Origin of the sequence: Dietzia sp. IN118 (assembly GCF_032905965.1) — a bacterium.
Lineage (GTDB): Bacteria > Actinomycetota > Actinomycetes > Mycobacteriales > Mycobacteriaceae > Dietzia > Dietzia kunjamensis.
Genome location: NZ_JAUMSR010000001.1, coordinates 2855028 through 2912698, shown reverse-complemented (window position 1 = coordinate 2912698; position 57671 = coordinate 2855028). Strand labels below are relative to the sequence as shown.

The following is a 57671-nucleotide window of genomic DNA, read 5'->3' as shown; positions in this document are numbered from 1 at the left end:
GTGAGGGTGGCCCGGACGCGGTCGAGGGCGATCTCGTCGCGCACCTCCCAGCCCACGGCGGCGAGGTTGTCCTTCTCGGCGCGGCGCAGCGTGATGCGGCGGGCGCGCTCGTCGAGGCGCAGGTGGAGGGTGTCGTCGTCGCCGCCGGCGCCCACGCCCAGGTCGAGGACGTCGTGGGCGAGGGTGCGCCAGCGGTCGAGGTCGGTGGTGTCGATTCTGAGGTAGCCGAGGGCCCGGATGTCGCCCATGGAGTGTCCTTTCGCCGATGAGGGTCTCGGCGTGCCGGGGGTGCCGCCGTCCGCCGCGCCGCGCGCGTCCGGTCCGGAGGAGGGATGAGGACACTGTGACCGCGTTATGGCGCGCGTCACCGTTTGTTTCCGGTGGGTGGGAAAGGTGCAGGTGGGCGGCTGGCGTCGTCTGCCGACGCGGGACGACGATGACGACGACGGCCCGCGGCGCGCGATGGCTAGAGCCGTCGCGCCACGATCAGCTCGGGGGTGCGGCGGAAGGTGGGTCAGGTCGGGGTGTCGTACCGCTGGACAACTATGGTCTGAGTAGTCCGATTCGATCCGCCAGTTCGAGGAAACAGAGAGAACCGCCACGTGAATCCCGGTGTTGCCGTCGCTTCTGTTACGCCCTCCGCCGCGAGGTTGACCGAATCGCTCAGGGATATCGGCTACGACTTCAGTTCGGCGGTCGCGGACCTCATCGACAACTCGATCAGCGCCGGCGCGGAGAAGATACGGGTCATCATGGATTTCGACGGTGAGGACTCCCGAGTGTTCATCGCTGATGACGGGACCGGCATGACCGTTAACGGCGTCATCGAATCACTACGATTCGGAAGTCGGCGCGAGTATGAACTGGGCGACCTCGGTAGGTACGGGCTCGGACTGAAAACCGCCTCGCTGTCGCAGGGGCGGTCTGTGACCGTGGTCAGTCGCAGCCCGCGGATGAAAGAACCGCAGATTCGCCGGCTGGACTTGGATTTGATCGCGGAGTACGACGATTGGATCGTGGTGGTACCGCCTTCTGACACTGCGATCGTCAGGGCGCGTGAACTTCTGGCGGGTGATACGGGAACCGTCGTGATCTGGGACAAGCTCGACCGGATCCTCCCCGCGAAACAGGCCAACGGGGGCTGGGCGAAGCGCCGGTTCGACGGACTCCGGGAGAAGTTGGCAACTCACCTCTCGATGGTGTTCCACCGATTTTTATCCGGCGAGGGAGACGCACGCCGGATCGAAATCTGGCTGAACGACGAGCGGCTCTCCTCTTGGGACCCGTTCCAGAGGGCGGAACCGGAGACCAAGGAGCTCGGCAACGAGTCATTCGAGGTCATGGTGGGTGACCTGGCTGGGAAGGTGCACCTCCGCCGGTTCATCCTCCCCTCTCGGAACGCCTTCTCATCGCCGGAGGCATTCGACCAGGCCTCCGGCCCGCTCAAATGGAACCGTCAGCAGGGCTTGTACATCTACCGCGCCAACCGGCTCGTGCAGTGGGGTGGCTGGGGAGGCACTCGGGCGGTCGACGAACACACCAAGTTGGCGCGCGCGTCGATCGATTTCGGCACCGACCTCGATGCCGCATTCAACATCAACGTCGCCAAGATGCGGGTGGCCCTACCTCCGCAACTGAAGCAGATGCTGGGCCGCCCGATCTCGGAGCTGTGCATCCTCGCGAACAACGCCTACCGGGTGGACGCCCCGCGGCGACGCAGCAACGGTGTCGCCGGGATGTCGCAGGAGGTGTCCAACGGCGCCGAGATCGGGCTGGCGATCAAGGCTGCACTGGTGAGGACGGGCAACTTCGAGGCGCTGACCGCCATCTCGGACCTCCTCAAGCAGGAGTCGCCTGATCTCGCCAAGTCGCTCGGGTTCTGAGCCGCTCAGAACAACGAGGTCGGCGCGTCGATGGCTCCATTCGCCCGGGCGCAATGCTCCCGCAGCGGGCAGAGCTCACAGACGGGGCGGTCGATCAGGCAGATCGATGCGGCGAGCTCGATGAGCCCCAGCTGCGCGTCTCTCGAGCTCTCACCGATACCCACGAGCCTGGCGACGGCCAAGCGTCCGTCTGTCTGCTTGTTCCGCTTGTCCACGTCGTTTCCCAGGAAGCGGCTTGCGACCCGGAGGACGCCCTTCCCCGTCAGCACGGGCTCCTCCGACTCTTGGCCGTCGGCGCTCGACGTGGGCACCGCTAGTTCGGCCAGTTCCGCGACGGAGTTCGCGATGACTGGGAGGCGTGCGCGATCGATGGCCGGCGCCCAGAGCTCGTCGGGGTGGGCCGCCATCTGGGCAGCGAGTTCTCGGAGTTGATCGGCACGGGCCGATCTGCCCACGCCGTCTGCCAGATAACCCAGCGGAGCGAGGACCTGCTCGCTCGGTACCGCCCCCCGGTCGACGTCGAGATTCTGGATGGCCGGGTAGAAGGACTTGACCACTGTCCGGGTGGCCCGGTGAAGGAGGATCTCGCTGGCCACGAACACCCACCGCGAGCCTGACCGCAGCCAGGGCAGCGCGAGCTCCCCGTCCCGTCGACCGCCGTACCAGTCGGCGAGCGTGGTTCCGATCTCGCGAGTGGTGAAGGGCATCCGGTCACCGGCAGCGAGCGCGGACCTGATCGCCGTGCCGACCGCCGCAGCGACCATGGGGGGCACGGCGTTACCGATCTGCTTGAAAGCCGCAGACGGCGGTCCCGAGAACCTGAAGTGGTCCGGGAACGACTGGATACGGGCGGCCTCGCGGACCGTCAGCGTTCTCGGTTGTCGGGGATGGATGTACCAGTAGCCGTCTTTGGCGATGTGGGCGGTGATGGTTCGCGACAGATCGTTCTCGTCCAGGCGCTTGTACTTGTCGTCGAAGATGTCGTTGCGGTATCGCTGATGTTCGGGAGCGAGATCCGAGTACTTGGTTTCGTGGGTCATCGACTCGAAGGCGGCCCGGTCGTCCTCGCGGACCGGCCGGGTGATGTGGTCAAAGACCCTGTGTTCGTCGCCCGGCGGGATCTCGCGTCGCATCCTCCGCTGGTACTCGGTGACCGGGCCGTCGTAGTCGGCCCATCCGTGGGCGCCACCTTTCGGGCGCCAGCCACCCTCCACCTCTGGGAGCTCACCGATCGCATTCCAGAGGGTCGTCTTGGTGGGGGAGTCCGCCGGCCAGGTGAATGACACCCCATCGCGGAGGGCGACGACCAAAAGACGCTGCCTCATCTGGGGTACGCCGTAGCGCCAAGTCTCCACGATCCGGGTATGGACGGAGTACCCGTCCTGCTCGAGCTCCTCGACGATCGACCGGAAGATGAACATCTCGCGGTCCAACGCGAGATCGGGCACGTTCTCCATGAGAATCGCCCGAGGACGCGCGAAGGTAGCGATCTCGAGGAACGATCGCCACAGGTCGCGGCGCTCGTCGTGGGGGTCCCGCTCACCCAGCTGAACCCGGTGCCGGATCATCGAACGCCCGGCTTTCGAAAATGGTTGACAGGGCGGCCCCCCCGCGAGGATCTCGATTCCGGCGTCCTTGATCAGGCTCGCGACACGTTCAACGACATCCGGGTCGGCGAGGTCCCAGTCCAGGGAGAGCCCAGCGAAGTGGTGAGCGTGGGTGGCTACTGCCGCGGCGTAGTGATCGGCGCCGATCACCACGTCGTAGCCCGCCTCCTCCAACCCGAGACTGATGCCGCCCGCGCCCGAGAACAGATCCGCGGCGAGATGAGCACCATTCCTTCGAAGCGACGCCGCCAAGCGCAGAAAGTCGTCAACGCCGACTGCATGGTCTTCGTGAGGTGGCAGGGATACGAACGGGCCGCGGATCAGCTTCACGCCGTAGGGCGATGGGTGCTGTTTGGACAACTTCCCTGCTCCTAAGGTGCCAAGATCGTCGACACCCCGATTGTATAGCCCGCGCGCCCAGAAATTGAAATCGATACAACTCCGATCGGGTGAGCGAATCCCTCGCAAATTGATTGTTAATCTACAGCGAGGCCGGACTCTCTCGCTCGCACGTGGCAAGCCAAAGCGATCTCACATTGCCATACTTCAGGGACGAAGCGGCCACCGCTATTTGCCAACTTAGAGAGCACCCCGGCCTCCTTCGGCGACAGTCGCCCCAGTTCCTTGAGGCGAAGTTGGACTGGGCGCCACGATGTAGCCGGAATCGAAAGCACTTGGGTCTGCAGATCAATGCCGATATCGGTTTTCTGAAGCTGAGCCGCTGCCCGTTTTGCGGATCGCGCGGCGGTCGACGGCACAATGTATCTCTTTAGAACGCCTGCACTATCGGCGCTCAATCGCCGAGACTTCGCCATCTCCCAGGATGCCGGGTCCTTCGCCCACTCGGTGACGTTCTGTCGGGTTCGTCGATTCGATTCCAAGACACTCAGCATATCTTGGGCAATTTCCGTGCACAGCCCAAGAAGATCGTCCGGCACGGCTTGGGCCTCCCACAGCCTGTTAAAGTCGAACTCCTCACCCGAACGAGCGACGGCCGAAACCGCTTCAGCCAAGCGAGCTATGGTCAAGGTTACAATATTCGCAAGGTAGCCCTTCTGGTACCAAGAGGACTGCATTACATTCTTGCGAATGGCGTTGTATAGGATCGCCTTAGAAACCAGGTCGCGATAATATTTTTCATTGATAGCACTATCGTCAGCTTCCCACCTTCGAGCGGCCTCGGCGGCGAAAGCCACGAAGTTCTTCTGGGCACCTCGGCTGACTAGGTGCGGAAGGCGGGACCAAGAGTTTTCATATCGTGCAGCGTCCGTCTTGCTGATGACCTGTGAGCGAGGGTACTCAGCGTCGAAGCGCTTCTGGCCCGATTTCGTTAGCTTCGATTTGTCGTTCTGGTACTGCCCTCTCGTGCGCTCGTAGTACCACTTCGTTTGGACGTGTACGCCAGGTACGGGCGGGGTGGTGAGGCGCTTCGAAATTTGCTCCAGTCGAACGTGGAAGGGGCTATTCGAGAAGAAATCTGCCTCGTTGACAGAGTTTTGACTATTCGCAAATCGAGAAATATTCGGAACAAGTTCGGAGGCCAGGTCTGGGTCGACCACAACGAGCTTCATCTGCACCGCGACGCTCTCAATCGAGGCTCGCGATTTTGCATCACGCTGTACGTAGTACAAAGAAGCGGTCGTCTGGCCACCGTTGACGATTTGGAGATCACTGATCGACGAGATGCCGTCGGCAGAAAAACGCACACCGGTAGCTGTGGCCGTGATCCCGTTATTATACGCAAGGAACCTATCGGGTGCAGACTCGAGAGTGGTACGGATGCCCTTATTGACCTTACCTCGGACAGAAAGAAACGACCGCACGTTGCTCTCAAGAAGTCTATTCCCGTGTCGTTCATACAGGCGCGCCAGCATCAGTGCTGGGACAGTCAATAGATAGGTATCGAACTCGCGGCCGCGAACGACGAGGGCTGGTAGACGATCGATATCGCAATAGTCAGAGATCTCTATCGTCAGAGTTTCTTGTCCTCCGGCGGACGTGAAGGCTTCGTAGAGTTTGGCGATGTCCCACAGGCGGAATTCGACTTGCACGCCAGAGAGATCTTCGCTAACGCGAATAGTATCGCGCTTATAAACGTTGTCGCTTACTGCATGAACAATAACTCGCCGGAGCGCTACGCTCTTGCGCTTCAAATCGATCGCGAGCTGGACGGCGGGGTCACTGGGCTCGCGGTCGCGTGGGAAGTCGCCAGAAAAAGCGTCTCGGAGGAAGCTCCTGGCGAGAGAGAACAGCCGATCAGTCTTAGTCTGAGTTAGCGACGGGATGGCCGATGCGGCCGTGTCGCCGGAGAAGTCGCCGATCAGAAGGTCCACCGAATCGTCGTCGTCATTGATGCAGTAGCCGTCGATGCCTAGGTTTGAGTTCCGCTCGCCAACGCCCCTGAAGTGGATCTGGTCGAAGCCATCTATGCCTCCCACTTCTTGGAGTAGATCGCCAACCTCTGCAACGAAAGCGTCATGAATTGGGAGACCATCCGCGTCAGCTCGGGCGCCGACCCGATTCACCAGATCGCGGCGAAAGGAATCAAGCTCCACTATGATCACCAGGCCAATCCGTTTCGAATCCAGAAAGCTCAGGAAGAGCGATCGTATATGTCACCTCAGACACTCCGCGAGGAACCATACTTGGGATTATCCGAGGGAAACTGGGACCGACCTCGAACATAGCTGCAGCTGGCTCAGTGAACCGCGTCTCTCTTAGTCTGGGATCGTCCAAGCTAACGCCGAGCAATGCAAGGCGGCCGCGGAGGACAGACACGGTGGCCGCCGTGGTCGCGGGATGCTCTTCGACTTCTCGTATCACGTCTACCAAAGACCAGCCGTCGCGGACTTCTTCGGACGGTGGGAGGTCGTCAAAAGCGAACACAGCAAGGAACAATCGGCCCGCCTCGGAAAACAATTGTTTTTCAGACGAGATGCGTATGCGAGAGTGGTTGACGTGTCGACTCTTCACTTCTAGATAGTGCGAATGCCCGAAGTCAAAGTCGTGGGGGGAGCCGAGGGGTCCCCGCCAACCGTCTACGGCCGCGTTTGGGCCGAACGATATTGAAGCAAACCTCGATATCAGCCACATCTCCGCGAAGAGCCCCCTAAGCTGGGCCGATGTTAAGCCAGGTTTCTGGGGCACTCGGAATAGTAGACCCATCTCATCGATTGTCTGACCGACGAGAATTAACGAGTCTAGGGTGCTGCTGGCGTCGGCGGAATTGTTAACGATGGCTGCGACCAACTCCGCGAAGGCCAAGTCTAGTAGGGGATTAGTCAGCGTCAGTGAGCAAGCCCACTGAAGGTCTTCCATTCGTCTGCGGTAAGAGACTTCGACAGCATGGGAGTTGAGCCGAATGAAGCTCCTTGGATCTTGGTCCGCGATCAAGAGAAACGACTCGCGGCCGTCCTCGAGAGTAGCGAATGCTCCAAGGGGATGACTGGTGTCCAGGCACACGTCATTGGTTGCGCCTAGGCTTGAGGCCCGCCAAGACTCAAGAACGTCAGCCGTCGTAATCATCTGACAACTCCGTCTCGTCGAAGTCGGCAAACCAAGTGCGGGTAGCGACCTTGTTGATCACATACTCTATGTCGCCGGTCTTGGATGCAGACGCCCGCTCGCCCGGAATCGCCAGCTTGGCGGCTATTAGTAGGTTCCCCTTTGAGCGCTGGCTGTCGACCGACGCCTGCACTTTCAGCGTCGTCTGATCGACTTCGGCATCAGCGAACGATGCCACCAAGGGGTAAAGCAAAAGGACTGGGTTCTTCAGGACCGGGTAGAACGCAGCTTCGCCGACATTCGTTTCCTCGTCTTGCTCATGCGAACGCCGATAGTTGGCCTCCGCCTGGGCCCTCTCTTCGGCTGAAAGAAAGCGCGCAAGATCGTGGGGCCCCGCGAGACGAGAGCTTTTCCCCGCTACGGCCAACTCGCCGTTGGGTGAGACAACCACGTTGCGTCGTGGTACGGGAATCTCGAGCCCCTCTATCCCAGACGTTGACCAATCGTGGTTTTGGCTGCCACGCACCACTGCGACGTCCCACTTACTAAGAAGAGGCCCTCGCGATGCGGATACAAACTTGGCAAGGTTGTCGGCGAACCATATCGGATCCGTTTTTGCGCCGGTAAAGGAGGTCAAGAACGCGCTAATCAATGATTTGTCGACGTCACGCCACTCAACAAGATCCATGTAGCGTGGTGTCGACTCATCCAGTGCCATCACTAGCTGGCGAAACGCGGCCATGTTAGCACCAATTGCATCGGGCTCGGACGAAAGTTTGGTGCTTTCGATACGGCGACCAACGAGCGAGACGACCTTTTTGTGATCCTCGGCGGATCGCATTTTGTTGCGCGCGGTCACAAGCAAAGACTCGGGGTGTTTTTTGACTGCCAACCCGAAGTCGGATGGTGTCAGCCGCTGTGCCTTCATGTACCGTAGGTCGTCGCGCAGTTCGGAGATGGCCTCGTCGATGAAGCGGTACTGAGCGGCGATCGTTTCGTCGATCCAGAGTCGACAAAGATCGTCGTAACCGGGGCGATAGCCGAACCATCTCGCCATTTGCATAAGGGTGTCGAAAGCAGCGGCTCGGCGGTAGAAATAGCTAACGGTGAGACCTTCAAGGGTGAGGCCTCGGCTCAGTACGTCGCCCCCGACGGCAATCAGTCGCGGCGGCCTATCCCAGCTCAGATTTTGCTCCTCAAGCTTTTTGTCGCTATCGGAGTTAAATGTTTGAACGGCTATGCCCGTAACGGCGGAGGGGAGTCGACCTAGCACCGCTTTCCAAGACTCGTCAACGGTTTCCGCCAGGTCTCCGTATACCTTGAAGTAGGTTTTCTCCAGGTTTTCAATAGAGCTGTTGGGCGTGCCATTTGCGTAGGAAAGAGAGTGGAACTGGACCGCGTTTCTTAGTTCTGTGACGTAGTCGGAGACAATTTCAGACACGGTGGCCTGGACGTCCTTGAATCTCGTGACGTTAATGAGCATGGATCTTGCGTCGCTGGAGTGTCCGCGGATGTCTCGGACGGCGTTTGCGATGAAGAATGCCTCAATTGCTTCCTGGAGAGATCGCGGGATCCCGTTTACTCTCAGCCGTTTATTGTGTTTCGACGGGAAGTAGGCCTCGGCATCTGTGGGCTTGAGGAGCGCCTTGGAGGCGGGCTCATACGATGTGCCGAAGAAGACTCTGGCACCGACGTAGTTGCTAGGAGCCTCAAGCGCGTAAACATAGTCACGGGGGAATAGGTCGTCGCTCACGTCTGAGTCGATGAAGATGTTTGCAAACGGGGTAGCGGTGAATGCTAGGTACGAGCTGCGTTCGAATAGGCCGAGTATGTCTCGGATTTTCCCGTTAATTGCCGTTGGGTTTTCGTCCTCCGTTGCCCGCGTGTTTACTGAGGCGTAGTCCGATTCGTCATCCAAAACTAGCAGCGGCGCGGTAAGTTGATTGCCTGTGATTTGCTGCCGTTCGAGCCAGTCATAGACAGCCTCGAGCACCTTGCCATTTTTTTTCAGCACTACGATGAAGGTTGAGCCCTCGGTGCCCTGGCCTATATGGATATTGGTGTTCCGCTTGACGAGTTTGGTGAAGTCCTTTAGTACAGTGGTCATCGATTGAACGGTGGGAAGCTCGGCGTTGAATTGGCCGATACCATATGGCCCAACGGTTGATGCCGATCCGGTCTGGTTTCCGTCCCTCGTGCTTCGGCCGATAACGCCCTCGTCTAGGCGCTCCTGGGTTTGCTGTCGCAACGACTCCGTGCTGCCGGCGAGCACAATCACAAGGCGGAAGCCCGCGTCAATAGCCTTGTCGATGACACCAATGTAGCTGGCGGTCTTTCCGCTTTGGACGTCTCCGATGACTAGGCCCCGCCGGCGCCACGGCCCAGGCAACCTGGGGTTACCGAGATGGTCGACGATGTCGTTTGTGACTTGGTCCATTGTGTCGACAACTCTGGGCGGGTAATTTTTGGCGAGAAGCAGTTGCTTGTACGCGGTCCATCTATGCCATGAAATATCGTGACGATGCTTTTCGAGCCAAGGCTCGTGTCCTTGCTCTGTGATGGCAACGCCACGGTCGACTCGAACGTTTAGAGCCGAGATTAGCTGTCGCACTATGGGCGTATACTGATCGTCGGCGAGGGTTGGTGCAAATAAGGGGGCTAGCTTCTCGACTACTTCTTTTATCTCCCACTCCGTCTGATCCGGCTCCTTCGCGATCGCAGTTAAGGCGATGGAGTAGACATGGGCCTGCTGCTCGTCTAGGGCATGTTGCATTGTCACGTTTTTGCTCTCTACTTAAGAATCTCGAGGATGGCTTGGTCGAGGCTTGGGTGATTCACAAAGGGTTCAGTGGTCCTAAGGATCGTTTCGATTGTAGCGCTATCTGTTGTCGGTAGTGCTTGTCGGAGGGAGTAACCTAGATCGATCAGCTGATCAATTGCGATTTCGTCGTTTGAGTTCAGCTTATCTTGGGAGAGTCGGTTGAAGATGTCGCCGATGGGCAGCCCGGTTTCCGCCATTGTGAGAATTGCGTTGAGGGTTCGGAGTTGTTCTGAATTCAGTGAGTCGGCGAGAGCGACTAAGGCTGGATGCGCGCGGTTGATTTCGTACCTAAAGATTTTGTCGTGCTCGACAAGGTTCCATATGTGTGTGACTGAATCGTTGCTCGTTCGTCGTCCACGGTATTGGTGGACCCGTTCGCTTGGTGCGGTGAATAATTCGACCATCTTCCGCAAGCGGTTTCGGACCTCGGGAGGCGGCTGCGCTTGGGACTTTTTGACGTCTAGAGACCAGAGATCGTCGAGGGAGTTCGGAACATCGACCCGGATTCGGGTGAGGCGCCTCATGTTGGATTTTGGTGCTAGCCGGAACCATGTACCCCAAACGACAAGGCGTTTCGCTCTGTATACGTAGAAGCCTTGGCTTTCTGTGGGGGTACCTGCGACGTGAAGTGCGTCGAGTTCTCGTTTTGTTAGTTTGTTTAATGCAGGAAGGGTGTAGCCCTGTACGGAGACGGTTTCCCCCCTTATTGTGATGGTGTCCTCACCTGTTACTTGTGTTGCGCGGTGGCGCGAAAGGAACGGGTCGTTTGCACTTATTGGATGACCGTTAAGGATTATTCGGACGGGCGAACTTGCGCGCTGATCGATGAATCGGTGGAAGACAAGACCGATATGGTCGCGAACTTCGGACATGGCGCGGTCGAGGTCGGCCGCGGAAGGGCCCCACTGTGCTTGGAGTAAGTCGAGGTCTTCCCAGAGGACGATGGTCCCTGACGTTTGGCGCCTAAGGACGCTGTACGGCGTTAGCCACTCGAGAGCATCGAGTGGCGGAGAGAGGAGTGTCCATCTTCCAGTCTTCTCGATGGCTTTGAGACTCCAGTTGTAGGCAACGGGGCCGGTGGTGGCCGTTTTAGAGACAACGATCAAGCTCCGAGCCTGCGATAGTGAGGCCGTCTTGAGTCCTAGGCCGAAGCGGCCTAGATCGGACGCAGCTCTAGTGGTCCGCAACGAGGAGCCCGCGAGCCTCATCGCCTCGCGAGCAGTTTGAGGCGTCATCCCATGTCCATCGTCTGTTATCGCGATGTAAGGATGCGGGTCGTGACCGAAGTCGATCGCCACCGTGCTGGCGCCCGCCGATATTGAGTTGTCGATCACATCGGCGATCGCCGTCCTGAGGCTGTACCCGACTGAACGCATTGATGCCATCAGTTGTGGGCCGGGGGGTAGCTCTTCGAAGGTCGCTCCGTTAATGCTTGGCGGCGCAGGCTGCATATATTCGTTCGCCTCGGTCAGTCTGCCTCGCCTGGCGCCCCATGGCGACGGTTGTGGGTTTGGCGTCCGCGTTCCGACGCTGAGGGCATGTTAGCGGTAGTTAGGCGGCGTGTCCTAGATTTCTGGCGTTGTGGACAGCAAGCGCCTGAGATTTGCTGTGAGCGTTCACCTTCCGCAGGGGTTAAAGAAGGTGCCGTGTGATCTGATCCGCTACTGCTTCGGGGTCCTCGTGCTCCCAGTAGCGGAGAACAGTCCATCCGTGGTTCTCGAGTACGTCTCGAACTCGCTGGTCGCGCTCGCTGTTAGCAGCGAACTTTGTTCCCCACCAGTTGGAGTTTGTTTTCGGAACCGTGCCGTGGACGGGGCACTGGTGCCAGTAGCATCCGTCGATGAAGACTGCGACTCGGCGCCCCTTCCAACCTATATCGGCGCGGAAACGCTCGCTCTGTAGAGGACGGAAGTCGACGCGAAAACGGTGCCCGCGTCGGTGTAGCGCTCGACGGACCGCCATCTCGCACGAGGTGTCGCGAGTCCCCTGTCGTCTCATGTTCTGCCGGACGATTTCGGACGAAGCCTCTGGCCGTGTCGTGTATGGATTGTGAGAGGTCTGCACTACCCGTCCTTCGCTGGCCGATGGCAAGTTTGCAGGCGGTCGTTCTGCGGCATTAGGGTCCCGGAACCTCAGCTCCGTGTCGGTGTCGGACAGTCTCTATGACCATCTAGCCATACTCGCCCCAGTCGGTGAACCCCGACGGGTCGTGCCGGCCCAAATTCGCGTGTTCGAACAGGCCCCAGCCTACGTCGCCGTTGCAGGCCGCCCGGGCCACGTGGTCGACGGTGTTGAACGGCAGCATCGCCACCACGTCGGGGGAGGTCATGTCGTAGGTGACCGACTCGCTCCAGTCGCGGCCCATCCAGCGACCATGCGACCACGCTGGGTCGCCCACGTACCCCGAGCCCATGCTCAGCGGCACGCCGCCGAGGGTCTCGACCTCCAGCAGTAGCGGCTCGCCGCCTGGCGTGGTCAGGTGCAGGCGCGCGCAGTCGGGGTTACGGGTGCCGCTGCGGTAGTCGACCTCCATCCGCGGCCAGCCCAGCTGCTCGATCTGCCCGTCGGCGAACACCCGACTCGCGTGATTGAGAGTGCGGTGCCCGTCGGGACTCTCCTGCAGGATCACGACCATCGCGTAGTCGTCGAAGCGCAGCGGGACGTAGGTCCACCAGAAGCCCTCGCGCGGCTCGGCCGCCCACCGACCGGCGGGGTCCGACTCGCCGCTCGGCCGGATACCCCACGAGCGGTCCCGCGTTCCCAGCCACGCGTCGGGATCCACGGCGAAGTCGCGCCCGTCGACCGAGAGCGTTCCCGACCAGCTGCCCACCTGCGCGAACCGGCTCGCGTCGAGCATCGCGCGCGTGCCCTCGAGCAGCACGTGCCGGTCCTCGAGCACCGCGTCGAAGGAGCCCTCCCACGTCATGTCCACCGACAGGTCCGGGTGCTCGCACACCAGCCGCAGAGTGCGCAGCGGCTCGATCACCTCGATCCGGAACCCGCCCACCGCGGGCGCGAGCGACCGGGAGTCGAGGGCGTCGGAGAACCGCACCGACCGCTGGGTGTCGCCGTGGCGGACCGTGACGAACGCGTCCACGACCCCGAGATTGGGATACACACCGAACCCGGCCACGAGGAACACCTCCCCGGTGCGGTCGTGCGCGTTGAAGTAGTAGCGATCGTAGAAATTCCGGTCGCTGGTGACCACCTGTGCCATGGGCAGCGGCGTCTGGTGGACGGGGAACTCGTCGAGCGGGGTGGGTTTCACGTGGATCCTCGGGGCCGGGGGAGGCTGTTGGGCGGTGCGGTGGCGCGGGCGGTCGGGGCAGTGCGGTGGGACGGGCAGTGCGGTGGGACGGGCGAGCTCAGTCGGAGATCAGGCGGGCGAGCATGGGGTGGTGGAGGACGTACTCGTCCGGGTGGGAGGGCGCCTCCTGCTCGCCGAAGTGGATACGACGACGAGTGATCCGCGACAGGATGATGGCCTGTCGCAGCCCGGCGTAGACGTAGTAGAACGGCAGATCCCGGACGGTGGAGCCGGTCAGCTGCTCGTACTGCTCGACGACCTCGGAGTGGTCGAACACGTCCGGGATCCCGGGGAAGCCGAAGGTCACCGCGAGGTCCTGGAACAGGTCGTGGAAGTACAGGAACCAGCCAAGGTCTACCTCGGCCGGCGCGATGGCCGCCATCTCCCAGTCCAGGACGGCGGTAGGGGTGGTGCCCTCGTAGAGGATGTTGCCGATGCGGGCGTCGCCCCAGCTCAGCACGTCGGGACCTGTCTCGGCGGGCCAATGGCCCTCGATCCAGTCGAAGGCGCGCTCGATGAGAGGGATCCGCAGTCCGTCCTCGCGGGTCGTCCACTCGTAGTAGGCGCGCTGCTCGTCGACGTGCGCTCGCAGGGCGCTCACGCCGGGCGCCGGGGCCAGCGCCGGCAGGAGGTCGGCCGGCGCGGGAATGCGGTGGATCTCCGCGAGCACCGCCACGGACTCGCGCTGGAGCTCGGCCCGCTGCTCGGGGGCCATCTCGAGTAGCCAGCCGTCGAAGACGTACGGGGGATTGTCGACCGGCGACTGACCGGAGGCGCGGTCCATCACCAGGAACGGCGCTCCGAGCACGGCCGGATCCTGCTCGAGCCAGCGCACTCGCGGCACCGGCAGATCGGTGGCCTCGCCGACGGCCCGCATCACGTCGAACTGCTTCGGCAGGTCGTAGACGGGGAATACCGGGAACGCGTCGTCCAGCGGGCACATCCGGGCGACCAGGTGCGCAGACTGCCGTTCGGACGGGCTCGCCGGTGCGCTGGCTTCGGCCGGGGTCCACGTGGCGTCGAAGAGCACCGAGATGTTGGACATCCCCGAGCTCTCCGGTCGGCTCACCGCAGTGACCTCGACCCCGGCTGCAGCGTCGACCTCGTGGCGCTCGGCCAGCCAGGCCGTGAGGCGCTCACGGAATTCGTCGAGATCGGCCTCGCCGGAGGTGACCCGCTGGTGGAGCGGCTCATCGGAGCGTGGCTGCGTCATGTGCTCGGACGTCATGTGCTCGGACCCTTCGTGCGGATCTGATGCGCGGGCGGGGCCCCGCGCGAGCTCAGTGTGACCCACAGCACAGGGATGGGGGCCCGAAACGCTGACGCTCGCAGGCTGCCAGACGATATGGGAACGGGAACCCTCGTCGTCGTCGTCGTCGTCGTCGGTCCGGCCCGTTCCCGCGCGTCACCGATGGTGGCGCCGGTGTGACCCACGCCCGTCACGGGGGCGGGCGCGGGGGACACCGATTCGTGACCCGTCACGGACCTCGTCGCATCGGTAGCCTCGACACACGAGCCGCGGATGTTCGCGGCGGTAACGGTGAGCTACGAAAAGGTGCGTTGTGTCGGTCCCCTTGAGCATTCTCGACCTGGTCTCCATCTCCGAGGGGGCCACCGCGCGTGACGGCATCGCCGCGTCGATGGAGTCGGCCCGCCTCGCCGACCGGCTGGGCTACTCGCGGCTGTGGTTCGCCGAGCACCACAACACCCCCAACCTCGCCTCGAGCGCCACCTCGCTGCTCATCTCCCAGGCCGCGTCGGTGACCGAGCGGATCCGCGTGGGCTCCGGCGGGGTCATGCTGCCCAACCACGCGCCGCTCATGGTGGCCGAGCAGTACGGCACGCTGGCCAACATCCACGGCGACCGCATCGATCTGGGCCTGGGCCGCGCGCCCGGCACCGACGGCATGACCGCCCAGGCGTTGAGCCGCTCGTCCGCGGAGCCTCAGGCCTTCGCTCGGCACATCTACGACCTGCAGGGCTGGTTCGGCGAGGAGGGCACGGCGCGCAGCACCCCGATCCTGTCGTCGGTCTCGCAGAACACGGAGGTGCCGATCTGGGTGCTCGGCTCCACCGTCAACGGCGCCTCCATCGCCGGGCAGCTGGGACTGCCATTCTCGCTGGCCTCCCACTTCGCGCCCGATCAGATCGACGACGCCATCCGCGTCTACCGCGACTCGTTCAGCACCGAGGCGCCCACCGCGCGCATCGACAAGCCGCAGGTGATGGCTGGCATCAACGTCGTCGTGGCCGACACGGACGAGGAGGCGCAGCGGCAGTTCACCACCCTGCAGCAGATGTTCCTCGACCTGCGGGCCGGGCGCAGCCGCAAGATCCAGCCGCCCGTCGACCCGTCGGAGTTCGCCGGCAGCACGCCCGCGATGCTCGAGATCAGCGCCGTCGGCTCGCCCGCCACGGTCAAGGCGCAGCTCGACGAGTTCGTCCAGCGCACCGACGCCGGCGAGCTCATCACCGTCACCTACGCCTACGACCCGGCGGTGCGGAACCGGTCGATCGAGCTGCTCGCCGACCTCTGGTTCTAGTGCTCGTCCGCTACGACTCGGTCTCGAGCAGTTCGGAGATCAGCGCGCTCACCCGCCGTTTGATCTCGTCGCGGATGGGGCGGACGGCCTCGAGTCCCTGGCCTGCGGGGTCCGCGAGCTCCCAGTCCTCGTACCGCTTGCCGGGGAAGACCGGGCACGCGTCGCCGCAGCCCATGGTGATGACCACGTCTGACGCGCGGACGGCGTCGGTGGTGAGGACCTTCGGCGTGGCCGAGGTGATGTCGACGCCGTCCTCGGCCATCGCCTCGACGGCGACCGGGTTGATCTGATCCTTGGGTGCCGACCCGGCCGACAGGACGTCGACTCGTCCTCCGGCCAGGTGGGACAGGTAGCCGGCGGCCATCTGGGAGCGCCCGGCGTTGTGGACGCAGACGAACAGCACCCGGGGCCTGGTGTCGACGAGGTCGGCGAGCAGGGCGCGCACGCGACGATCGATGTCGTCGCGGACCAGACGCATCCGCTCCATGCCCTCGATGCCCCGGTGCGACGGCTCGTCGGTGCGCCAGATTTCGAGCGCGCTGACCTCGTCGTCGTCGATCTCCCCGGCGGCCTCGTCGCCCAGGACGATCACCCGGTCCACCTGTCGCACCAGGTCGGGGTCGACGGCCGTGGGGGTCTCGCCGGACATGTCGGCGCCGACCTCGGCGACCGCCTCCGCGGCGAGCGCGTTGACCGCCGAGCCGGGCGCGGTGCCCGCCGAATGGACGGCGACGGCGTCACCGGCGTGCAGGCGCATGAGCGCCGCCGCCATCTGGGACTTGCCGCCATTCTTGACGCACACGAACAGAACGCTGGGGACGTGGTGCGCCTGCTGCTCGGCGGTCATGAGCGGGTCCCGGTCACCGAACGATCGGGCAGGGTCGGGTCGCCCGGGAAGAGTTTCGGTCCGGCCCACAGGGCGACGTAGACGAGCCCGATGAGGACCGGGACCTCGATGAGCGGCCCGACCACGCCCGCGAGGGCCTGGCCGGAGGCGATGCCGAAGGTGCCGATCGACACCGCGATCGCCAGTTCGAAGTTGTTGCCCGACGCGGTGAAGGCCACGCTGGTCGACTTGGCGTAGTTCAGTCCCACCGCCCGCGAGGCGAACAGGCTGACGAGGAACATGAGGACGAAGTACAGCAGGAGTGGCACGGCCATCCGCGCCACGTCGAGCGGCTGGGAGGTGATGGCATCGCCCTGCATGGCGAACAGCAACACGATCGTGAACAGCAGCCCGTAGAGGGCCCACGGGCCGATCCGGGGGAGGAACGTCTCCTCGTACCACTCCCGGCCCTTGGCCCGCTCGCCGAACACTCGGGTGAGGAAGCCGGCCAGCAGCGGGATGCCGAGGAACACCAGCACCGAGAGCACGATCGCCCACACCGAGAACTCGGCCGTCGTAGCCTCCAGCCCCAGCCAGGAGGGCAGAAGCTGCAGGTAGAACCAGCCCAGGGCGCCGAACGCCACGACCTGGAACACCGAGTTGATCGCCACCAGCACCGCCGCGGCCTCCCGGTCGCCGCAGGCCAGGTCGTTCCAGATGAACACCATGGCGATGCAGCGGGCCAGGCCGACGATGATCAGCCCGGTACGGAACTCCGGCAGGTCGGGTAGGAAGACCCACGCGAGGGTGAACATGAACGCCGGACCGGCGATCCAGTTGAGGAACAGCGACAGTGTGAGGAGCTTCCGGTCACCGGTGACCCGGTGGGTCTCGTCGTAACGGACCTTCGCGAGGACCGGGTACATCATCACCAACAGGCCGATGGCGATCGGGACGGAGATCCCGCCGATCTTCACCGAGTCCAGCGCCCGGTCGAGGCCGGGGATGAACCGTCCGAGCAGTAGCCCGACGGCCATCGCCGTGAGGATCCAGAGGGCCAGCCAGCGGTCGAGGAACGACATCTTCTTGGCGACCGGTGCCACGCCGGGCCCGGTCATCATGGTGCTCATCCGGGAGAACGTCCTTAGATCGATGATTGTCTATGGGGGAGGCTAGGCTGACATATCGGTGAGTGTCAATGTATCTTCGGGGTCAGGTGAGGTGGACGATGACAACAGTGGAACCCGGCCTGTCGGCCCCGGTGCAGGACGCGTGTTGCTCGATGTCGGCGGGGCCGGTGGACGCTCCCACCGCCGAGCGGATGTCGGCGCGACTCAAGGCGCTCGCGGACCCGATGCGGCTGCGCCTGTTGTCGCATATCGCGGCTCAGGGGTGTGACTCGGTGTGCGCGTGCGACCTCCTCGAAGTGGTCGACATCAGCCAGCCGACGATCAGCCACCATCTCAAAAAGCTCGTCGAGGCCGGGTTGCTGGTCCGCGAGCAGCGCGGCAAGTGGGCGCACTACTCGGTGGTGCGCGAGTCCTTCGACGACCTGCGCAGCTTCCTCGACCTGTCCTGACCGGGCGCGACGACGCGGTGGGGAGCCCGGTAGACAGTCGGTTACCCAGTGCGACCGTAGGGCGTCATGACCGCGGCCCTGTGGTGGTCGCGCATGGCGCGGAAGTGTGCGGAGGAGTCGAGCAGCGAGCGGTTGCCCAGGGTGGTGGCCAGGCGGCCCTCGGCGAGCTCGGTGGCCGGGTGGACGGCGTGTCTGAGCTGGTCGGCGAGGTAGTCCGGCCGCCCGTACACCGACATATGGCGGGCGGCGTGGGCTGCTGAGGCATCGATGCCGGCCCAGTTGACGGCCACCCGGCGTGGCGGAACATCTGGTCGAAGAAGACTCGCTGCGTGCGGGCATGAGGGATGCCGAGGGCGCGGGTGTCGACGGTGCGGAGCTCGCCGGCCCAGTCGAAGATGTCCTGGAGGATGTAGCGGTGGATCGCGCGGAGGTGCTCGAAATCGAATCGACCCTCCAGCGGGCTGAGTTCCAGTTCCACGACCCGGAAGAAGGCCAGGTCGCGCTCGTATTCCGCCAGTTCGGCGGGGTCGGAGATGCCCAGCCGGTTACGCAGAACCCCCGAGGGTTCCTTGTACGGATCTCGGGGGTTCATGGGCGTGAGGGCAGCGTCAGGGAGCGGTGCGCTCACGCACCGCGGCGCGGATCTCGGCGAGAGCCCGGTCGCGGGTGAGGAGCCCGTCGGCGAACCGGCGGGTGATCTCGAGGGCCTCGGGTGACGGCTCCATGCCGGCCATGCGATGGCCGGCGGCGGCTCCTGCGAGTGCCTGGTCGGTGGTCGGGCGGATGCGGGTGGCCACACAGTCTCCTTGCGTCGACGTGCAGCCGATTCTACCTGCTCAGCAGGGCGGGGACCGCGACCAGCAAGTGGAACGCCCCGCCCCGCCTCGGCCGTTCTCGTCGCCTCAAACCGTGATACAGTTTTGAATGTGAAAGCGGTGATCTACGCGTCCGCACGCCGACATGGAGTTGCGGATGCGGAGATCAGAGCGGTGCTGGCGCATCCGATAGTTCGCTATGGCCTGGTGCCTCGGGCGGATCCCGAGGCGAAGCTGGTCAGGATGGTCGGCGACATGAACGGTGGGGCCTTGATCGAAGTGGTCGCCGACCAGATCGAGCAAGATGAGCTGCATGTGTTCCACGCCATGCTGCTGACGGCGGCTGTGGCTCGCGAGGTCCTCGTGGCAACCGGAGGGGCGGTTGATCTGATCGATGAGGTCAGTGCCCGGCAGAGAGCGCGATTGGAGGAATGATGAGTGCTGCCAGTGAACGTGAAGCCCGCTACGAGCGTCTTGCCGACGCGGTGGAGGCCGGCGAGTACGAGATCGACGCCGGGGCTGTCGAAATACGTCCGGGCTACCGGCCCGGCCGGCCGCGGACCGGTGATGTCGCAGAAGAGACCCGGCCGTTGGCTGTCCGTTTGACCGAGTCGGACCGTCGAAGGCTTGCGGACTATGCCGAGCGGACCGGGCAGCCGATGAGTGCGGTTATCCGGTCAGCGATCGACGAGTACCTCGGACGTCATCCCGCAGCCTGACAGGCCGGAGATCCGATAACCGTCGACTTCTCACCGTAGTGCGCCCGCCGATCTCCGCTTCGAAGGACGTCGAGCAGGTCGGGGACGAACCACCCCGGTGCGCGCCGCCCGAACTCGTCCCGCTCCACCGCCCCGGCACCCGCGGGCACCCGGCCGAGCACCGGAACCCCGGTCAGGCGGGGCAGATCCTCGAGGTTGCAGCGCTCGGCGAGGTCCGGATCGGCCGGCCAGGACCCGATGACGATCCCCGCGCACCGCAGACCCGCCGCCTCGATCGCGCGGACGGTGAGCTCGGTGTCCGACAGCGTGCCCAGTCCGGCCCTCGCGACCACGATGACCGGGGCGTCGAGCGACCGGGCGAGGTCGAGGACGGTGAGGCCGGTACCGAGCCGGACGAGCACGCCGCCGGCGCCCTCGACCAGATCCAGGCGCCCGCGTGCAGGTCCGGAGGTCGCCGGGGAGTCGGGCGCGGAGTCGGGCGCCGACCCGCCGGGCGCGCGGAGCCACGCGCGGATCGGATCGATCAACTCGGGCAGCGTGGACTGCGGCAGGCCGGCGACGCGGGCGGCGGTCTCGGGCGCCAGCGGATCGGGCAGCCGACGGACCTCCAGCATCCGCCGCACCCCGGACAGGCGCGCGGCCTCGTGGGCGTCGCCGGGCTCGCCGGGCGCGAGGCCCGTCTGGATCGGTTTGCAGATCCCCACGTCCAGGCCCGCCGACAGGCCGTGGGCGGCCAGCGCTGCGGTGGCGATGGTCTTGCCCACGTCCGTGCCGGTGCCGGTGATGACGATCGGCGCCGGGGCGGGCGGGGATGCGGAGCCGGAAGACGCGGTCATGCGCGGGCCCCCTCGAGCCGCGCGGCCGCCCCATCCGGGTGCCCGTGCTCGGCCAACACCTGGGCCAGCACGTCGCTCGCCCGCGCGAGGTCGGCGTCGGAGAGGTCCGCCCGGGCGGTGAGGCGCAGCCGCGCGGTGCCCGCGGGAACCGACGGCGGGCGGAAGCACCCCACCCGGACGCCCAGCTCGAGGCACCTGCCGGCGGCGGAGACCGCGCGGGCGGGGTCGCCGAGGATCACCGACACCACCGCTGACCGCGGCTGCTCGGCGCCGGTGACCGCGGCCAGGTGCTCGGCCACCTCCACCACGCGCGAGGCGAGCGAGGGATCGCGGCGCAGGACACCGAGCGCCGCGCGGGCCGCGCCCACCGCGGCGGGGGCGAGCCCGGTGTCGAAGATGAAGGTGCGCGCGCTGCTGATGAGGTGCTCCCGCACCCGCTCGGACGCCAGGACCACCCCGCCCTGCGACCCGAGGGCCTTGGACAGCGTCGCCGTGACCACCACGTCCTCGTGCCTGCTCAATCCCAGTTCGTTCACGAGCCCCCGCCCGCGGTCGCCGCGCACGCCGAGGCCGTGGGCCTCGTCGACCAGCAGGACCGCGCCGTGCGCGCGGCTCGCCCCGTGCAGCGCGAGCAGGGGAGCCAGCTCACCGTCGGCGCTGTACACCGAGTCGGTAACGACCAGCGCGCGCTCCTCGGTGCGCTCGGCCAGGGCGCGTGCCGCCGCCGCGACGTCACCCCGGTCGACGACGACGACACGCGCCCTCGCGAGCCGGCACGCGTCCACCAACGACGCGTGCGAGCCGCCGTCGGAGACGATGAGCGATCCCCGCCCGGACAGCGCCACCACGGCCCCGAGGTTGGCGGTGTACCCGGAGGAGAAGACCAGCGCGGCGGGCTTGCCAGTGAACTCGGCGAGCTCGTCCTCGAGCGCCAGATGCTCATCCGTCGTGCCCGTGACCAGGCGTGATCCCGTCGCGCCCGCACCCCAGCGGCGCGTCGCTGCCACGGCGGCGTCCACGACCTCGGGGTGCCGACCCAGTCCGAGGTAGTCGTTGGAGGCGAGGTCGATCACGCCGTCCTCGGCCGCGCGTGGGGACAGCACCCGCCGCACATGCCGGGAGGCCCGGTCGGCGGCGGCGTCGTCGAGCCAGTCCAGGGCGGGGGATGTCTGCATGGTCATCGGCCCGCCCCTGCCGCTGCAGCCCCTGCAACCGCCGCCGCACAGATCCGGTCGATCTCCTCGTCTGTAGAGGTGTACGGCGGCATCGTGTAGATGAGATCCCGGAAGGGGCGTAGCCACACGCCGTGCGAGGTGATCGCCGTTGTCGTCGTCGTCATCTCCACCGGCTCGGCCAGCTGGATCACGCCGATTGCCCCCAACACCCGCACGTCGACCACACCAGGCACGTCGAGTGCGGACGCCAGCCCGTGGCGCAGGCGCGCCTCGATGCGCGGCACATCGCGCCGCCACCCGCCGCCGGCCACCAGGTCCAACGACGCGCACGCCACCGCGCACGCCAGCGGATTGCCCATGAACGTCGGCCCGTGCGCCAGGCCCCCCGCCTCGCCGGCGCTGATGACCTCGGCCACCCGGTCGGTGGTGAGTGTCGCGGCGAGGGTGAGATACCCGCCGGTCAGGGCCTTGCCCACGCACATCACGTCCGGTGCGACGCCCGCGTGGTCGGCGGCCCACAGCTCGCCGGTGCGGCCGAAGCCGGTGGCGATCTCGTCGAAGATGAGCAGCATGCCCGTCTCGTCGGCCAACCGGCGCAGGTCGCGCAGGTAACCGGGGTGGTGGAAGCGCATCCCGCCCGCGCCCTGGACCACCGGCTCGACGATGATCCCCGCCAGCTCGTCGGCGCTCCCACGGATCACCCGCTCGAGCTCGGCGACGTAGTCATCGCAGTAGTCGGCGGGCGGGGCGGGCGCGAAGACCTGCTCGGCCACCACCCCGCGCCACATCGAGTGCATGCCGCCGTCGGGGTCGCACACGCTCATGGGCGACAGGGTGTCGCCGTGGTAGCCGCCGCGCCACGTCGCCAACCGGGTGCGTTCGGTCCGGCCGAGCGAGCGCTGGTATTGGATCGCCATCTTCGCGGCCACCTCTACGGATACAGAGCCCGAGTCCGCGAGGAACACCTTGTTCAGCTCGCCCGGCGCCATGCGGGCGAGTCGGGTCGCCAGTTCGACGGCCGGTGCGTGCGTGAGCCCGCCGAACATCACGTGGCTCATCGTGTCGACCTGCCGGTGCGCGGCCGCGTCGAGGTGCTGGTGCCGGTAGCCGTGGATGGCCGCCCACCACGAGCTCATGCCGTCGATGAGCTCGCGCCCGTCCGCCAGCCGTAGCCGGACCCCCGAGGCGGAGACGACCGGCAGCGGCGGCGTGCTCGCCGGGAACCCACCGTAGGGGTGCCAGACGTGCTCGGCGTCGGCGGCGAGCAGCGCGGTGGTGGCGGCCTGTTCGGCGTCGGCGGCCAGCATCGCCGCGGCGTCGTCCGGGGTGGAGGGGGAGGAGGGAGTGTCGACGACGACGAGGTCCCGGGCACCGGGAGAGTGGACCGAGGCGGACATGTCAGGCGTTCGCGGGCTCGCTGGTGCCGGCCCCGCGGGTGCGGATGGCCACCTTCTGGTCCCGCCCGGTGGCGACGGCGGGCGTGGCCGGCCCGGCGGCATTCGCGGGCGCGTTCGCGGTGGCGGCCTCCACGGTCCCGTCCCCGGTGTCCCCGGCCGGGTGGTCCATCTGGAGGACCTCGAGGCCGGCGTCGGCGATCATCTGCAGGTCCTCGCCGCCGGGCTGGCCCTCGCTGGTGAGGTAGTCGCCCAGGAAGAGTGAGTTGGCCACGTAGAGGCCCATGCCCTGGAGGTAGCCGAGGTGTCGTTCGCGGCCGGCGGCCATCCGGATCTCGGTGTCGGGGGCGACGAAGCGGACCATCGCGAGGATGCGCAGGCAGTCGCGCGGGTTGAGGGTGTCCACGCCCTCGAGCGGGGTGCCGTCGAAGGGCAGCAGGAAGTTGACCGGGATCGAGTCGACGTCCTTGGCGCGCAGGTCGAAGGCGAGCTCGACGAGCTGGTCGTGCGTCTCACCCATGCCCGCGATGAAGCCCGAGCACGCCGAGAGTCCGGCGCCGTGGGCCTGGGCGACCGTGTGCTCCCGGTCGGCGTAGGTGTGGGTGGTGCAGATGTCCTCGTAATGGCTCTCGGCCGTGTTGAGGTTGTGGTTGTAGGCGTCGGCGCCGCTGGAGCACAGCTTCTCCGCCTGGCCATCCTTCAGTGCACCCAGGCAGGCGCACACCTCGACGCCCGGGGTGTCGGACTTGATGGCCTCGATGATGTCGGAGACCTTGCCGACCTCGCGATTGCTGGGGCCGGTGCCGCTGGCGACCAGGCACACTCGGGAGGCGCCGGCCGCGATGCCCGCCTTGGCCGCGGTGACGGCCTCCTCGGTGTTGAGCCAGGTGTAGCGCAGGATGCCGGCGGTGGAGTTGAGCCGCTGCGAGCAGTAGAAGCAGTCCTCCGGGCACAGGCCGCTCTTGAGGTTGACCAGGTAGTTGACCTTGACCTTGTTGCCGAAGTGCTGGAACCGCAGCCGGGACGCGGCCGCGACCACCTCCATGAGCTCGGAGTCCGGGGACCGGAGCACGGCGAGGGCGTCCGCCGCGGTGACGACTCCGCCGTCGAGTACGTGATCCGCGAGCTCGTGCCAGCGGGGGGTCGTGATGGCCATTGTTCCTCCTGAACGCCGTTCATTGAACGCCGTTCAAGCTAGCGCACGGTCGTCGACTTGTACAGCGTTCAGGAGAGGGTTGTGGCGGCCGGTAGGATCGGCGCCCGTGGCCCTGACAAAGACGGCGGTCGTCGACACCGCCCTGGAACTGCTCCGCGAGTCGGGGCTACCCGGCATGTCGATGCGCACGTTGGCGACCCGGCTGGGGGTCCAACCGAGCGCGCTGTACTGGCACGTTCCGTCCAAGCAGGCGCTGCTCACGGTCGTCGCGGAGCGCATCCTGGCGACGATGGGTCCCGTCGGGGAGGGGAACTCGGCCGCCGACGAACTACGGGCGGTGGGGCAGGCGCTGCGCGCGGCCGTCACGGGCGTTCCGGACGGCGCCGAGGTCGTGGCGCTGGGTCTGGCGGCGGGTGCGGTGAATCCGGTCGCCGAGGTGGTCGAGGCGGCGTGCTCCCGCCACGGACTCGAGGGCCGCGCGCCGGGGTTGACCACGGCCCTGACGGGCTACGTGGTGGGCCTGAGCCTGGAGGAGCAGACCCACCACAACCTCACGGTCGCCGACCCCGCGACGCCGACGGTCGAGTTCGATCCGCGCTTCCGGGAGGGTCTCGACGCGATGCTCGCGGGTGTCCAGGCCTGACGACTCCCATCGAGAAGAGCGTCCGGGGCGGGGGGTGGGCGCTTCAGTAGCGGGCGAAGACCTGGGTGGCGTAGAGCTTGCCGTCCGCGGCCACCGCGGCGCCGACGCCCATCGAGGTGTGGCCCGGGTTGAGCAGGTTCACGCGGTGGCCGGGGGAGGCCATCCACTGGTCCACCAGCTGCTGCGGGGTGGCGTGCGCGTAGTTCTGCAGCACGTTCTCGCCGTAGTGGCCCCACCCGGCGGGGATCTGCGCGCCCACGTCCGGGTTGTGGAACATGCGGTTCTGCGCGGCCTGCGTGCCGCTCCAGTTGGTGGCCACCGCGGTGAGGCCGCCGTTGACGGCGAGGGGGGCGAGGCCGTGTGCGGCGCGGGCGGCGTTGGTGGCGCCCTCGAGCTGGGCCCGGTACTCGGCGGAGGCGGGGTCGATCGTCGGCGCGGTGCCGGCGGGGGCGGGGTTGGCGAAACCGATCGTCAGGCCCGGGAGGTGGATCTGGGGCAGCTGGATCTGCGGCGCCTGGGCCGAGGCCTGCGGGGCCGCGTTCAGGGCGAGTGTGGCGGAAGCGGCGGCGGCCAGGATCAGGCCACGACGCAGGTGCTGGAGAGCTCGGGTCACGAGTGTCGGTACCTTTCGCGTGCTGGGACCCGACTGTCGGGTCGCCGAGCGCAACGGTAGGAACCGGCTCCAGCCCTAAGCCAGCCGTCATCACCCCGTAACCACCGTGAGCAGGGAGGGGCGCTACCCACCCCGCCCCCGCTGGACGATCGTCCGGCAGTCAGTCGCGAGCGAAGTCCTGCACCACGTGCACGGTGCCGTCCTCGGCGGTGGCCACGCCCACGCCCACCCGGACGAACCGGCCGTCGAGCATCCGATCGCGCATGCCGGTGTCGGAGAGCAGGGCCGAGAGTGCCTTCTGCGGGGTCGCGCCGGCGGGCAGCGCGAGAACGGTGCGGTCGCCGGCCGGGTCCACGTCCGAGTCCGCGCCGGGGGCAGCGGCGTCAGGGGTGTCGGTGTCGGCGTCGACCCGTGCATCGGCGGGGACGGTCACCTCGCCGGTCGTGGGGTCACCCGCGGCGAGCTGGGCGGCCCGCTCGCGGGCTGACGCTTCGAGTCGGGGGTCGGTGATGAGCCGGTCGGCGCCCACCACGAGGCGGGCCTCATTGACGGCGGCCACCACGCTGCCCTCGAACGCCATCAGCCTGATCTCCTCGGGCAGCAGATCGTCCGCGGCCGCGGCGGCCGGGTCGGCCACCGGGGCGGAGGGTGCCCCGGGAGCGTCCGGGGCGAGGGAGGCCAAGCCGGGGATGGTGGCGAAGAACGGCAACGCGAGCTCCAGTGAGCCCTGCGCGGCGGCCGTGCCCGTGCCGGAGGCGAGCAGGAGGGCGGCCGCGCCGGTGGCGACGGCGGAACGAAGGGGATGACGCACGCGATGGTCCTTTCCTCGGGCTGCGGCTCGCGCCGCGGCCTGCGTGTGGAGCGTGTGCCGGATCGGACGGTGTCGCCCGAGCCAGTTCACTCCTGCCTCTGTCGTCACTCTAGTCACATGCGTTACACCGATGCGATTCCCATTCGTATGCCCGCGCGCGAGTGGGCGCCGAGACGACGGCGCCCCCGCCGCCGGTGTGGACCGGGGGTGGGGGCGCCGTAGGAGGGGGCGACGACCGAGGGGGCCGCGGGGGTCAGGTCAGTCGGGCGAAGTTCTGGGTGGAGTACAGCTTCCGGCTGTCGGCGACCTCCACGCCCACACCGAGGTGGGTGTGCACCGGGTTGAGTAGGTTGAGGCGGTGCGGAAGCGAGTTCATCCACTGCTGGACGAGCGCCTCGCCCGAGGCGCCGCACCAGTTCTGCAGCACGTTCTCGCCGTAACTGGTCCACTTGCCGTCGCTGAGCGGCGTTCCGTCGTAGGTTGCCGCCATCAGGGCCTTGATCTGCGGATTGTGCGTCATGGCGTCCACGCTGGCCATCTGTTCGCTCCAGTCCTGGGCGATCCGGTCCAGGCTGGCGAGGCGCGTGACGGGGTTGAGGCCGCGGGAGACGCGCTCGCGGTTGGTGTACTCGTGGATGTCCGCGATCACCTGCTCGGTCTCCGCCGGGGTCGCCTGCTCACAGGGGGCGGGCGCGCCCACGGTGAACTGGAGCGACTGGGCGGCGGTGACGGGGGCGGCCAGGGCGAGGAAGGTGGCGGCAGCGGCGGCGACGGCGCCGATGCGCCGCCTGACGATGGTTCGCATTGAGGGGATTCCTGAGGGGTTGGGGGAACGTCGGGGGAGGACATGTGACCGAGGGAAGCCACGAATCTGAGGATAAGGTCAGTTCTTCGAGATCGCCGCATTATCGACCCCCGCGACACAATTTTGTGCACCCTCAAAACTGCAGGTCAGGCGCCCAGGTTGCTGACTCGTCACACAGACATTCGTCCAGTAAGGCGTGCGACGCCTCCGGATCGATGTTCGGGCGTGCCCCTGATCGGCCCGCATCGCCACGCCGGTCCGGACGCCCCGGTGAGCGAAAATTCCTCTACCGCGGGGTCGGGCGACCGGATACCGGGCAGAATCAGCCCCCATGGGCCACAGTCACTCTCACCTCCTCAGTCCCCTCGCCGTCGGGCATCTCACCCTGCGCAACCGCGTGGTCATGGGGTCCATGCACACCGGGTTGGAGGACCGCTCGAAGCACCTGCCCGAGCTCACCGCCTACTTCGCCGAGAGGGCGCGCGGCGGGGCCGCCCTCATGGTCACCGGCGGGTACTCGCCCAACGTGGAGGGGTGGCTGCTGCCGGCCGGGTCGATGATGGCCTCGCGCCGGATGGCCGACAAGCACCGCGGCCTCACTGACGCCGTCCATGCCGAGGGCGCCCACATCCTCCTGCAGGTCCTCCACGCCGGCCGCTACGGATACCAGCCGTTCGTCCGCTCGGCCGCGTCGACCAAGTCGCCGATCAGCATGTTCAGAGCGCGCGCCCTGAGCGCCCGGGGTGTCGAGCGGACGATCGACGACTGGGTCCGCGCCGCCCGCCTGGCCCGGCGCGCGGGGTATGACGGCATCGAGATCATGGGCTCGGAGGGCTACCTCATCAACCAGTTCCTCGCCGCCCGGACCAACGACCGCACCGACTCGTGGGGCGGCACCGCGAGCAGGCGGATGCGGTTCGGAGAGGAGATCGTGCGCCGCATCCGCGCCGAGGTGGGCCGCGACTTCCTGCTGCAGTACCGGATCAGCCTGCTCGACCTGGTCGACGGCGGCCAGTCGTGGGAGGAGACCGCCGAACTCGCGCAGCGCCTCGAGGCCGTTGGTGTCGACGTGTTCAACACCGGCATCGGCTGGCACGAGTCCCGCATCCCCACCATCGTCACCTCCGTGCCGCGGGCCGCGTTCGTCGACCTCACGGCCCGGCTCAAGCAGACCGTCGGTGTCCCGGTGATCGCGTCCAACCGCATCAACACCCCGGACATCGCGGAGCAGATCATCGCCCGCGGTCAGGCGGACCTGGTGTCCATGGCGCGGCCGCTCCTGGCGGACCCGGCGTTCGCCGCCAAGGTCGCCGAGGGGCGGGCCGACGAGATCAACATCTGCATCGCCTGCAACCAGGCCTGCCTCGATCACACCTTCGCCAACAAGCGTGCCTCCTGCCTGGTCAATCCGCGCGCCGGCCGCGAAACCGAGCTCCTGCTCACCGTGGCCCCCACCCGGCGTCGGGTGGCGGTGGTCGGCGCGGGACCCGCGGGGCTGGCGTGCGCCGAGGCCGCCGCGTCCCGCGGACTCGCGGTGGAGGTCTTCGAGGCGGAGGACGAGCTCGGCGGGCAGTTCCGCTACGCGATGCGCGTGCCGGGCAAGGAGGAGTTCGCGGCGTCGATCGCCTACTTCAGCCGACGCCTGGACGTCCTCGGCGTGCCGGTGCACCTCGGCCGCCGCGCCCACCCGGACGATCTCGCGGGCTTCGACCACGTGGTGATCGCCACCGGGGTGCGGCCGCGCGAGATCACGATCCCCGGCGCCGACCACCCCATGGTCATGACCTATCCCGAGCTGCTCACCGGCACGCGGACCCCCGGCCGCCGGGTCGCGGTGATCGGTGCCGGTGGCATCGGCGTGGACGTCTCGCAGTTCCTGCTGGCCGGCGGGCCCGGGATCGCCGTCGACGGCCGCGAACCGAGCGGCCACTCCACGGATGTGGAGGCGTGGCGGCGCCACTGGGGCGTGACCGATCCGGCGCTCGAGCGCGCGGGACTGGGCACGGCCGTGCACGCCGAACCGGCCCACGAGGTGCACCTGCTCCAGCGCAAGACCTCCCGCATCGGCCGGGGCCTGGGCAAGACCACCGGCTGGGTGCACCGCGCCGAGCTCGAGGCCGGCGGCGTGCGGAAGCACACCGGGGTGACCTACGTGAAGGTCGACGACGACGGGCTGCACATCCTCGACGCCGACGGCCGTCCGCAGCTCGTGCGTGTGGACTCGGTCGTGGTGTGCGCGGGCCAGGAATCGGTGCGCGACCTGGTGGGGGTGGCCGATCAGCTGGGCGGCGGGGTGAACGGACGGGTCCACGTGATCGGCGGCGCGGACGTGGCCGCCGAGCTCGACGCCAAGCGCGCGATCAAGCAGGGAGTGGAGCTCGCGGCAGCCCTCTAGGAACCGCAGCGCACCTCGCGGCGGCGGTCGACGATGCTGAACGCCAACGCGCCCGCGGCCAGCGCGGCGATCAGCCCGAGCGCCACCCGGAACGCGAGCAGCCAGTCGTCCTGGGTCTCGACGATCCAGAACAACACGCCCGGCACCATCGCCGTGCCCACCGCGGTGCCCATGCGCTGGCCCAGCGAGATGATGCTGCCGGCGACCCCGCCGTACTCGGGGTCCACCGCGCGCAGGGTGAGCGTCTGGTTGGGGGAGATGGTCATGCCCTGCGCGGTGCCCATCATCGCGGCGGGGGCCATGAAGATCAGGTAGCTCACCGCACCGGACTCCACGACGCCCGCGAGCAGGATGAACGTCAGCAGCGCGGTGATGGTGAGGCAGAAACCGCCGATGACCATCCGCCGCCCGAGTCGGAGCACGAACCGTCCCGCGACCTGGGCCGAGATGGCGGCGAGGACCGAGGCGGGCAGGCTGATGAACGCCGAGTCGATGGGCGCGTAGCCCAGGTGGAACTGCAGGTACATCGGCATGACGATCCACAGGCTCGTGCCGCCCACGAAATAGATGGACACGATGATCATGCCGTTGCGGAACGCCGGGTCGCGGAAGATGTCGGGGTTGACCAGCGGCGGCCGCCCGATCCGCTCGTAGCGCCGCTCCCACCACGCGAAGGCGGCCATGAGGCCCAGCCCGACCGGAACCAGCGCCCACAGGGCGGGGCTGCCGCCACGGGTCAGGAAGGGCAGCATCAGGGACAGCACCGCGACGCCGAGCAGGACGATGCCGACCGGGTCGAGGTCCAGGCGCGTCCGCCGGCCCCGGTGCCGCGGCCTGGGCAGCCCTGCGTTCACGGCGGCGGCGATCCTGGAGGCGCGGCCGGCCTCGTCGTCGTCGTGCCCCGGCCCGTCACCACGTTCGGCGCCGTCACCGTGCACATCGCCGTCACCCTGCTCGGCGTCGCCGCCGCGCTCCGCGGACAGGCGCGCCATGTCGCCGGCACGCGCGGCGGACCCACCCACGTCGGGGCCCGCCTCGCCCGGCGGGAGGCGGCGGTCGTCGGGCAACCAGCGCCAGCCCAGCACCAGCGCCAACGCGCCGAGCGGCACGTTGACCAGGAACATCGCGCGCCACCCGAGGTCATCGCCGAGGACCTCGATGAGCAACCCGCCGACCAGCGGCCCCGACGCGGTGGCGATGGAGACCGTCGTGGCCAGCGTGGCGAACGCGCGCGCCCGCGCCCCACCCCGGAAGTACTTCTGGATGAGGCCGAACGTCTGCGGGTTGAGCATCCCCGACCCCACGCCCTGGATGAGGCGCGCCAGGTTGAGCATCTCGATCGACTGGGCGGACCCGGCGACCACCGCACCGCCCACGAAGACCGCCACGCCCGCCAGGAACAGGCGCTTGCGTCCGGTGGCGTCGCCCAGCCGCCCCGACGGCACGAGCAGCAGCCCGAACGCCAGCGCGTACCCGGACACCACCCACTGCAGTCCCCGCGAGTCCGAGTCCAGGGCGGTGCCGATCACCGGCAGCGCCACGTTGATCACCGACAGCGCGAGCAGCGCCATGAACATCGGGACCATCAGCGTGGTGAGGACCCGGGCGGTGCTCACCGGCCGGGGCGTCGGGGTCGTCACGGGCTCGTCTGTCACTTCCGCGATGGTAGCCACGGTGGACGTCCCGGGCCCGACGGTCACGGGCGCGCAACAACCCTGTCACGACCTACCCGAGCGCCGCCGCGATCAGTAGCGTCGGGTCATGGCTGATGTCACCCGTACCGCAGAAGTCGATCCGATCCCGTTGACCGACCTCGCCGAGCTGGGCACCACCAGCGGCCGGGCCGTGTCGATCTTCCTGCCCACCGCGCGCGGCGGCGCCGAGGTCCGCGAGAACCCGATCCGCGCCAAGTCGCTGATCAAGGAGGCCGAGACCCGACTCAAGGCGCACGGCGTGGCCCAGGAGGAGTCCGACGAGATCCTCGGCCCGCTGGTCGCCCTGTTGGAGGACGACGCGTACTGGCAGCGCCTCTCCGACGGTCTCGCGCTGTTCGCGTCGAAGGGGTTCTGGCGCGCGTACCGCCTGTCCACGGACGTCGCCGAGGCGGTCCACGTGAGCGACCGGTTCGCCGTCCGGCCGATCGTGCCGGCCGCGGTCGGTGACGGCGAGTTCCTGGTCCTCGCGGGCAGTCAGAACAAGGTCCGCCTCCTCGAGGGCACCGCCTCGACGATCCGCGAGCTCGACCTGGGCTCGATCCCGTCCTCGATCGACGACATGGCCGGCGATATCCAGCCGCCCTCGCACCAGCAGCAGCGGTTCAGCGGGGCCGCCGGCGCCGGCCCCGGGGCGAACAGAGCCGGCGGGGGGATGGTGCACAGTCACGGCACGGGCGCCGAGGTCGGGGACGTGCAGCGGGAGAAGTTCCTGCGGCAGATCGCGAAGGGACTGCAGGAGGCGCTGCGCCCCAACGATCGGCGGCCCGTCGTCCTGGCGGCGGTGACCGAGCACCTCCCGCAGTTCCGCGGGTACCTGAACTACGAACACCTGGTGGACGAGGTGGCCGCCGGCAACCCGGACGCCCTGTCGCCCGCCGAATTGCACGAGCGCGCGTGGGCGGTGGTCCGGCCGGCGATGCAACGGCAGTCCGACGCGGTCGCGGAACGCTTCGGTGACGCGATCGGCGCCGGTCGCGCACTGGCCGGTGGCGGGTCGGACATCCTGCACGCCGCCCGCGAGGGACGCGTCGACACGCTGCTGCTCACCCGTCGCCGCTGCACCGCCGAGCACGGCCCCGACGATCTGGACACCGCGGTCGGTCAGGTCCTGGCCACGTCCGGATCGGTGGTCGTGGTGGACTCCCTGCCGAAGGACGTGGCGGAGGGCGCGATCCTCCGATTCTGACCCCCGACGCCGGCCCCCGACGCCGACGTGGGTGCGGGCGGCGCGTGACGGCGCGCTGCCCGCACCCGCTGGCGTCTCGTGCACAGCTCCCGCTCAACTCGGATGTGTAGCGTCGCGGCTTCACGCACACGTCAACGTCAGGAGATCGAGTGCGCACACGAACGTGGAGGTCGGCGGTCGCCGCCGCAGGACTCGTACTGGTGGTCGCGGGGTGCGGCGCCGGGGGCGACGACGACGAGGGCGGCGCCGCCCAGACGCAGGCAGCAGCCGAGCAGTCCGAACAGGCAGCTGAGCCCGGGCAGGAGGGCGAGCAGTCCGCGGACGGGCCCGACACCTCCGACATCCCCGACCCGGTGGCCGAGGTGAACGGCACCGAGATCTCACGCGACGAGTTCCTGTCGGTGTTCGAGAACCAGTACCAGCAGATGAGCATGCAGGCCCAGATGTCCGGCCAGCCCGTCGACGAGGCCCAGCTCAAGGAGCTGACCACCGACGGGTTGATCGGCACCGAACTGCTCACGCAGGAGGCCGGTAAGCGGGGGATCGAGGTCTCCGATGAGGAGATCCAGGCCGAGTTGGCCGTGTTCGCCGAGCGCAACCAGGTCAGCACCGACGAGTTCGTCGAGGCGATGGGCGGGCAGGGCCTGGACCGCGAGGCCGTGCTGGACCAGATCGACAAGCAGTTGCGCGTCCAGAAGCTGATCACCGACGAGTACGGGGAGTTCGAGGCGACCGACGCCGAGGTGCAGGCCGCCTACGAGCAGGTCGCGCAGCAGCAGGCGATGTCCGGCGGCGGTGCGGCCGGCGGTGGCGGGCTGCCGCCGCTGGAGCAGGTCCGCGGCCAGGTCGAGGAGCAGGTGCGGGCCGAGCAGGAGGCCGGCGCGATGGAGGAGCTGTCGCAGAAGCTGCGCGCGGATGCGGACGTGACCGTCCACATCTAGGGCGCCCGCCGCGGTGAGGTCGCCGCCACGGTCACGGCGACTGCGCGGCGGTTCTGTCTATACGGTGACGTCGGTGTGCGGCAGCTGCTGCGCCACCCACGGGAACACGACCTCCATGAGCAGCAGGAACACGGCCGCCAGCAGGATGAGGACGAGCGCGACCCTGACCGGCCGCGGGCCGGGCAGGGATCGCCACAGGTAGGCGTACATCGGCTCACTCCTCCAGGGCGGCCGGGCGGCCGTCGGTCTTCGCGGTGGTCTCCACGAGGGCGGCGTGCACGATGAGCCGCTCGGCGTTGGAGTACATCGGGTGGCAGGTGGTCAGGGTGAGCAGGCGCTCGGGGGCCTCGGTCGCGTCGTCCGCGCCCGCCGCGCCCGCTGCGCCCGCTGCGCCCGCTGCGCCCGCCTCGCCCTCTGCGCCTGCCGCACCGGGCACCGGGGCGATCACCTCGACCGCGTCGGGGGTCGTGATGTGCCGGCCCGCGACGTGGGCGTAGTCGCCGACGGCGACGCGGTCGGTCTGCCGCGGGGTGAGGCACTCGCGGGCGGCCGCGAGCCGATCCGCGCCCCCGGGCTGCACCGGCAGGAGCCGGTAGGTCTGCCACTGCGTCTCGGTCTCGATGACGATCGCGTCGCACGAGTCCAGCCGGTCGAGGTGCTCGAAGACGGCGCCGGAGCCGTTGCGGTGGCCCGCGAGCGCGGCGTTGCCCGGTTCGCCGGGCAGCTGGGTCCCGGGGTAGTGGCCCGGCCCGGTGCGCAGGTCCTCGGCGCGCGTCCCCTCCACCACCGCGTAGACCGCGTCTGGGCCGAGCGTCGGCAGGTGGATCCGGGCGAAGGGGTCGCCGAGCGTCGGCACGGGCGGCGGGACCGGATCGCCGGCGGGCCGACCGGCCGCGTCGGGGCCACTCGCGTCGGGGACGGGGCCGTCGCTCCACTTCTCCTCGAGCCCGGCGGCGGCCTCGGCCTGCAGTCGCCCGGAGGCGAGGTTCGTCCAGAACGCCTCGTAGAACACGTACAGCAGCAGTACCACGCCCACGGTGAGCAGCAGTTCGCCGAGGATCTGGCCGACGCCCGGCGCGCGGCGGGGCTTGCCGGGCTCGCGGCGGGAGTCGCCGGCTGCGCTGCGGGCCGGTGTGCGCGACGGGGCGGGGGGTCGGCTCATCCGCTCGACCACCCCGGTGCAAGCCCGTGCCTCGGCGCCACGATGGAATGGTCTCACGACGGGATCCGGGGACACCGCAGCGCCGGCGGTGATGGAATCAACCCCATGCGCTCGATGAGACGGAAGCACCCGGCGGCCGCGGTCCGGGTTGCCCGGAGGGTCTCGGCCGCCCGGGCGGTCACGGCTGCGGCGTTGGTCGTCGGCCTCGGCACCGGCGCGGCCCTGCTGCCCGCCCCTGCCACCGCGCAAGCACCGTCGACGCTTGCCGTCGCCGCGCCGCAGGCGGCCTCCCCGCCCGGGCTCGGCCCCGCGGGCACGGCCACCGTCCACGGTGACGCGGCCTCGACCGACACCCTGCCCGGCCGCGGTCCCGGCACGAACCCGGCAGTCGCGTCAGCACTCACCGGAGCCACCTGCTCGACCGTCTTCGTCGGCACCGACGGCTTCCCGGTCGCCCTGTGCACCTCGTACGTCGGACTCGCCCCGCCCACCCCGCTCGCGCCGACGGTCAAGTTGTTCCATCCCGACACCGCGGCAGTGCTGGCGGAGGTGCAGTTGGCCAAGGGGGCGCTGCTCGGCGGGGTCTACGGATACCTCGACGAGCAGGACCGGGTGGTGGTCGCGGACGGCAACCGCAGGCTGTTGGCCGTCGGGCACGAACGCACCGACGCCGGCCCGTGGCGCATGACGGTCGACGTCCTGGCCGATCTCTCCCGGGCCGTCCCGGCCGGTGACGCGGTCACCGGCCTCATGCCCGCCTTCGACGGGCGGGTGTGGTTCGCCACCTCCGGCGGGGTGGTGGGGACCGTGCGGCCCGGGGGCCACGATGACAGTGATGACGACGACGAGCTCCGCAGTCTCGCCCTGCCGGCAGGGGAGAAGATCACCAACGGACTGACGGTCCGGCCCGGCGGCGCATCGGTGATCACCACCCGCGCCCTCTACGAGATCGACAGCTCCGAGGACGGGACCCCCAGCGTGCGCTGGCGGCGCGGCTACGCGGTGGGGCAGGCGCGGAAACCGGGCCTGCTCGCGCACGGGTCGGGGACCACGCCCACCTACTTCGGGCCCGGTGACTCGCTCGTGGCGATCACCGACGACGCCGAGCACCCCGAGCTGATCGTCCTGCGTCGCGACGACGGGTCGCAGGTGTGCCGGATGCCCGCGTTCGCCACGACCCTGCGGCCCGACTCGGCCGCCGCCGACGGGGTCCTCATCGACGGGCCCGCGGGCACCGAGAACTCGATCATCGCGACCGGAAACGCGCTGGTGCTGGTCAACACGTACGGGTTCGAATACCCGCCGTTCGCCGTCGACGGTCCCGCGGTGCCCTCGTCGGCTCCGTACACGGGTGGGATGACCCGAATCGACGTGCGGGCCGACGGGGCCGGGGGACCGGACGGCGTCAGCGTCGGCGTCGGCGCCGGAGACGACGCGTGCTCGCGTGCGTGGACCTCGCTGGCCCGGACGGCGTCCCTGCCCAAGCTCACCACCGGCGACGGGCAGATCCACGCGCTGGCCTACGGCCCGCCCCGCGTGCTGTCCGCGCCCGGCTCCGCGACCGACCCGGGGCTCGCCTCGGCGCTCGATCAGGGGCTCGCGCAGAAGTTCGGGCCCGTCGACGTGACCTCGACCGACGTGGAGACCGGCCGCGAGGTGGCCCGCAGCTTCCTCGGCCACGCCCCGCTGGACGAACCGATGGAGCTCACCGGCACCATCGCCTCCCGCGGCGACGCGCCCGGCGTGAAGTGGCAACCCACCCTCACGCGCATGCTCCGCATCGGCCCCGCCTGACGCCGATCGCGCGACCGCTGCAACGCACGCCCGCCCACCCGCGCCGAACTGTCTTCCCGCCCACCCGCGCACCCGCGCACCCGCCGACAAGCCGACCCTGCCGCCGACAAGCCGACCCTGCCGCCGACAAGCCGACCCTGCCGCCGACAAGAGGAAAACGCGCGGCCGCTCTCGGGCGATACACGCGAAATCCTCTTGTCGGCGGGTGGGGGCAGGCGGTGCGCGGGTCAGGCGCGCGGGTCAGGCGGTGCGTGGGTCAGGTGGTGGGTGGGGTCAGCCGGTGCGTGGGTCAGGCGCGCGAATCAGGCGGTGGGTGGGTCAGGCGGCGGGGGTCAGTCGGCGGGGCGGACGACCGCGACCGCGCACGGCGCTGTCTGGAGCAGGCGGCGGCTGACCGACCCGAGCAGCAATCCGGCGAATCCGCCGTGGCCACGCGAGCCGGTGACCAGCAGTGACGCCCCCGTGGCCTCGTCAGCGACCGTGACGGCGGGCTCGCCGACGACGAGGATGAGCTCGACGCTGACCTCCGGGTGGCGGGCCTCGTGCGGGGCGAGGGAGTCGAGGATGTCCTTCTCGTCCTCGGCGAGCACGCTCTCGGCCAGCTGATCGAGGTCGAACAGTGACGTGCCCGGCAATCTGGGCACCTCCACCGAGTGCACGGCGCGCAGGGTGACACCCCGGCGCTCGGCCTCGGCGAACGCGAACGCCACGGCGGGGTCACTCGCCGCCGAACCGTCGGCGGCCAGGACGACCGGGCCCCCGGTGGGGCTCTCGGGCGTCCGCGGGGTGATGACGAGGACCGGGCAGGTCGCGTGCTCGACGACGCCGGCGGAGGTCGACCCCATCGCGAAGTCCTCGCGCGCGGTGAGGCCGCGGCTGCCCACGACGATCGCCGAGGCGTCGCGGCCGACCCCGACCAGCGCGCTGACGGGACTGTCCGCGATCACCCGGTGGGTGGTCGGCACGTCGGCGGTGAGGTCGGCGAGCTGGTCGCGCATCGCGCCCTCGACGTTCGCGCGGGCGGTCTCGTCGAACGCCACGACGCGGCCCACCGCCCGGTCGGCGGAGATCACCTCGAGTGACGTGCCGTGGTCGCGGGCCCAGGCGGCCGCCCAGGCCACGGCTCTGCGGGCGTCACGCGAACCGTCGTACCCGCACACGACCGGTCCGGTGGTGGTCTCCGACATGGGTTCCTCCTGCAGGTTCGGGGGCACGCGGTCAGGGCCGCCGCGGTGCGGTGACGGCGATCCGGGGTCCGGGTCCAGCCTAGTCGCAGCCCGTTGACGGTCGCCCGTGCTCCGCGGACCCCGGACGCGTGCCGGGTCGGCCGATGGGATTCCTAGAACAGAGCCCCTCGTTTTCTGGACCTGTTCCAGAAAGTGGGCTAGGGTGATGCCCATGACGACAGCAACCGAGGACCAGGGGGCAGTGCTCCGCGATGCCGGGCTGAGGGTCACTTCGCCGCGGCTGGCGGTCCTCGCCGTCGTCGCCGGTCGTCCCCACATCGCGGCGGAGGACGTCGCGACTCTCGTCAGGGAACGGCTGGGCGCGGTGTCCACGCAGACCGTCTACGACGCGCTGCGCGTGTGCACCGACGTCGGCCTCATGCGCCGCATCGAACCCGCCGGCTCCCCGGCGCTGTACGAGCGTCGGACGGGGGACAACCACCACCACCTCGTGTGCCGGAAGTGTGGGCGCATCGAGGACGTCGAATGCGCGGTCGGACACGCCCCCTGCCTCACCGCCGACCGGGACCACGGCTTCGAGATCGATGAAGCAGAGGTCAACTACTGGGGAACTTGCCCCGAATGCCAGGCAGGGCAGGCCTCGCTTGTCTGATACTGAGGCCTGGACCACACCACTACTCCGCACCTTCTACTCCACACCCCATCTCGAGGAGCAACTGACGTGACCATTCATCCCGCAGACCGCGGCGTGCGCGACTTCCAGCCGAACTCCCACACCACCACCGACAGTGGCCAGCCCGTCCCGCACGACGAGTTCAGCGCCCAGGTCGGCCCGCAGGGTCCGCAGCCGATCCACGACTTCCACCTCATCGAGAAGCTCGCCCACTTCAACCGGGAGAACGTCCCGGAGCGCCTGCCCCACGCCAAGGGCTCGGGCGCGTTCGGCGAGTTCGAGACCACCGAGGACATCTCGGACATCACCTGCGCCGGCCTGTTCCAGAAGGGCGTCAAGACCCCGATGCTCGCCCGCTTCTCCACCGTCGCCGGTGAGAAGGGCAGCCCGGACACCTGGCGCGACCCGCGTGGCTTCGCCCTGAAGTTCTACACCGAAGAGGGCAACTACGACATGGTCGGCAACAACACGCCGATCTTCTTCATCCGCGATGCGATGAAGTTCCCGGACTTCATCCACTCGCAGCGCCGCAAGAACGCCTCCGGCCTGCGCAACCACGCCATGCAGTGGGACTTCTGGACCCTGAGCCCCGAGTCCACCCACCAGGTGACCTGGCTCATGGGCGACCGCGGCATCCCCAAGACCTGGCGCCACATGGACGGGTTCGGCTCGCACACCTACCAGTTCATCAACGCCGCCGGCGTCCGCCACTGGGTCAAGTTCCACTTCAAGACCAACCAGGGCATCGACTTCCTCACGCAGGCCGAGGCCGACAAGTTGGCCGGCGAGAACGCCGACTACCACCGTCAGGACCTGTTCGAGTCCATCAAGAACGGTGACTTCCCGTCCTGGGACCTTCACGTCCAGGTCATGCCGGTCGACGAGGCGGACGGGTACAAGTACAACCCCTTCGACCTCACCAAGACGTGGTCGCAGAAGGACTACCCGCTGCGCAAGGTCGGCACCATGACGCTGAACCGCAACCCGCAGAACCACCACGCGCAGATCGAGCAGGCCGCGTTCGCGCCGACCAACATCGTCAAGGGCATCGGCTTCTCGCCCGACAAGATGCTGCTCGGCCGCGTCTTCGCCTACCCGGACATCCAGCGCTACCGCATCGGCGCCAACTACCAGCAGGTGCCGGTCAACCGTCCGCTGTCTCCGGTGAACTCCTACTCCAAGGAGGGCGCCATGCAGTACGAGTACCCGCACCCCGCGCAGGCCGAGTACCACCCCAACTCGCTGGGTGGTCCGACCGCCGACGCGTCCAAGGCGTTCGACATCGGCGCCTGGGACACCAAGGGCTCGGACATCCACCGCGGCGACGTGAGCCCGCACGCCGAGGACACCGACTCGGTCCAGGCCTCAATCCTGTACCGCGAGGTCCTCGACGACGCCGCCCGCGAGCGGCTGGCGGCCAACATCGCCGGTCACGTCTCGGCGATCGACCCGTCGGAGACCGAGCTGCTCGACCGCGTCTATGCCTACTGGGCCGCCGTCGACCAGGGCCTCTGCGAGGCCGTCAAGGCAGGCGTCGAGGCGAGCCCCCGCGGCAACCACACGCTGCAGGAGTGACACCCCGGTAGCCGGCCAGTAGCAGGCCGACATCCGCTACTCCCCCTACGGATTCGCTACTCCGATTGGACTAGCGAATCCGGGGGCGGGGTAGCGGATTTCGTTGTGTCGTCGTCGGTCAACCGGCCCGGGCCATCGCCAGCGCGTCGTGATCCGCGATGGCGCGGCACGCCCGCCGCATCAGCAGGGCGAACATCTCGTCACCCCGATCCGTCCGGGTGCCGTACATCCAGCCGAAGATCCCCAGCACCGGCGTCTGCAGCAGGCCGTAGACGTAGTCGTCCCAACAGGCGTCGGCGGAATAGTCGGTGACACCGTGATCCAGCAGGGCCCGGTGGTAGTCCGCCACGATGTCGCGCTCGGCTGCCCGCCGGTCGTCCACGGTGAGGCTCGAACCGAGGAACCCGCCCAGGTCACGCCCGGGCAGGCCCACCGCGAGCGTCTGCCAGTCGCAGGCCAGCGAGGGACGGTTCCCGGCCGGGTCCACCAGCATGTTGTCGGCCCGGTAGTCGGCGTGCAGGAGCGCGAACCGCTCGGCCCGCCCGTTGGCCCACCGGGCGATCAGCGGGGCGATCTCCGCCATGATGCGGCGCTCGTCGTCGTCGAGTCTTCCCCCGAGTTCGGAGAGGAACGCCTCCAGCGCCGGCCCGCCGAGCTCCTGGAGAGTGACGTTGTCCTCGACCGTCGGCGCCGCGAGGCCCTCGATGCTCCGGAGCGTGGGGTCGCACCAGCGCGGTCCGTGGAGTCCTGCGAGGTTGACGGCGCAGTCGCGGGCCTGGTCGATCGTCAGCCCGGCGAGCTGGTCGCCCTGGACGAGCGGGGTGACGTCGTCGAGGATGAGCGTGAACTCGCCCTCCCGCTCGCCGAGTGCGGCGAACCGGACCCGCGGGACCCGCACGGCCACGGTCGGCGCGAGGTCACGATAGAACAGCACCTCGGTCCGGTACACGCCGTGCAACAGCGGCCGCATGCCCTCGTCGGGGTTCGGCAGTTTCACGAACAGCGTCGGCGGGAGCCCGTCGCCGTCGACGTGGGCGAGCAGGCCGCATCCGATCTGACCGGTGCCGACCAGCTCCGTCCGCACCGACCGGACCTCGGTGCCCAGGGCCTGCGACAGCCACGGCGCGGTGACCTCCTCCGGCGTACAGACCACCTGCGGGTTCGACGCGACACTAGTCATGACGGGAGATCCTTCCGGGATTGGGCTCGAGGTGGGCGAAGCGGTCGGGGTCCCGGCGCCCGCGCCACTCGGTGAGCACCGGGGCGAGCTCGTCGGGAGTGGCACCGTGCAGGACCACCGAGTCGGCGCCGAGCGCGAGCTGGCCCTCGATCCGGTCGGCGCACTGCGCGGCGCTGCCGACGGCGGCCGTGGCGAGCCACGCGTCGGGCAGGACCTCGCGGGCATGGCGCAGAAGGTCGAGATCGTCGGTGGCGTCGAGCGCGCCGGAATGGGAGGACAGTCGCTCGTCCGCGCGGAACGCCTCGAGCTCCGCCCGGTCCCACCCGTTCACCCGCACCAGGACATCGCCGTAGCCGGTGAGGTAGGTGGCCAATCGCCCGACGAGCTTGCGCAACCGGGCCGTCTCGTCGAGCGAGTCCTCGATGGTCGCCATCACCGACCAGATCCGCACGCCCGCGGGGTCGCGGCCGGCCTGCTCCGCGGACTCCCGGACCAGGCGGACGCAGCGCTGCACCGCCGCATCCGACATGAAGGTGTGGAGCACGACGCCGTCGGCGATCCGCCCGGCCAGCCGCAGCTGGTTGTCGCCCATCGCCATCATCAGCACCGGGATGTCCTCGTCGAACGACGCGTCCTGCATCAGGTACGGGTAGCTGCCGGCCGGGCCGTCGTGACCGACCACCGCCCCGCCGCCCCACAGCGTGCGGTAGATACCGATCGCGTCCTCGAGCTGCGCCGACGTCACGTGCGGCAGGCCCATGATGTCGAAGAGCAGGGAGATGCCCCGGCCCAGTCCGAAGGCGTAGCGCCCGCCGGACATCCGGTGCAGGGTCGTCGCCATGGTCGCGGTCACCAGCGGGTGGCGGGTGTTGTGGTTGGTCGCGGCGGTGCCCACTCCGATCCGGGAGGTCGCCGCTACCGCCGCGCCCGCCATCACCGCGGCGTCCTTGAGCGCGAACCTCTCGGACAGCAGGATGGATCCCAGGCCCAGCTCCTCGGCCCGCGCGGCTTCGGCGATGAGATCCGCCGGGGAGGCGCTGTGTCCGGCCAGCCCGTAGCAGGCGAGCTCGGGCATGAGGGCGGGGGGAGCGGCAGGCGGTCGGGCGGCGTCGTCGGCCATGGGCACCTTCGGGGCGAGGGACTCCGGACGAACCGGATGTGACATGTGTCACCCTAGCGCCACGTGGTGTCCGGCAGCGGCGGTTCCCGCGCTCCGTCGGCACGGTCGCCCTACGGTGTCGCGGGTCGAGCGTCGCACCGCAGCGCACCGCAGCGCACCGGGGAGTTCGGCCTACAGGCCCAGGACCGCCCGCGCGATGAGGAAGTAGACGATCAACCCGGTGGCGTCGACGAACGTCGTGATGAACGGGTTGGAGAAGACGGCGGGGTCGGCGCGGACGGCCTGCGCGAGGAGCGGCATCAGACCGCCCACGGTCGCCGCGACGGTGCACAACACCAGCAGCGTCAACCCGATCACGAGGCCCAGATCGGTGCCGTAGATCAGTCCCGCGGCCAGCGCCCCCACCGCGCCGAGGACCAGACCCAGCGTGAACCCGGTCCGCACCTCCTGGGCCAGTACGCGCAGCCCGTCGCGGGGACGCACGTCCCCCAGCGCGAGCGCACGGGTCACCGTGGTGGCCGCCTGGTTTCCGGTGTTGCCGCCGGTGCCGATGATGAGCGGCACGAACAGCGACAGTGCCACCACCTGCTCGATCGTCCCCTCGAACACCTCGAGCACCTGCACGGTCAGCGCGGCGCCCAGGGCGAGGACCAGTAGCCACACGACACGTGAGCGCACCAGGGATCGCACCGGGGTCGCCAGGTAGGGCGCGCGCAGCGGTTCCGAGCCACCGGCGCGCGCGGTGTCCTCGGTCTCGGCGTCCTCGAGGATCCGGAGGGCGTCGTCGAAGGTGAGGATCCCGACCAGCCGGCCCTCGTCGTCGACGACCGGCATCACGATGAGGCGCTCCTCCGCGGACCTGCGCGCGGCGGTCTCGGCGGACTCGCGCGCCCGCGCGGTGATCGCGTCGTTCATCAGGTCGCGCACCGCCGTCTCTGGGTCGGCACGCATGATCGCGCGCAGACCCACGATCCCCACCAGGCGACGCTGGTCGTCGGTGACGGGGATGCCGTAGATCGTCTCCGCCTCGTCGATCCGCTGGCGCACACGGTCGAGGGTCTCGCCGGCGGTGACGTCGGGGTGAGTGGAGATGAACTCCGGGCTCATCCGCCGACCGACCGAGCCGACCGGGTAGTCGAGCACCGCTGCGGTGAGGGCCTGCTCGTCGTGGTCGAGTTCCCGCATGAGCCGGGTGGCCACGCGCGCGGGAAGCTCGTCGATCAGCCCGGCCCGGTCGTCGGGGTCGAGGTCGGTGAAGATCTGGTTGACGCGGTCCGTGTGCAGCGCGCGGATCAGCTCGGACTGCAGCGGCGGGTCGAGGGCCTCGAAGACCACCAGCGCGGTGCCCTTGGACAGCAACCGGAACAGCACGGCCCGGTCCTTGGCGCCGCTGCGCTCGAGGACGTCGACGATCAGCCAGGGCGGCATCTCCTCGACCATGTCGGAGGCCGTGCGCAGGTCACCACTGTCGATCAGTGAGTCGATCCGTCGGGCGGCGTCGGCCGGATCACGCAGGGTCTGGTCCCGGCCGTCGCGTGCGTCACCCGGCCCGGTCATGTCCCGGTCTCCTCGGCGATGTCGTCGTAGGCCGTCAGCGGATCGAGTCTGCCGTCCGCCCGGTAGGCGGCGCGGGCCAGCGTCATGGAGGCGACCGTCGTCACCACCACCGTCGCTCCCAGGGCCACCAGCGCCATGAGCAGCTGCGCCCAGGAGAACCCGGATCTCAGCTCGTGCCCGTAGGCCGAGAAGATGAACAGCATCATCCCCAGGCCGGTCGCCACGGAAAGGATGTTGATCCGGGTCAGCGCGTCGCCGGCCCGGGACATGGTCACCGCGGCCACCAGGAAGCACAGCGACCCGAGCAGCGCCAGTACACCGATCACCAGGTCCGCGATCATCGAGCCCCCCATCCCCGTCACCGCTGTCCTCGGGAGAGCAACCGTGCGAGGGCGACGGTCGAGAGCACACCGATGAGCGATCCGAGCATCACCACGTCCAACGCCACCGCGGACCCCTGACGGATCACGAACAGCACGAACAGCGCCACCGCGCAGAAATAGCTGAGATCGGCCATGACGGCACGGTTGGCATCGCCCGGTCCGCGTACCGCGCGGACCGCCGCCACCACCATGCTCGCGACGACGATCACAGTCGACACGGCCAGCAGCACCGTCAACAGCGGGCTCATTCGTCTTCACCTCGCAGAACGGACAGCACCCGGTCCTCGGTCTGACCGAGCAACTCGATCATCTCCTGACGGGGCCCGCCGAGCACGACGTGGACCCACATCTCGTCGTCACCGATGACCGTCACCAGTGTTCCCGGCGTGACGGTGATCGCCCAGGCCAGGGCCGTGATCTCCACGTCGGTGCGGCAGTGCATGGGGTAGCGCACCAGCACCGGGGTGCCGATCGGACCGGGGGTGACGGCCTCCTTGGCCAGGGCCACCGACGACAGCACGACGTTCCACAGCAACCACCCCAGGACGACCGGGGCGCGGAGTACCCGACGGATCACGAGCGTCCCCCGATCGTCGAGTCCGTCATCGCATCGGGGCCGTCGAGCACGGCCGAGACGTAGGCGTCGGTATCGACGAGGCCGGCCACCGCCCGGTCCACCTCCGGGGCGATCGCCCCGTACCCCAGGAAGATGGCCACCGACAGGGCCGCGAGTACGCCCCCGGGCACGAGCAGGCGCGCCGGCACGCGCGGAGACGGGCGAACGTTGTCGTCGTCATCATCGTCACCGTCGTCGCCGTGCTCGTCAACCCCCTGCTGGCGCTCGTCGCTGTCACCGTCGTCATCGCCGGGACGGGGCGCGGGTCCGCCCCACATGATGCCGCGCCACAACCGGAGCATGGCCACGAGCCCGATGAGGGAGGAGACCAGGACGACGACGACGGTGGCGACTCCCCATGCGCCACCCGTCCCCAGGGCGGCGGTCACGACCTCGAGCTTGCCGGTCAGCCCCGAGGTGGGCGGCAGTCCGACGAGGGCCGCGATGGCGAGCACCAGCAGCACCCCCAGCGGACGTTCGCGGTACCAGAGGCCCGACAGCCCGCCCAGCTGCCCGCTGCGGTAGACGTGCTCGGCGGCACCGATCAGCATCACGAGCGCCCCGATGGTGACCATGTGGTGGATCATGTAGACGATCGCGCCGCCGGGAGCCTGCGCGACCGCCAGCGCGGCGAGGATGACGCCGACCCCGGAGACCATCTGCCAGGCGAGGATCTCGCGGGCACCGACGGGGGACGCCGAGGCGACGGCACCCCACAGCGCGGTCACCAGCGCCACGACCAACAGGACGCGGCCCCATGCCGGATCGAGGTCGAAGGCGGTGGCCCAGATCCGGATGACCGCGTAGAGAGCCACCTTGGTGTGCAGCGCGGAGAACAGCGCCATGACCCCGGCGGAGGTGCCGGGGTAGGCGCGGGGCAGCCACCCGTGGACGGGTACGGCGCCGGCCTTGATGCACAGGGCCATGAGCACCACGCCCAGGGCGGCGGCGACCCGGCCGTCCTCCTGTGCCGCTCCAGCGAGCACGGCGAGGTTGACGCTCCCGGCGGTGCCGTACACGAAGCCGACGCCCGCGAGCAGCAGCGTGGAGGTGAGGAGGTTGATCACGACGAACAACCGGCCCACGCCGAGGCGGCGCCACGTGCCCGTCATGGCGATGAGCGCGTACGAGGGCAGCAGCATGACCTCGACAAAGACGAAGAGGTTGAACAGGTCGCCGGTGAGCAGGGCGCCGTTGGCGCCGGCGAGCAGCAGCAGGGCCAGCGGGGCGAAGTAGCGGCTCCGGCCGAACTCGCCGGTCTGGTCACAGAACACCAGGGACATCAACGCCACCACACCGGTGGTGACCAGCATGAGCGCGGCGAACGAGTCGGAGACGAAGGGGATCGCGACGCCCGGCACGAAGCCGCCCATCGACGCGGCGATCACCGGTTCGGACCGGTGCAGTACGAGGAGCACTCCCCCGGCGACCGCGGTGGCCGCCGGGACCGCCAGCGCCACGAGACGGCCGGCCTGCCGGGACGGCAGGATCGCCGTGACGGCGGCCGCCATCACGGGAATGGCTGCCAGCAGGGGCAGGAGCAGGGCGGTCACGACGCGTACTCCTCACCGGTGGGCGGGACGTTGTGGGTGTCGTCGTCGCGGCTCACCACGGCGAGCGAGAGCATGAACACGGTCACCGCAAGCGTGATGACGATCGCGGTGAGGACGAACGCCTGGGGGAGCGGGTCGGCGGACACGTCGACTGCGTTGACGTCGGCGAGTGGCTCGGCCCGCCAGGCCGCCACGCCGGCGCTGAGCAACGTGAGGTTGACCGCGTGGCTGATGAGCGCGAGACCGAACACGACACGGACCATGCCGCGCTGCATCATCAGGTAGACGCCGCCCGCGGTGAGGACGCCGATCATGATCGCGATGGTCACCGGGCGACCTCCTCGTCGGTTCCGCGACGAGTCCCCGGGGTGCCCCCGGTTACGCCGGTGTCGGCCCCACCACCGGTTTTCCGCGGCGCTGACCTGCGTCGGCCGGTGTCCGGCGCGTCGGGGCCGGAGACGACCTCTGCGGGGGCGCGGCCCGCGCCGAGCGTGTTGAACGCGGTCATGACCAGTCCGAGGACGCCGGCGTAGACCCCGAGGTCGAAGATAAGGGCACTGGAGAAATGCTGGCCCAGGAAGTACCCGTGGGCGGGCTGGAGGAACTGCCCGAGCGCGTAGCCGCCGATCCCGGTGAGTCCGGCGACCACCAGCCCCCCGCCGATGAGCGCGACCGGGGTGGAGGGTCGGCTCACGGGGCGGTCCGACTCGCGGGCCAGGTAGACCAGCGCGAACGCGCACGCCGCCACCAGGGCGGCGATGAAACCGCCGCCGGGCTCGTTGTGGCCACGCCACAGCAGCATCACGGAGACCACGGCGAGGACCGGGGTCACGCCCCGTGCGAGAAGCTTCAACGGCACGGTGTTGCGGGTGGCGTCCTCCAGCGCCTCCGCGGCCGTGCCGGTGCTCTTCGCGGAACCGGGCAGGGTCTCGCGGACGGACCCGGGATCCATGGTCTGGGCGGTGGCCCGGACCGAGCCGAGGACGCCGAGGATCGCGATGCCGGCCACTCCGAGCACGGCCACCTCGCCGAAGGTGTCGAGAGCGCGGAACTCCACGAGGATCGTGTTGACGATGTTGCTCCCGCCGGTGATCTCGGGGCCGTTCTCGAGCAGGTACACGCCGATCGGGGAGCGTTCCCGGCGCCCGGTGAAGACCAGGACCCCGATGGTGGTCGTGATGCCGGTGAGGACGGCCAGCACGATGGCGGCGATGTTCCTCGGGCGCGAGGCGGCGATGAAGTCGCGGGGCAGGCGCCTCAGGACCAGCACGAACATGATGACCGTGAGCGCCTCGACCAGCAGCTGGGTCAGGCCGACGTCGGGCGCGCCGAGGCCGAAGATCTGGATGGTCACGGCGATCCCGACCGCACCCAGTAGAACCGCTGCGGACAGTCGCGAGTGCGTGACGCACAGTCCCAGCACGCCCACCGCGACCACGAGGAGCAACACGACGTCGATCGCGCTCTCGAGCCCGCCGACGCGCGGGGGGATCGAACTGCCCGTCGCCAGTGCCCAGCCGCCGATCCCGACCGCGTAGACGCTCAGGACCGCCAGCAGGGCGCCGGCGTGCCGGGCGGGGGAGTCCGACGCGGTGGGACGGACCAACGCACGGCCAGCGCGGGTGGCAGCCGATATCAGGCCCTCGAGGACGGAGGCGCCCGTGAAGGGCAGCAGCTCCCGGTCGAGCGCGCGGTCGATCGGCGTGCGCTTCCAGGCCAGCAGGGCACCGACGACGAGGATCAGGGCGGTGAGGCCGACCTCGAGGGTCAACCCGTGCCACAACACGAAGTGGGCCTCGTACGCCAGATCCGACTCGTCGGACCCGGGCGGGAGGGCGCGGTACTCCGCGAAGCCGCGTTGCACGGGCGCCCACCCGAACGGCCCGGCCGCGGCCTCGGCGACCGCGGACATCGGCACGTCGAAGACCCAGACCACGAGCGCCAGCGGCAACCCGATCGCGGCGGGCAGGGCCGCGGGCAGCCAGAGCCGGACCGGTGCCTCGTGGACCTCGCCGGGGTCGGTCGCCGGCCGGGACGGGTCGCGGTAGACGCCGAGGAAGCCGCCCAGCACGATCCGGGCGCAGTAGAGGAAGGTGAGGATCGCCCCGATCACGGCGGCGGTCAGCAGGGCGGTCACCGCCACCGTGTTCCCGCCGGCGACGTCGCCGAACGCGATGAGCATGGACTCCTTGGACACGAAGCCCAGGGTGGGCGGCACGGCGGCCATGGCGCCCGCGCCGAGCACGGTGGCGCCGAACGTCCACGGCATGCGGCGCCACAGCGGGCCGAGGTCGCGGATGTCGCGGGCCCCCGCCTCGTGGTCGACCACGCCGACCAGCATGAACAGTCCGGACTTGAACAGGGCGTGGGCGACGGTGTGCAGTGCGGCGGCGGCGAGCGCCTCCTGCGTCCCCACGCCGATCGCCGCGGTGATCCACCCCAGCTGGCTCACGGTGGAGTAGGCCATGAGCTGCTTGAGGTCGGTCTTCTGCAGGGCGAACACGGCCGCCATCACGGCGGTGCCCATGCCCACGGACACGAGCAGTGCGTTCCACACCGGCACGTCGTGGAAGGCCGGGGAGAACCGCATGAACAGGAAGATCCCGGCCTTGACCACGGCCGCGGCGTGCAGGTACGCGCTCACCGGGGTCGCCGCCGCCATCGCGTCCGGCAGCCAGAAGTGGAACGGGAACTGGGCGGACTTGGTGAACGCGGCCACCGCCACGGCGACCGCGATCGCTGCGGTGAAGCCGGGGTCGGTGGACCACACGTCGTGCGCGAGGGCCTCCGAGATGGAGGTGGTGTCGGTGCGCAACCACATGGCCACGAGCGCGCCCAGCAGCACGAGGCCACCGACGACGGTCACCGTGAGGGTGCGCAGCGCGGCGGCGTAGGCAGGGCGGCCCGAGTTGGCGATCAACGCGAACGACGCCAGCGACGTGAGCTCCCAGCACACGTACAGCAGCACCATCGAGTCCGTGAGGACGAGCCCCAGCATGGAGACCGTGAACAGGGTCATGAGCTGGTAGAAGCCGTAGTGCTGTGGGCGCCGCCCGCGACCGTGTCGGCGCCCGTGCCCGTGGTCACCGCCGCCGGAGAGATACGACGACGAATAGATCAACACGATCGCGCCGATCACCAACGCGAGCATCGCGAAGAGCAGGCCCGTGGGGTCCGCGAACAGGTCCAGGGTCCAGTCTCGGGCGGGCACCCAGGGGATGCGTACGACCTCGGTGGGCCTCCCCGACAGGGCCAGCGAGAGCGGCCCCAGCAGCGCGAACGCCCCCAGTAGGTAGAGCGCCGCGAGCGGCCATCCCGCGCCCCGGCCCAACCACCGTGTGAGCGGCCACGCGAGCAGGGTGGCCAGACCTGCAGCAGCGATCGCGAGGACGGGGCTCATGGCTCCTTCCTGCGCGGCAGCGGGTGGCGAGGGGTGCGAAGGTTTCCACGGAAGTTTATCAACAGCCACGGACACCGATGCGGGGGCATGCCGAGTGACCTGCGGGAACACCGGTTCCAGGGGGCTACGATCCGGCCATGACCTCCTCGGACGCCCCCTCTGAGACCTCGCCGGACACCGACATCCTGCCCGTCACCGACCCCGGCACCTCCCCTCGATCAGACCCCCCGGACGCGCCGGACGCCCCGGGCCACGAGGTCGGCGCCGCCCGCGGGGGACCCGCGCGGCGGCTGCTGGGCCTGGCGCTGATCGTCCTGCCCCTCGTCCTGGCCGCACTGTGGGCGGTGGTCGGGCCGACCCCCCAGCAGGAGGACGCCGCCCCCGGCGCCGGCGGGCCGCTGCGCTCGGCGCTGGCGGAGGCGTCGGCCAACTCGTCGTTCACGGTCGCCGGAGCGGAGCAGTTGCGCTCCGGGACGACCGAACTCTCCGACGGCGCCGGGCAGCTGCGAGACGGCTCCGCGGAGTTGGCCACCGGCATGGAGCAGTTGCAGGCGGGGATGGGGCAGGCCGGATCCGGAGCCGAGGAGGTCGCGGGCGGCGTCCGTCAGGTCGTGGGTGCGGTCCGCGGGGTCGCCGTGATCCAGGGGCAGGTCTCGACCGCGATCGAGGACGCGCTGTCGCGGCTGCAGGGCGACGCCCCGGAGGTCGTCCAGGCGCGCAACGCCCTGACCGGGCTCCGTGACCAGCTGGCCACCCAGGGCCTCGACCAGAACACTCTGAGCAACCTCGACCAGCTCGACTCCGGCGCGGCGGAACTCGCCCGTCAACTCTCCGCGCCGGGCGCCGAGCTGCGCGACGGCGTCTACTCCGCCACCCGTGGCGCCCGCGAACTCGCCGCCGGCGCGGGCGAGCTCGCCACGGGAGCCGACACGCTCCGCGACGGTGCGGCCAGCGTCGCCGACTCCGCCGGCCGCACCCAGGAGTCCATCGGCAAGACCGGGCGGGCCCTGGCCGTCGAGCAGGGCGACGCCGGGCTGGAGGCCGCCGCGGCCGCCGACGACTCCGAGCGCCGCACCTCCGCCGGAATCCTCGGCGTGGCCGCCGCAGCGATGCTCGGAGCACTGCTCGTCCAGCTCGTCCGCCGGCCCGGCTCGTCGATCGCCGAGTCGGTTCTCGCGCTGACCCTGCTCACCGCGAGCCTGTCCGCGTGGGCGCTGGCCACCGCCGACGGCCCTACCGCGGGCGGGGCGACTGCGGCCGTGGCTGTCGTCGCCCTCGTCGTCGTCGCCTCCTCCGCCCTGTGGCGCGCCCTCGTCGCGGTGCTCGGCCCGTGGCCCGGTCGGATCACGGCGGTGATCCTCGCCGCCGCGTCGGCCGGCGCGGCGTGGTGGGTGTGGGTCGCCGGCGGCGCGCCCTCGGCGATCGTCACCGTCACCTCGGCGACCACGACCGGGCAGGCCACCGCGGCGCTCGACGCCGTGCTCCTGTCCGGGCCCGCCTCCGTTGCTTGGACCGGTGCGGCGGTCCTGATCGCGGTCGCGGTGTTCTCGCTCCTGGCGGTGATCGTCGCCGGTCGGCCCCGCGCCCGCCGGTAGACGTCGCGCCGAGGCGGACCCGCTCCCGCCGCAACGAGAAGAGCATTCCGCACGCCTCCCTCTCGGGAAACGTGTGCGGAACGCTCTTCGCGATGAAGGGGTCGCGCGAGGTCAGTCGGCCAGCCCGACGACCTCGTGTTCGTCGGCGGGCTCGTCGGTGATCGTGTCCACGCCGCCGTCGGTGAGCATGGGGACGGTGAAGACGAACTCGGGGATCGCGAAGGCGTCGACCAGCGTGCGCGCCCGGCCGGCCAACTTGGTGCAGAGGCGGTTGCGGGCCGCGGTGGCCGCCTTCGTCCGCTCGGTCGTCAGGCGGTTGTGTTCGAGGAACCAGCCCTTGTCGCCGTCCACGATGTCGAGCACGTACAGGTCGCACAACATCCCGAGGACCTCCCTGGCCTCCGGATCCTCGCAGGCCTCCACGGCCTCGGCGAAGCGGGCGAACACCCAGCTGTCCATGTGGGCGCGACCGGCCTGCAGGAGATGGTCCTGCGCCGAGTTGAAGACCTTGAACGCCGCCGAACCGTCCTGGCCCTGAGCCTTGCGCAGCCGGCGCGCGACCGTCTCCAGCAGGTGCTCCTCGCGGTCGACGAGGAGCTGGAGCTGGTTGCCGCGGTCGAGCAGGTCGGTGTGCTCGCGGTCCGTCACGGCGTCGACGAGCTTCTGCCACAGGGTGGAGGCGCGGGCCTTCTCCTGCACCACGTCGACGGCCGTGCTCAGGGCGAACGCGACGGTCTCGCGCTGGTCCATGTCGCCGAAGTCCGCGGCATAGGAGCTCAGGAGCTCCTTGCCCACCAACTGGGTGAGCACCACGTTGTCGCCCTCGAAGGTCGAGAAGACGTCGCAGTCCTTGCGCATCTCCGTGAGCAGGTTCTCCGCCATGTAGCCGGCGCCCCCGCAGGCCAGGCGGGCCTCGATGATCGTGTCGTTGGCGAACGCCGTGACCGAGGCCTTGATACCCGCGGCGTGGGTCTCCATCTCGCGGCGACGGACCTCGTCGAAGGCCTCCGGGTTCTTCTCGAACTCGTCCAGTTCGAGGATGATCGCGTTCTGCGCGCACGCGAACGCGTACGCGCGGGCGACCCGCGGCATGAGCCGGCGCTGGTGCTCCCGGTACTCCAACAGCGGGATGCCCTTGCCGGTCTCCGGGTGGTCGAACTGCCGGCGGACCAGTGAGTACCGCACTGCCAGCGCCAGCGCGGTGCGCGCGGACGCGCCCGCCGCCGCTCCCACCGACACCCGACCGCGGATGAGCGTGCCGAGCATGGTGAAGAATCGGGCGCCCACCGAATCGATGGGGGAGGAGTACTCCCCGTCGGCGTCGACGGCGCCGAAGCGGTCGAGCAGCGCCTCCCGCGGGACCCGCACGTCGTCGAACCAGATCTTGCCGTTGTCCACGCCCGCGAGGCCGCCCTTGGGGCCGTGGTCGGTGGTGCGGACGCCCGGCAGGTCGTTTCCGGCCTCGTCGCGGATCGGCACGAGCAGGCAGTGGACGCCGTGGCGGAGTTCCCCGCCGTCGTCCGCGGTCGTGATCAGCTGGGCGAACACGGCGGCCATCCGGCCGTCGCGGGCGGCGTTGCCGATGTAGGCCTTCTCCGCGCTGGGCGTGGGGGTGTTGACGACGAACTCGCCGGTCTCACGATCGAACGTCGCGGTCGTCTCCAGGTTCTGCACATCCGAGCCGCCGCCGACCTCGGTCATAGCGAAGCAGCCGAGCAGGTCCAGGGACATGACGTCCGGCAGGTACTTCTTACGGGTCTCGGAGTCGCCGAGGTTGGCGATCGCGCCGCCGAACAGGCCCCACTGGACGCCGGCCTTGACCATGAGGGACAGGTCGAGGTGGCCGAGCATCTCGAAGGACGTCAGCGCCCCACCGGTGTCGCCGGTCCCACCGTCCTCCTCGCGGAACCCCAGCTTGGGCATCCCGGAGTCGGCCAGGCGCTGGAGCTGCGCCAGTACATGGTCGCGATGCTCCTCCATGCCCAGCCCGATCGGGTTGAGCATGTCCGGGGTCATGGCCTCGCGCGTGAACTCGCGGGCATCGGCCCAGGTCCCGTCGAGGACCTTCTGCAGCGAGGCCGCGAGGACCGCGTCCCCCGCCCCGGTGGTGGTGATGCGGCCGTAGTTCGGGTGCACGGCCGGGCCGGTCCCGGGTGCGCTGTCCCCTGCGGCGGCGGCGTTCTGGACGTCGGTCTCGGAGGTCATGACACGACTCTACGGAGAGTCCGCGCCGCTGTGCACCGGAAGAGCGGCCCCACGTCGGCGGCACCACGGCAGGGGGAACCCGAGGGCACGGCACGAAATGGCCGAGGGCCCGGATCACTGACGTGATCCGGGCCCTCGCATTGTCGGGGTGGCGGGATTTGAACCCACGGCCTCTTCGTCCCGAACGAAGCGCGCTACCAAGCTGCGCCACACCCCGGTCGACAACGAGGGATACTCTAGCGCCCCGCCGCCGGAATCGCGAAACCGGGTCAGACCGGCAGGGGCACCTTCACCCGTTGCGGGGTCACAGGGACCTCGGATCCCTCTCCGCCACCACCGGGGGCGGCGACCAGTTCCAGCAGGGTCGCCTCCGGGCGGCAGAACGTCCGAACCGGCACGTACGGAGAGGTGCCCAGGCCGGCGGAGACGTGCAACACCAGGTTCCGCCCCCACGCGGACAGGCCCTGGGCCCGCGAGCGGTCGATGCCGCAGTTGGTGACGATCGCGCCGGTGGGGAGGCAGAGCTGACCACCGTGGGTGTGCCCCGCGAGCGCGAGGTCGTACCCGTCGGCGTCGAACCGGTCCAGCACGCGTGGCTCCGGCGAGTGCAGCAACCCGATCCGCAGGTCGAAGGCGGGCCCGGCGGGTCCGGCGATCTCGTTGTAGTGGTCCCGTCCGATGTGGGGGTCGTCGACACCGGCGACCAGCACGCTACGGCCGTCGACCGCGATCTCGGCGCGCTGGTGGGTGGCGTCGACCCAGCCCCGCTCGTTGAAGGCGGCCCTGAGATCCCGCCACGGCAACGGGACGGCCGAGTGCTTCTGGCGGCCTATCCCGATGTACGGCAGCGGGCTCTTGGGGACCGGGGCGTAGTAGTCGTTGGAGCCGAACACGAACGCCCCGGGCCGGTCGAGCAGTGGCCCGAGGGCCTGGACCACGGAGGGCACCGCCCGGGCGTCGGAGAGGTTGTCACCGGTGTTGACGACCAGGTCGGGCTCCAACTCCGCCAGCGAGTTGACGAACTGCTGCTTGCGCTTCTGGCCGGGCATCATGTGCAGGTCCGAGACGTGGAGGATCGTCAGGGGCCGCGAGCCGGGCGCGAGCAGCGGCAGGGAGTGGCGGCGCAGCGTGAAGGCGTTGCGCTCCCAGCCCGTGGCGTACACGGTTCCCGCCACGACCGCCCCGGCGAGGACGGCCGCCGCGCGGGCGGGGGAGGTCGTCGAAACCCGGGTCTTGCGTGAAGGGCGTGACATCAGTCCAGACTACCGACGCCGGGCGGGGTCACCGCGGCGGCGAGATGGTGATGGGGGCCAGGCCCGGCACGTTGAGCACGATGGGTTCGTCCCCGACCGGCGCCCCCGGGCCGGAGGCGCCCTGCCCCTGCGCGCCGGTGCCCCCGCCCCCGCCGCCGCCCGATCCGTCGGAGACGCGGAGGGTGAGCTGGGACCCGGGGATGCCGGTGCTGCCGTCGACGCCGATGACGGTGCCGTACGGGCGGCCCGTGCCGGAGACGAACTGCGTGTTGACGACGAACCCGGCGTTGGTGAGCAGCGACGTCGCGGCGGACTGGCTCATGCCCGCGACGTCCGGGGCGGCGGCCCCGCTGGTCCCGGCCTGGTAGGCGGGATCGGGCGCGGGCAGTCGGAGCGGGCCGTAGATGTCGGCGATCGGGGAGAAGGCCGAGAACCAGGTCTGTGCCGGCTCGAGGCCACCGAAGAGGTTGCCGTACGAGCACTGGCGCAGGGGGCTGGTGCACAGCTCGGTGGTGGTGGTGCCGTCGTTGAACGCGTAGACGGCCGCCGCGTAGTTGTTGGTGAAGCCCAAGAACGCGGAGGACCTGTTGGCCTCGGATGTTCCCGTCTTGCCGGACATCGGCAGGCTCCACCCCGCGCCCGATGCGGCGCCGGCCGCCGTGCCGCCGCTCACGTGGTCCTTGGACATGGCGACGGCGAGGGTGTCGGCGAGCCCTTCCTCGACCACCTGCTCGCACTCCGGCTCGTTCAGCTCCACGGGTGCACCCGTGCGGTCGGTGATCGACTCGATGGGACTGGGGGGACACCAGACGCCGCCGGAGGCGATGGTGGCGCCGACGTTGGACAGTTCCAGCGCGTTGACGGCGGTGGGCCCGAGGGTGAACGAGCCGAGGTTGTTCTTCTTGACGAATTCGCTGATGGAGTCGCCTCCGGGAGCGGTGCCCTTGCGGTCGTAGGAACGCATGCCGAGGCGGACCGCCATGTCGACGGTGGGCGAGACGCCCACGTCCTTGATGAGATTCACGAACGTCGTGTTGGGCGACTGCGCGAGGGCGTCGGTCACGGACAGGGAGGAGGGGTACGAGCCGGCGTTCTCCACGCAGTACTGTGCGGGCGGGCACCCGGCGGCGCCACCGGCGCCGAGTCCGGAGACCTGGACACGACGCGGCACCGGGAGGCTCGTGTTGGTGCCCATGCCCTTCTCCATGGCGGCGGCGACGGTGAAGACCTTGAAGACCGAGCCCCCGCCGTCGCCGACCAGCGAGAACGGCTGCGGTTGCACGGTCTGGCTGTCACCCAGTTCGAGTCCGTACTGGCGGCTGGAGGCCATCGCGACGACCTTGTGGGCGTCCTTGCCGGGCCGGACGACGCTCATGACCTCTGCCACGCCCTGGGCGGTCGGGTTGCCGTACGTGTCGACCGAGCGCTGGACGTTCGACTGGACGGTCTCGTCAAGGGTGGTGCGGATCGTGTACCCGCCCTGCTCCACCATGTCCCGACTCAGGCCGTTCTCCTCGAGGTACTGGAGGACGTAGTCGCAGAAGAATCCGCTGTCACCGGCGGTGATGCACCCCCGGGGCAGCGGGTTCGGTCGCTCGAGCACACCCAGCGGTTCGGCCGCGTAGGACTCGCCCTCCGCCGGGGTGATGGCGCCGGTCTGGACCATCGTGTCGATGACGGTGTTGCGGCGCTGCGTGGTGCCCTCGGGGTTGGTGTACGGGTCGAACCGACTGGTGGACTGCACCATGCCCGCCAGCATCGCCGCCTGGGGGACGCTGAGGTCGCGGGCGTCGACGCCGAAGTAGGTCTGCGCGGCGGTCTGGACGCCGAACGTGCCGTTGCCGAACGAGATCAGGTTGAGGTACTTGGTGAGGATCTCGTCCTTGCTCAACTCCCCGTCGAGGGTGAGCGCCATCCGGATCTCTTTGATCTTGCGCGCGGGCGTGGTCTCGACCGCGGCGCGACGCTCCGCGTCGTTCTCGGCGGAGACGAGGAACTGGTAGTTCTTGACCAGCTGCTGGTCGATCGTCGACGCGCCCTGCTCGACCTCGCCCGAGGTGGCGTTGGTCAGGGCCGCGCGGACGGTGCCTCGCCAGTCGACACCGTTGTGGTCCGCGAACCGGCGGTCCTCGATGGCGATGATCGCCAGCTTCATCTGCTGCGAGATCTCCTCGCTGGGCACCGGCACGCGCTGCTGGTCGTACAGCCACGCGATGGGGGCGCCGGCCGAGTCGGTCACCGTGGAGATCGACGGCAGGTCACCCTTGATGAGGTCCGCGGACGTCCCGGCCAACGTGTCGGCCATCTTGTTGGATGCCAGCCCCGCTGCCCCCGCGATCGGGAACAGGGACCCCGCCGTGACCACCCCGGCGGCGACACACGTCGCGACCAGCTTTCCCAGCGAACTCATAGCCGACACACGCACAGGGTACGTGACCACCCCTCCGGGACCACCCGTCGCGCGGCGATCATGTGTCGACTCTTTACTTCTGTTGTGTGACTGCGGTAACAATATGGGGGAACGCGGGACGGATCGGACCGGAATGGGATCGCGATACACGAATCTCAGGTGCGAACGCCCGCCGACACAGTGAGTCCGCCGCGTCGGGCGGGCTCAGAAGGCCGGAGACGAGCGCGGTGAACCCGTCCACGACTCCACTCACGCTAGGGGTACTTCGATGACGTCCACCCTCCCCGGGACCACCCACTCCTCCGACCACGGGGTCCGCCCCGGTGCCGGCAACCCCCTCGGCTCCGAGGAGATCATCATCGGGGAGGGTCGCCAGGAATGGGTGGCCCAGGCCCGGTGCAAGGACATCGATCCGGACGAGCTGTTCGTCCGCGGCGCGGCGCAGCGTAAGGCCGCGTCCATCTGCCGGCACTGCCCGGTCCTGCTGCAGTGCCGGGCCGACGCACTCGACAACCGCGTCGAGTTCGGTGTCTGGGGCGGTATGACCGAGCGTCAGCGCCGCGCCCTGCTCAAGCAGCACCCCGAGGTCCGTTCCTGGGCAGACTTCTTCGCGCAGCAGATCGAGCGGCACACCGCGGTCTACTGAGTCCAGAGGTCTACTGAGTCCTGAGGTCCACCGAGTCCTGGCGAGTCGAGGCCCGGACACCTGGAGCGCGGCCCGCGGCACCCGCCGC

At 69.0% G+C, this 57671-nt stretch carries 50 protein-coding genes, 1 tRNA gene and 1 pseudogene (1 of these 52 only partly in view); 14 read left to right on the top strand and 38 right to left on the bottom strand.

The genetic code is table 11. The features are described from left to right. A protein-coding gene (locus Q2K20_RS13925; protein WP_317176862.1) for a VOC family protein crosses the window boundary here: on the bottom strand, positions 1-248 show its beginning. 724 nt of this gene lie to the left of the window's left edge; 248 of the gene's 972 nt are visible here — the first part of the coding sequence; it begins with the start codon at positions 246-248; its stop codon lies beyond the left edge, outside the window. A 354-nt stretch (positions 249-602) separates the two neighbouring features. Between Q2K20_RS13925 and Q2K20_RS13920 the strand changes: the two genes are divergently transcribed. Beyond that, positions 603-1883 carry an ATP-binding protein gene (locus Q2K20_RS13920; protein WP_317176861.1) on the top strand — a complete coding sequence of 427 codons (1281 nt, stop codon included), beginning with the start codon at positions 603-605 and terminating at the stop codon, positions 1881-1883. A 5-nt stretch (positions 1884-1888) separates the two neighbouring features. On the opposite strand, the gene dcm is transcribed toward Q2K20_RS13920, so the two are convergent. The 8 genes from dcm to Q2K20_RS13885 form a co-directional block, all read right to left on the bottom strand. After that, on the bottom strand, positions 1889-3742 hold the full coding sequence (gene dcm / locus Q2K20_RS13915; protein WP_317176860.1) for a DNA (cytosine-5-)-methyltransferase: 1854 nt from the start codon (positions 3740-3742) through the stop codon (positions 1889-1891). Positions 3743-3966: 224 nt separating this feature from the next. Next, positions 3967-6054, bottom strand: coding sequence for an AIPR family protein (locus Q2K20_RS13910; RefSeq protein ID WP_317176859.1), 2088 nt, complete (start codon positions 6052-6054; stop codon positions 3967-3969). Further along, positions 6035-7015: a PD-(D/E)XK motif protein gene (locus tag Q2K20_RS18230; protein ID WP_410494208.1), complete on the bottom strand. Its 981-nt coding sequence runs from the start codon at positions 7013-7015 to the stop codon at positions 6035-6037. The genes Q2K20_RS13910 and Q2K20_RS18230 overlap by 20 nt, the downstream gene beginning before the upstream one ends. Then, entirely contained in the window at positions 6999-9767 is a 2769-nt protein-coding gene (locus tag Q2K20_RS13905; protein ID WP_317176950.1) for a Z1 domain-containing protein, read from the bottom strand. Before Q2K20_RS13905 ends, Q2K20_RS18230 begins: the two co-directional genes overlap by 17 nt. 17 nt (positions 9768-9784) lie before the next feature. Beyond that, positions 9785-11191, bottom strand: a complete 1407-nt coding sequence (locus tag Q2K20_RS13900; protein ID WP_317176858.1) for an ATP-binding protein — start codon at positions 11189-11191, stop codon at positions 9785-9787. 256 nt (positions 11192-11447) lie between these two features. Continuing rightward, positions 11448-11879, bottom strand: coding sequence for a very short patch repair endonuclease (locus tag Q2K20_RS13895; protein WP_317176857.1), 432 nt, complete (start codon positions 11877-11879; stop codon positions 11448-11450). 106 nt (positions 11880-11985) lie between these two features. Next, on the bottom strand, positions 11986-13083 hold the full coding sequence (locus Q2K20_RS13890; RefSeq protein WP_317176856.1) for a hypothetical protein: 1098 nt from the start codon (positions 13081-13083) through the stop codon (positions 11986-11988). A gap of 97 nt (positions 13084-13180) precedes the next feature. Beyond that, positions 13181-14350, bottom strand: coding sequence for a phosphotransferase family protein (locus tag Q2K20_RS13885; protein ID WP_317176855.1), 1170 nt, complete (start codon positions 14348-14350; stop codon positions 13181-13183). A 334-nt stretch (positions 14351-14684) separates the two neighbouring features. On the opposite strand from Q2K20_RS13885, the gene Q2K20_RS13880 reads away from it, so the two are divergent. Then, positions 14685-15665 carry an LLM class flavin-dependent oxidoreductase gene (locus tag Q2K20_RS13880; RefSeq protein WP_317176854.1) on the top strand — a complete coding sequence of 327 codons (981 nt, stop codon included), beginning with the start codon at positions 14685-14687 and terminating at the stop codon, positions 15663-15665. A 10-nt stretch (positions 15666-15675) separates the two neighbouring features. Here Q2K20_RS13880 and Q2K20_RS13875 read toward each other — a convergent pair whose 3' ends face one another. From Q2K20_RS13875 to arsB, 3 genes and pseudogenes are all read right to left on the bottom strand, one after another. After that, on the bottom strand, positions 15676-16068 hold the full coding sequence (locus Q2K20_RS13875; protein WP_317176949.1) for an arsenate reductase ArsC: 393 nt from the start codon (positions 16066-16068) through the stop codon (positions 15676-15678). A gap of 39 nt (positions 16069-16107) precedes the next feature. Then, positions 16108-16512, bottom strand: a pseudogene (locus Q2K20_RS13870) (low molecular weight phosphatase family protein); the annotation flags it as partial. Continuing rightward, positions 16509-17621 (bottom strand): ACR3 family arsenite efflux transporter, encoded by a 1113-nt coding sequence (arsB, locus tag Q2K20_RS13865; protein WP_317176853.1) that lies wholly within the window; start codon positions 17619-17621, stop codon positions 16509-16511. The pseudogene Q2K20_RS13870 and the gene arsB, both read right to left, overlap by 4 nt. Before the next feature lie 98 nt (positions 17622-17719). Here arsB and Q2K20_RS13860 point away from each other — a divergent pair, with 98 nt between their 5' ends. Further along, entirely contained in the window at positions 17720-18070 is a 351-nt protein-coding gene (locus Q2K20_RS13860; protein WP_067716176.1) for an ArsR/SmtB family transcription factor, read from the top strand. 41 nt (positions 18071-18111) lie between these two features. On the opposite strand, the gene Q2K20_RS13855 is transcribed toward Q2K20_RS13860, so the two are convergent. Both Q2K20_RS13855 and Q2K20_RS13850 read right to left on the bottom strand, forming a co-directional pair. Beyond that, positions 18112-18360, bottom strand: a complete 249-nt coding sequence (locus tag Q2K20_RS13855) for a hypothetical protein (RefSeq protein WP_317176852.1) — start codon at positions 18358-18360, stop codon at positions 18112-18114. Between the two features lie 318 nt (positions 18361-18678). Next, positions 18679-18867, bottom strand: a complete 189-nt coding sequence (locus Q2K20_RS13850) for an antitoxin VbhA family protein (protein ID WP_067716182.1) — start codon at positions 18865-18867, stop codon at positions 18679-18681. A gap of 129 nt (positions 18868-18996) precedes the next feature. Here Q2K20_RS13850 and Q2K20_RS13845 point away from each other — a divergent pair, with 129 nt between their 5' ends. Both Q2K20_RS13845 and Q2K20_RS13840 read left to right on the top strand, forming a co-directional pair. After that, positions 18997-19320, top strand: coding sequence for a hypothetical protein (locus tag Q2K20_RS13845; protein WP_269501699.1), 324 nt, complete (start codon positions 18997-18999; stop codon positions 19318-19320). Then, positions 19317-19604, top strand: coding sequence for a ribbon-helix-helix protein, CopG family (locus tag Q2K20_RS13840; protein WP_317176851.1), 288 nt, complete (start codon positions 19317-19319; stop codon positions 19602-19604). Before Q2K20_RS13845 ends, Q2K20_RS13840 begins: the two co-directional genes overlap by 4 nt. Here the strand turns inward: Q2K20_RS13840 and Q2K20_RS13835 are convergent. The 4 genes from Q2K20_RS13835 to bioB are packed head-to-tail and all read right to left on the bottom strand — an operon-like array spanning position 19589 to position 24165. Further along, entirely contained in the window at positions 19589-20440 is an 852-nt protein-coding gene (locus tag Q2K20_RS13835) for a dethiobiotin synthase (RefSeq protein ID WP_317176850.1), read from the bottom strand. The genes Q2K20_RS13840 and Q2K20_RS13835 overlap by 16 nt on opposite strands. Further along, entirely contained in the window at positions 20437-21621 is a 1185-nt protein-coding gene (locus Q2K20_RS13830; RefSeq protein ID WP_317176849.1) for an 8-amino-7-oxononanoate synthase, read from the bottom strand. The genes Q2K20_RS13835 and Q2K20_RS13830 overlap by 4 nt, the downstream gene beginning before the upstream one ends. Beyond that, positions 21618-23012, bottom strand: coding sequence for an adenosylmethionine--8-amino-7-oxononanoate transaminase (locus tag Q2K20_RS13825; RefSeq protein WP_410494205.1), 1395 nt, complete (start codon positions 23010-23012; stop codon positions 21618-21620). Before Q2K20_RS13825 ends, Q2K20_RS13830 begins: the two co-directional genes overlap by 4 nt. Position 23013: 1 nt before the next feature. Next, positions 23014-24165 (bottom strand): biotin synthase BioB, encoded by a 1152-nt coding sequence (bioB, locus tag Q2K20_RS13820; protein WP_269528903.1) that lies wholly within the window; start codon positions 24163-24165, stop codon positions 23014-23016. 106 nt (positions 24166-24271) lie between these two features. Here bioB and Q2K20_RS13815 point away from each other — a divergent pair, with 106 nt between their 5' ends. Further along, entirely contained in the window at positions 24272-24808 is a 537-nt protein-coding gene (locus tag Q2K20_RS13815) for a TetR family transcriptional regulator (RefSeq protein WP_063972193.1), read from the top strand. A gap of 43 nt (positions 24809-24851) precedes the next feature. Here the strand turns inward: Q2K20_RS13815 and Q2K20_RS13810 are convergent, their stop codons facing one another. The 3 genes from Q2K20_RS13810 to Q2K20_RS13800 all read right to left on the bottom strand — a co-directional run bounded on the left by Q2K20_RS13810 (position 24852) and on the right by Q2K20_RS13800 (position 27037). Beyond that, positions 24852-25421, bottom strand: a complete 570-nt coding sequence (locus Q2K20_RS13810; RefSeq protein ID WP_268099182.1) for a CAP domain-containing protein — start codon at positions 25419-25421, stop codon at positions 24852-24854. Positions 25422-25581: 160 nt separating this feature from the next. Continuing rightward, positions 25582-26232 (bottom strand): CAP domain-containing protein, encoded by a 651-nt coding sequence (locus tag Q2K20_RS13805; protein WP_007628335.1) that lies wholly within the window; start codon positions 26230-26232, stop codon positions 25582-25584. A gap of 253 nt (positions 26233-26485) precedes the next feature. Then, positions 26486-27037, bottom strand: a complete 552-nt coding sequence (locus Q2K20_RS13800) for a CAP domain-containing protein (RefSeq protein ID WP_007628337.1) — start codon at positions 27035-27037, stop codon at positions 26486-26488. A gap of 331 nt (positions 27038-27368) precedes the next feature. Here Q2K20_RS13800 and Q2K20_RS13795 point away from each other — a divergent pair, with 331 nt between their 5' ends. Next, positions 27369-29432 carry an NADPH-dependent 2,4-dienoyl-CoA reductase gene (locus Q2K20_RS13795; RefSeq protein WP_096906167.1) on the top strand — a complete coding sequence of 688 codons (2064 nt, stop codon included), beginning with the start codon at positions 27369-27371 and terminating at the stop codon, positions 29430-29432. On the opposite strand, the gene Q2K20_RS13790 is transcribed toward Q2K20_RS13795, so the two are convergent. Then, positions 29429-31087, bottom strand: a complete 1659-nt coding sequence (locus tag Q2K20_RS13790) for an MFS transporter (RefSeq protein WP_269501691.1) — start codon at positions 31085-31087, stop codon at positions 29429-29431. The genes Q2K20_RS13795 and Q2K20_RS13790 overlap by 4 nt on opposite strands. A 106-nt stretch (positions 31088-31193) precedes the next feature. Here Q2K20_RS13790 and Q2K20_RS13785 point away from each other — a divergent pair, with 106 nt between their 5' ends. After that, entirely contained in the window at positions 31194-32333 is a 1140-nt protein-coding gene (locus Q2K20_RS13785) for a hypothetical protein (RefSeq protein WP_317176848.1), read from the top strand. A gap of 149 nt (positions 32334-32482) precedes the next feature. Next, on the top strand, positions 32483-33274 hold the full coding sequence (locus Q2K20_RS13780) for a SurA N-terminal domain-containing protein (protein ID WP_227022416.1): 792 nt from the start codon (positions 32483-32485) through the stop codon (positions 33272-33274). A gap of 57 nt (positions 33275-33331) precedes the next feature. On the opposite strand, the gene Q2K20_RS13775 is transcribed toward Q2K20_RS13780, so the two are convergent. Both Q2K20_RS13775 and Q2K20_RS13770 read right to left on the bottom strand, forming a co-directional pair. Then, a complete protein-coding gene (locus tag Q2K20_RS13775; protein ID WP_007628348.1) occupies positions 33332-33484 on the bottom strand; it encodes a hypothetical protein in 153 nt (50 codons plus the stop codon). Positions 33485-33488: 4 nt separating this feature from the next. Beyond that, a complete protein-coding gene (locus Q2K20_RS13770; RefSeq protein ID WP_317176847.1) occupies positions 33489-34436 on the bottom strand; it encodes a class E sortase in 948 nt (315 codons plus the stop codon). 105 nt (positions 34437-34541) lie between these two features. Here Q2K20_RS13770 and Q2K20_RS13765 point away from each other — a divergent pair, with 105 nt between their 5' ends. Then, complete coding sequence (locus tag Q2K20_RS13765; protein WP_269528906.1) at positions 34542-36230, top strand: hypothetical protein; 1689 nt, start codon at positions 34542-34544, stop codon at positions 36228-36230. Positions 36231-36562: 332 nt separating this feature from the next. Here the strand turns inward: Q2K20_RS13765 and Q2K20_RS13760 are convergent, their stop codons facing one another. Continuing rightward, on the bottom strand, positions 36563-37417 hold the full coding sequence (locus tag Q2K20_RS13760; RefSeq protein WP_067716215.1) for a universal stress protein: 855 nt from the start codon (positions 37415-37417) through the stop codon (positions 36563-36565). 211 nt (positions 37418-37628) lie between these two features. Here Q2K20_RS13760 and Q2K20_RS13755 point away from each other — a divergent pair, with 211 nt between their 5' ends. Both Q2K20_RS13755 and Q2K20_RS13750 read left to right on the top strand, forming a co-directional pair. After that, positions 37629-38069, top strand: coding sequence for a Fur family transcriptional regulator (locus tag Q2K20_RS13755; protein ID WP_067716276.1), 441 nt, complete (start codon positions 37629-37631; stop codon positions 38067-38069). A gap of 69 nt (positions 38070-38138) precedes the next feature. Continuing rightward, positions 38139-39665 (top strand): catalase, encoded by a 1527-nt coding sequence (locus Q2K20_RS13750; protein ID WP_082923904.1) that lies wholly within the window; start codon positions 38139-38141, stop codon positions 39663-39665. Positions 39666-39783: 118 nt separating this feature from the next. Here Q2K20_RS13750 and Q2K20_RS13745 read toward each other — a convergent pair whose 3' ends face one another. The 9 genes from Q2K20_RS13745 to mbhE form a co-directional block, all read right to left on the bottom strand. After that, positions 39784-40845 (bottom strand): phosphotransferase family protein, encoded by a 1062-nt coding sequence (locus Q2K20_RS13745; RefSeq protein ID WP_096906165.1) that lies wholly within the window; start codon positions 40843-40845, stop codon positions 39784-39786. After that, positions 40838-41965 (bottom strand): TIGR03857 family LLM class F420-dependent oxidoreductase, encoded by a 1128-nt coding sequence (locus tag Q2K20_RS13740; RefSeq protein ID WP_096906164.1) that lies wholly within the window; start codon positions 41963-41965, stop codon positions 40838-40840. The genes Q2K20_RS13745 and Q2K20_RS13740 overlap by 8 nt, the downstream gene beginning before the upstream one ends. Before the next feature lie 171 nt (positions 41966-42136). Next, positions 42137-43522 (bottom strand): magnesium transporter, encoded by a 1386-nt coding sequence (mgtE, locus tag Q2K20_RS13735; RefSeq protein ID WP_269528909.1) that lies wholly within the window; start codon positions 43520-43522, stop codon positions 42137-42139. Then, entirely contained in the window at positions 43519-43875 is a 357-nt protein-coding gene (locus Q2K20_RS13730; protein WP_235027895.1) for a cation:proton antiporter, read from the bottom strand. Before Q2K20_RS13730 ends, mgtE begins: the two co-directional genes overlap by 4 nt. 5 nt (positions 43876-43880) lie before the next feature. After that, positions 43881-44153 carry a monovalent cation/H+ antiporter complex subunit F gene (locus tag Q2K20_RS13725; protein WP_067716228.1) on the bottom strand — a complete coding sequence of 91 codons (273 nt, stop codon included), beginning with the start codon at positions 44151-44153 and terminating at the stop codon, positions 43881-43883. Further along, positions 44150-44482 (bottom strand): Na+/H+ antiporter subunit E, encoded by a 333-nt coding sequence (locus Q2K20_RS13720; RefSeq protein ID WP_269528910.1) that lies wholly within the window; start codon positions 44480-44482, stop codon positions 44150-44152. Before Q2K20_RS13720 ends, Q2K20_RS13725 begins: the two co-directional genes overlap by 4 nt. Then, the gene (locus Q2K20_RS13715; protein ID WP_269528911.1) at positions 44479-46074 is read right to left on the bottom strand and encodes a proton-conducting transporter membrane subunit; all 1596 of its coding nucleotides are present in this window, start codon (positions 46072-46074) and stop codon (positions 44479-44481) included. Before Q2K20_RS13715 ends, Q2K20_RS13720 begins: the two co-directional genes overlap by 4 nt. Then, positions 46071-46403: a sodium:proton antiporter gene (locus tag Q2K20_RS13710; protein ID WP_067716236.1), complete on the bottom strand. Its 333-nt coding sequence runs from the start codon at positions 46401-46403 to the stop codon at positions 46071-46073. The genes Q2K20_RS13715 and Q2K20_RS13710 overlap by 4 nt, the downstream gene beginning before the upstream one ends. Beyond that, positions 46400-49474 carry a hydrogen gas-evolving membrane-bound hydrogenase subunit E gene (gene mbhE / locus Q2K20_RS13705; protein ID WP_317176846.1) on the bottom strand — a complete coding sequence of 1025 codons (3075 nt, stop codon included), beginning with the start codon at positions 49472-49474 and terminating at the stop codon, positions 46400-46402. The genes Q2K20_RS13710 and mbhE overlap by 4 nt, the downstream gene beginning before the upstream one ends. A 137-nt stretch (positions 49475-49611) precedes the next feature. Here mbhE and Q2K20_RS13700 point away from each other — a divergent pair, with 137 nt between their 5' ends. After that, complete coding sequence (locus Q2K20_RS13700) at positions 49612-51069, top strand: hypothetical protein (RefSeq protein ID WP_269528913.1); 1458 nt, start codon at positions 49612-49614, stop codon at positions 51067-51069. A 111-nt stretch (positions 51070-51180) separates the two neighbouring features. Here Q2K20_RS13700 and Q2K20_RS13695 read toward each other — a convergent pair whose 3' ends face one another. From Q2K20_RS13695 to Q2K20_RS13680, 4 genes are all read right to left on the bottom strand, one after another. Then, the gene (locus tag Q2K20_RS13695; protein ID WP_119193433.1) at positions 51181-53274 is read right to left on the bottom strand and encodes an acyl-CoA dehydrogenase; all 2094 of its coding nucleotides are present in this window, start codon (positions 53272-53274) and stop codon (positions 51181-51183) included. A 143-nt stretch (positions 53275-53417) separates the two neighbouring features. Then, a tRNA-Pro gene (locus tag Q2K20_RS13690) sits at positions 53418-53491 on the bottom strand. A gap of 52 nt (positions 53492-53543) precedes the next feature. After that, positions 53544-54527 carry a metallophosphoesterase gene (locus tag Q2K20_RS13685; RefSeq protein ID WP_269501679.1) on the bottom strand — a complete coding sequence of 328 codons (984 nt, stop codon included), beginning with the start codon at positions 54525-54527 and terminating at the stop codon, positions 53544-53546. Between the two features lie 28 nt (positions 54528-54555). Next, positions 54556-56937 (bottom strand): transglycosylase domain-containing protein, encoded by a 2382-nt coding sequence (locus Q2K20_RS13680; protein ID WP_317176948.1) that lies wholly within the window; start codon positions 56935-56937, stop codon positions 54556-54558. A 268-nt stretch (positions 56938-57205) separates the two neighbouring features. Here Q2K20_RS13680 and Q2K20_RS13675 point away from each other — a divergent pair, with 268 nt between their 5' ends. Further along, positions 57206-57583 carry a WhiB family transcriptional regulator gene (locus tag Q2K20_RS13675; RefSeq protein WP_187352252.1) on the top strand — a complete coding sequence of 126 codons (378 nt, stop codon included), beginning with the start codon at positions 57206-57208 and terminating at the stop codon, positions 57581-57583. Positions 57584-57671: the final 88 nt, after the last annotated feature.

Bases quoted from the DNA above. Each gene is read 5' to 3' on its own strand.
- Q2K20_RS13700 (WP_269528913.1), top strand. From the start codon at position 49,612: ATGACCTCCTCGGACGCCCCCTCTGAGACCTCGCCGGACACCGACATC.
- bioB (WP_269528903.1), bottom strand. From the start codon at position 24,165: ATGGCCATCACGACCCCCCGCTGGCACGAGCTCGCGGATCACGTACTC.
- Q2K20_RS13695 (WP_119193433.1), bottom strand. From the start codon at position 53,274: ATGACCTCCGAGACCGACGTCCAGAACGCCGCCGCCGCAGGGGACAGC.
- Q2K20_RS13840 (WP_317176851.1), top strand. From the start codon at position 19,317: ATGATGAGTGCTGCCAGTGAACGTGAAGCCCGCTACGAGCGTCTTGCC.
- Q2K20_RS13740 (WP_096906164.1), bottom strand. From the start codon at position 41,965: ATGGCCGACGACGCCGCCCGACCGCCTGCCGCTCCCCCCGCCCTCATG.
- Q2K20_RS13760 (WP_067716215.1), bottom strand. From the start codon at position 37,417: ATGTCGGAGACCACCACCGGACCGGTCGTGTGCGGGTACGACGGTTCG.
- Q2K20_RS13755 (WP_067716276.1), top strand. From the start codon at position 37,629: ATGACGACAGCAACCGAGGACCAGGGGGCAGTGCTCCGCGATGCCGGG.
- Q2K20_RS13680 (WP_317176948.1), bottom strand. From the start codon at position 56,937: ATGAGTTCGCTGGGAAAGCTGGTCGCGACGTGTGTCGCCGCCGGGGTG.
- Q2K20_RS18230 (WP_410494208.1), bottom strand. From the start codon at position 7,015: ATGATTACGACGGCTGACGTTCTTGAGTCTTGGCGGGCCTCAAGCCTA.
- Q2K20_RS13905 (WP_317176950.1), bottom strand. From the start codon at position 9,767: ATGCAACATGCCCTAGACGAGCAGCAGGCCCATGTCTACTCCATCGCC.
- mgtE (WP_269528909.1), bottom strand. From the start codon at position 43,522: ATGACCGGGCCGGGTGACGCACGCGACGGCCGGGACCAGACCCTGCGT.
- Q2K20_RS13745 (WP_096906165.1), bottom strand. From the start codon at position 40,845: ATGACTAGTGTCGCGTCGAACCCGCAGGTGGTCTGTACGCCGGAGGAG.
- Q2K20_RS13835 (WP_317176850.1), bottom strand. From the start codon at position 20,440: ATGACCGCGTCTTCCGGCTCCGCATCCCCGCCCGCCCCGGCGCCGATC.
- Q2K20_RS13685 (WP_269501679.1), bottom strand. From the start codon at position 54,527: ATGTCACGCCCTTCACGCAAGACCCGGGTTTCGACGACCTCCCCCGCC.
- Q2K20_RS13675 (WP_187352252.1), top strand. From the start codon at position 57,206: ATGACGTCCACCCTCCCCGGGACCACCCACTCCTCCGACCACGGGGTC.
- Q2K20_RS13860 (WP_067716176.1), top strand. From the start codon at position 17,720: ATGACAACAGTGGAACCCGGCCTGTCGGCCCCGGTGCAGGACGCGTGT.
- arsB (WP_317176853.1), bottom strand. From the start codon at position 17,621: ATGAGCACCATGATGACCGGGCCCGGCGTGGCACCGGTCGCCAAGAAG.
- Q2K20_RS13900 (WP_317176858.1), bottom strand. From the start codon at position 11,191: ATGCGTTCAGTCGGGTACAGCCTCAGGACGGCGATCGCCGATGTGATC.
- Q2K20_RS13785 (WP_317176848.1), top strand. From the start codon at position 31,194: ATGGCTGATGTCACCCGTACCGCAGAAGTCGATCCGATCCCGTTGACC.
- Q2K20_RS13765 (WP_269528906.1), top strand. From the start codon at position 34,542: ATGCGCTCGATGAGACGGAAGCACCCGGCGGCCGCGGTCCGGGTTGCC.
- Q2K20_RS13885 (WP_317176855.1), bottom strand. From the start codon at position 14,350: ATGACGTCCGAGCACATGACGCAGCCACGCTCCGATGAGCCGCTCCAC.
- Q2K20_RS13775 (WP_007628348.1), bottom strand. From the start codon at position 33,484: ATGTACGCCTACCTGTGGCGATCCCTGCCCGGCCCGCGGCCGGTCAGG.
- mbhE (WP_317176846.1), bottom strand. From the start codon at position 49,474: ATGAGCCCCGTCCTCGCGATCGCTGCTGCAGGTCTGGCCACCCTGCTC.
- Q2K20_RS13825 (WP_410494205.1), bottom strand. From the start codon at position 23,012: ATGTCCGCCTCGGTCCACTCTCCCGGTGCCCGGGACCTCGTCGTCGTC.
- Q2K20_RS13770 (WP_317176847.1), bottom strand. From the start codon at position 34,436: ATGAGCCGACCCCCCGCCCCGTCGCGCACACCGGCCCGCAGCGCAGCC.
- Q2K20_RS13800 (WP_007628337.1), bottom strand. From the start codon at position 27,037: ATGCGAACCATCGTCAGGCGGCGCATCGGCGCCGTCGCCGCCGCTGCC.
- Q2K20_RS13830 (WP_317176849.1), bottom strand. From the start codon at position 21,621: ATGACCATGCAGACATCCCCCGCCCTGGACTGGCTCGACGACGCCGCC.
- Q2K20_RS13730 (WP_235027895.1), bottom strand. From the start codon at position 43,875: ATGGGGGGCTCGATGATCGCGGACCTGGTGATCGGTGTACTGGCGCTG.
- Q2K20_RS13725 (WP_067716228.1), bottom strand. From the start codon at position 44,153: ATGAGCCCGCTGTTGACGGTGCTGCTGGCCGTGTCGACTGTGATCGTC.
- Q2K20_RS13795 (WP_096906167.1), top strand. From the start codon at position 27,369: ATGGGCCACAGTCACTCTCACCTCCTCAGTCCCCTCGCCGTCGGGCAT.